Origin of the sequence: Herbiconiux dendrobii, from assembly GCF_052048175.1 — a bacterium.
GTDB lineage: Bacteria > Actinomycetota > Actinomycetes > Actinomycetales > Microbacteriaceae > Herbiconiux.
Window position 1 is genome coordinate 110698 of the sequence record NZ_JBLZQV010000001.1, and the last position, 57332, is coordinate 168029.

53 protein-coding genes (2 of these 53 only partly in view) are annotated in these 57332 nt (G+C 70.1%); 32 read left to right on the plus strand and 21 right to left on the minus strand.

What is annotated here, in order from left to right:
- Window positions 1–274 carry the end of a transglutaminase domain-containing protein gene (locus ACN4JJ_RS00520; RefSeq protein WP_440707948.1) on the plus strand. It extends 1895 nt beyond the left edge of the window, so only the last 274 of its 2169 coding nucleotides appear in the window; its start codon lies beyond the left edge, outside the window; the stop codon is at window positions 272–274.
- On the opposite strand, the gene ACN4JJ_RS00525 is transcribed toward ACN4JJ_RS00520, so the two are convergent.
- Complete coding sequence (locus ACN4JJ_RS00525; protein WP_440707949.1) at window positions 271–2601, minus strand: transglycosylase domain-containing protein; 2331 nt, start codon at window positions 2599–2601, stop codon at window positions 271–273. The genes ACN4JJ_RS00520 and ACN4JJ_RS00525 overlap by 4 nt on opposite strands.
- 141 nt (window positions 2602–2742) lie before the next feature.
- Between ACN4JJ_RS00525 and ACN4JJ_RS00530 the strand changes: the two genes are divergently transcribed.
- Complete coding sequence (locus tag ACN4JJ_RS00530) at window positions 2743–3267, plus strand: mycothiol transferase (protein WP_440707950.1); 525 nt, start codon at window positions 2743–2745, stop codon at window positions 3265–3267.
- Window positions 3268–3297: 30 nt separating this feature from the next.
- On the opposite strand, the gene ACN4JJ_RS00535 is transcribed toward ACN4JJ_RS00530, so the two are convergent.
- Window positions 3298–3810, minus strand: a complete 513-nt coding sequence (locus ACN4JJ_RS00535; protein WP_440707951.1) for an NUDIX hydrolase — start codon at window positions 3808–3810, stop codon at window positions 3298–3300.
- Between the two features lie 17 nt (window positions 3811–3827).
- Window positions 3828–5288 (minus strand): amidophosphoribosyltransferase, encoded by a 1461-nt coding sequence (gene purF, locus ACN4JJ_RS00540; protein WP_440707952.1) that lies wholly within the window; start codon window positions 5286–5288, stop codon window positions 3828–3830.
- A 113-nt stretch (window positions 5289–5401) separates the two neighbouring features.
- Between purF and ACN4JJ_RS00545 the strand changes: the two genes are divergently transcribed.
- The 8 genes from ACN4JJ_RS00545 to ACN4JJ_RS00580 all read left to right on the plus strand — a co-directional run bounded on the left by ACN4JJ_RS00545 (window position 5402) and on the right by ACN4JJ_RS00580 (window position 13282).
- Entirely contained in the window at window positions 5402–5740 is a 339-nt protein-coding gene (locus ACN4JJ_RS00545; RefSeq protein ID WP_440707953.1) for an L-rhamnose mutarotase, read from the plus strand.
- A complete protein-coding gene (locus ACN4JJ_RS00550) occupies window positions 5737–6615 on the plus strand; it encodes an amidohydrolase family protein (RefSeq protein ID WP_440707954.1) in 879 nt (292 codons plus the stop codon). The genes ACN4JJ_RS00545 and ACN4JJ_RS00550 overlap by 4 nt, the downstream gene beginning before the upstream one ends.
- Entirely contained in the window at window positions 6612–7589 is a 978-nt protein-coding gene (locus ACN4JJ_RS00555) for an aldo/keto reductase (protein ID WP_440707955.1), read from the plus strand. Before ACN4JJ_RS00550 ends, ACN4JJ_RS00555 begins: the two co-directional genes overlap by 4 nt.
- A gap of 64 nt (window positions 7590–7653) precedes the next feature.
- Window positions 7654–8790, plus strand: a complete 1137-nt coding sequence (locus ACN4JJ_RS00560; RefSeq protein ID WP_440707956.1) for a mandelate racemase/muconate lactonizing enzyme family protein — start codon at window positions 7654–7656, stop codon at window positions 8788–8790.
- A 69-nt stretch (window positions 8791–8859) separates the two neighbouring features.
- Window positions 8860–9711, plus strand: coding sequence for a fumarylacetoacetate hydrolase family protein (locus ACN4JJ_RS00565; protein WP_440707957.1), 852 nt, complete (start codon window positions 8860–8862; stop codon window positions 9709–9711).
- Window positions 9704–10552, plus strand: coding sequence for an SDR family NAD(P)-dependent oxidoreductase (locus tag ACN4JJ_RS00570; RefSeq protein WP_440707958.1), 849 nt, complete (start codon window positions 9704–9706; stop codon window positions 10550–10552). The genes ACN4JJ_RS00565 and ACN4JJ_RS00570 overlap by 8 nt, the downstream gene beginning before the upstream one ends.
- A gap of 133 nt (window positions 10553–10685) precedes the next feature.
- Entirely contained in the window at window positions 10686–12083 is a 1398-nt protein-coding gene (locus ACN4JJ_RS00575) for an HNH endonuclease signature motif containing protein (RefSeq protein WP_440707959.1), read from the plus strand.
- Between the two features lie 317 nt (window positions 12084–12400).
- The gene (locus ACN4JJ_RS00580; RefSeq protein WP_440707960.1) at window positions 12401–13282 is read left to right on the plus strand and encodes a hypothetical protein; all 882 of its coding nucleotides are present in this window, start codon (window positions 12401–12403) and stop codon (window positions 13280–13282) included.
- A 27-nt stretch (window positions 13283–13309) separates the two neighbouring features.
- Here ACN4JJ_RS00580 and ACN4JJ_RS00585 read toward each other — a convergent pair whose 3' ends face one another.
- The gene (locus tag ACN4JJ_RS00585) at window positions 13310–14059 is read right to left on the minus strand and encodes a FadR/GntR family transcriptional regulator (protein WP_440707961.1); all 750 of its coding nucleotides are present in this window, start codon (window positions 14057–14059) and stop codon (window positions 13310–13312) included.
- 168 nt (window positions 14060–14227) lie between these two features.
- Here ACN4JJ_RS00585 and ACN4JJ_RS00590 point away from each other — a divergent pair, with 168 nt between their 5' ends.
- The 8 genes from ACN4JJ_RS00590 (at window position 14228) to ACN4JJ_RS00625 (ending at window position 24261) form a co-directional block, all read left to right on the plus strand.
- Entirely contained in the window at window positions 14228–15583 is a 1356-nt protein-coding gene (locus tag ACN4JJ_RS00590) for an ABC transporter substrate-binding protein (protein WP_440707962.1), read from the plus strand.
- Window positions 15584–15790: 207 nt separating this feature from the next.
- Entirely contained in the window at window positions 15791–16579 is a 789-nt protein-coding gene (locus tag ACN4JJ_RS00595) for a carbohydrate ABC transporter permease (protein ID WP_440707963.1), read from the plus strand.
- A complete protein-coding gene (locus ACN4JJ_RS00600) occupies window positions 16566–17534 on the plus strand; it encodes a carbohydrate ABC transporter permease (protein ID WP_440707964.1) in 969 nt (322 codons plus the stop codon). The genes ACN4JJ_RS00595 and ACN4JJ_RS00600 overlap by 14 nt, the downstream gene beginning before the upstream one ends.
- A gap of 99 nt (window positions 17535–17633) precedes the next feature.
- Complete coding sequence (locus ACN4JJ_RS00605; protein ID WP_440707965.1) at window positions 17634–18947, plus strand: efflux RND transporter periplasmic adaptor subunit; 1314 nt, start codon at window positions 17634–17636, stop codon at window positions 18945–18947.
- Between the two features lie 29 nt (window positions 18948–18976).
- On the plus strand, window positions 18977–19723 hold the full coding sequence (locus tag ACN4JJ_RS00610) for an ABC transporter ATP-binding protein (RefSeq protein ID WP_440707966.1): 747 nt from the start codon (window positions 18977–18979) through the stop codon (window positions 19721–19723).
- Entirely contained in the window at window positions 19720–20952 is a 1233-nt protein-coding gene (locus ACN4JJ_RS00615; protein WP_440707967.1) for an ABC transporter permease, read from the plus strand. Before ACN4JJ_RS00610 ends, ACN4JJ_RS00615 begins: the two co-directional genes overlap by 4 nt.
- Window positions 20953–21005: 53 nt before the next feature.
- Entirely contained in the window at window positions 21006–21962 is a 957-nt protein-coding gene (locus tag ACN4JJ_RS00620; protein ID WP_440707968.1) for a hypothetical protein, read from the plus strand.
- A gap of 1 nt (window position 21963) precedes the next feature.
- Window positions 21964–24261: an efflux RND transporter periplasmic adaptor subunit gene (locus ACN4JJ_RS00625; RefSeq protein WP_440707969.1), complete on the plus strand. Its 2298-nt coding sequence runs from the start codon at window positions 21964–21966 to the stop codon at window positions 24259–24261.
- Between the two features lie 40 nt (window positions 24262–24301).
- Here the strand turns inward: ACN4JJ_RS00625 and ACN4JJ_RS00630 are convergent, their stop codons facing one another.
- Genes ACN4JJ_RS00630 through ACN4JJ_RS00640 form a run of 3 tightly spaced genes read right to left on the minus strand, consistent with a single transcriptional unit; the run spans window position 24302 to window position 26330 of the window.
- Window positions 24302–25318, minus strand: coding sequence for a magnesium and cobalt transport protein CorA (locus tag ACN4JJ_RS00630; protein ID WP_440707970.1), 1017 nt, complete (start codon window positions 25316–25318; stop codon window positions 24302–24304).
- Window positions 25319–25335: 17 nt separating this feature from the next.
- Complete coding sequence (locus tag ACN4JJ_RS00635) at window positions 25336–25854, minus strand: hypothetical protein (RefSeq protein ID WP_440707971.1); 519 nt, start codon at window positions 25852–25854, stop codon at window positions 25336–25338.
- Between the two features lie 2 nt (window positions 25855–25856).
- On the minus strand, window positions 25857–26330 hold the full coding sequence (locus ACN4JJ_RS00640) for a hypothetical protein (protein ID WP_440707972.1): 474 nt from the start codon (window positions 26328–26330) through the stop codon (window positions 25857–25859).
- Between the two features lie 343 nt (window positions 26331–26673).
- Between ACN4JJ_RS00640 and ACN4JJ_RS00645 the strand changes: the two genes are divergently transcribed.
- The 9 genes from ACN4JJ_RS00645 to ACN4JJ_RS00685 all read left to right on the plus strand — a co-directional run bounded on the left by ACN4JJ_RS00645 (window position 26674) and on the right by ACN4JJ_RS00685 (window position 38521).
- Window positions 26674–26763, plus strand: coding sequence for a potassium-transporting ATPase subunit F (locus ACN4JJ_RS00645; protein ID WP_137836632.1), 90 nt, complete (start codon window positions 26674–26676; stop codon window positions 26761–26763).
- 1 nt (window position 26764) lies between these two features.
- Window positions 26765–28438, plus strand: coding sequence for a potassium-transporting ATPase subunit KdpA (gene kdpA / locus ACN4JJ_RS00650; RefSeq protein ID WP_440707973.1), 1674 nt, complete (start codon window positions 26765–26767; stop codon window positions 28436–28438).
- Window positions 28438–30597 (plus strand): potassium-transporting ATPase subunit KdpB, encoded by a 2160-nt coding sequence (kdpB, locus tag ACN4JJ_RS00655; protein WP_440707974.1) that lies wholly within the window; start codon window positions 28438–28440, stop codon window positions 30595–30597. Before kdpA ends, kdpB begins: the two co-directional genes overlap by 1 nt.
- A gap of 39 nt (window positions 30598–30636) precedes the next feature.
- Window positions 30637–31239, plus strand: coding sequence for a potassium-transporting ATPase subunit KdpC (gene kdpC / locus ACN4JJ_RS00660; RefSeq protein WP_440707975.1), 603 nt, complete (start codon window positions 30637–30639; stop codon window positions 31237–31239).
- A gap of 28 nt (window positions 31240–31267) precedes the next feature.
- Window positions 31268–33760, plus strand: coding sequence for a DUF4118 domain-containing protein (locus ACN4JJ_RS00665; protein ID WP_440707976.1), 2493 nt, complete (start codon window positions 31268–31270; stop codon window positions 33758–33760).
- Complete coding sequence (locus ACN4JJ_RS00670) at window positions 33757–34452, plus strand: response regulator (protein WP_440707977.1); 696 nt, start codon at window positions 33757–33759, stop codon at window positions 34450–34452. The genes ACN4JJ_RS00665 and ACN4JJ_RS00670 overlap by 4 nt, the downstream gene beginning before the upstream one ends.
- Window positions 34453–34619: 167 nt before the next feature.
- Window positions 34620–36968 (plus strand): cell wall-binding repeat-containing protein, encoded by a 2349-nt coding sequence (locus ACN4JJ_RS00675; RefSeq protein WP_440707978.1) that lies wholly within the window; start codon window positions 34620–34622, stop codon window positions 36966–36968.
- Window positions 36969–37033: 65 nt separating this feature from the next.
- A complete protein-coding gene (purM, locus tag ACN4JJ_RS00680; protein ID WP_440707979.1) occupies window positions 37034–38143 on the plus strand; it encodes a phosphoribosylformylglycinamidine cyclo-ligase in 1110 nt (369 codons plus the stop codon).
- Window positions 38144–38182: 39 nt separating this feature from the next.
- A complete protein-coding gene (locus ACN4JJ_RS00685; protein ID WP_440707980.1) occupies window positions 38183–38521 on the plus strand; it encodes a hypothetical protein in 339 nt (112 codons plus the stop codon).
- A gap of 15 nt (window positions 38522–38536) precedes the next feature.
- Here ACN4JJ_RS00685 and ACN4JJ_RS00690 read toward each other — a convergent pair whose 3' ends face one another.
- Window positions 38537–39499: a DNA-3-methyladenine glycosylase family protein gene (locus ACN4JJ_RS00690; protein ID WP_440707981.1), complete on the minus strand. Its 963-nt coding sequence runs from the start codon at window positions 39497–39499 to the stop codon at window positions 38537–38539.
- 97 nt (window positions 39500–39596) lie between these two features.
- Between ACN4JJ_RS00690 and ACN4JJ_RS00695 the strand changes: the two genes are divergently transcribed.
- Window positions 39597–39824 carry a response regulator gene (locus ACN4JJ_RS00695; protein ID WP_440707982.1) on the plus strand — a complete coding sequence of 76 codons (228 nt, stop codon included), beginning with the start codon at window positions 39597–39599 and terminating at the stop codon, window positions 39822–39824.
- On the opposite strand, the gene ACN4JJ_RS00700 is transcribed toward ACN4JJ_RS00695, so the two are convergent.
- Complete coding sequence (locus ACN4JJ_RS00700) at window positions 39713–40663, minus strand: AraC family transcriptional regulator (RefSeq protein WP_440707983.1); 951 nt, start codon at window positions 40661–40663, stop codon at window positions 39713–39715. The genes ACN4JJ_RS00695 and ACN4JJ_RS00700 overlap by 112 nt on opposite strands.
- 88 nt (window positions 40664–40751) lie before the next feature.
- Between ACN4JJ_RS00700 and ACN4JJ_RS00705 the strand changes: the two genes are divergently transcribed.
- A complete protein-coding gene (locus tag ACN4JJ_RS00705) occupies window positions 40752–41321 on the plus strand; it encodes a VOC family protein (RefSeq protein WP_440707984.1) in 570 nt (189 codons plus the stop codon).
- An 84-nt stretch (window positions 41322–41405) separates the two neighbouring features.
- Window positions 41406–42254, plus strand: a complete 849-nt coding sequence (locus ACN4JJ_RS00710; RefSeq protein WP_440707985.1) for an alpha/beta fold hydrolase — start codon at window positions 41406–41408, stop codon at window positions 42252–42254.
- 58 nt (window positions 42255–42312) lie between these two features.
- Here the strand turns inward: ACN4JJ_RS00710 and ACN4JJ_RS00715 are convergent, their stop codons facing one another.
- From ACN4JJ_RS00715 to ACN4JJ_RS00740, 6 genes are all read right to left on the minus strand, one after another.
- A complete protein-coding gene (locus tag ACN4JJ_RS00715; protein ID WP_440707986.1) occupies window positions 42313–42612 on the minus strand; it encodes a hypothetical protein in 300 nt (99 codons plus the stop codon).
- Window positions 42613–42704: 92 nt separating this feature from the next.
- The gene (locus tag ACN4JJ_RS00720; protein ID WP_440707987.1) at window positions 42705–43409 is read right to left on the minus strand and encodes an alpha/beta fold hydrolase; all 705 of its coding nucleotides are present in this window, start codon (window positions 43407–43409) and stop codon (window positions 42705–42707) included.
- Between the two features lie 29 nt (window positions 43410–43438).
- Entirely contained in the window at window positions 43439–44911 is a 1473-nt protein-coding gene (locus tag ACN4JJ_RS00725; RefSeq protein WP_440707988.1) for an MFS transporter, read from the minus strand.
- Between the two features lie 114 nt (window positions 44912–45025).
- A complete protein-coding gene (locus ACN4JJ_RS00730; RefSeq protein ID WP_440707989.1) occupies window positions 45026–45952 on the minus strand; it encodes a phosphoribosylaminoimidazolesuccinocarboxamide synthase in 927 nt (308 codons plus the stop codon).
- A complete protein-coding gene (purD, locus tag ACN4JJ_RS00735) occupies window positions 45949–47265 on the minus strand; it encodes a phosphoribosylamine--glycine ligase (protein WP_440707990.1) in 1317 nt (438 codons plus the stop codon). The genes ACN4JJ_RS00730 and purD overlap by 4 nt, the downstream gene beginning before the upstream one ends.
- Window positions 47266–47590: 325 nt before the next feature.
- Window positions 47591–47953 carry a sterol carrier family protein gene (locus tag ACN4JJ_RS00740; RefSeq protein ID WP_440707991.1) on the minus strand — a complete coding sequence of 121 codons (363 nt, stop codon included), beginning with the start codon at window positions 47951–47953 and terminating at the stop codon, window positions 47591–47593.
- 131 nt (window positions 47954–48084) lie between these two features.
- Here ACN4JJ_RS00740 and ACN4JJ_RS00745 point away from each other — a divergent pair, with 131 nt between their 5' ends.
- Entirely contained in the window at window positions 48085–48507 is a 423-nt protein-coding gene (locus ACN4JJ_RS00745; protein WP_440707992.1) for a hypothetical protein, read from the plus strand.
- 52 nt (window positions 48508–48559) lie between these two features.
- On the opposite strand, the gene ACN4JJ_RS00750 is transcribed toward ACN4JJ_RS00745, so the two are convergent.
- From ACN4JJ_RS00750 to ACN4JJ_RS00770, 5 genes are all read right to left on the minus strand, one after another.
- Window positions 48560–48760 (minus strand): DUF3073 domain-containing protein, encoded by a 201-nt coding sequence (locus tag ACN4JJ_RS00750; RefSeq protein WP_440707993.1) that lies wholly within the window; start codon window positions 48758–48760, stop codon window positions 48560–48562.
- Window positions 48761–48922: 162 nt separating this feature from the next.
- Complete coding sequence (locus ACN4JJ_RS00755; protein ID WP_440707994.1) at window positions 48923–50956, minus strand: APC family permease; 2034 nt, start codon at window positions 50954–50956, stop codon at window positions 48923–48925.
- Between the two features lie 153 nt (window positions 50957–51109).
- Window positions 51110–51232 (minus strand): hypothetical protein, encoded by a 123-nt coding sequence (locus tag ACN4JJ_RS00760; RefSeq protein ID WP_440707995.1) that lies wholly within the window; start codon window positions 51230–51232, stop codon window positions 51110–51112.
- 222 nt (window positions 51233–51454) lie between these two features.
- A complete protein-coding gene (locus ACN4JJ_RS00765; protein WP_440707996.1) occupies window positions 51455–53434 on the minus strand; it encodes a cell wall-binding repeat-containing protein in 1980 nt (659 codons plus the stop codon).
- A gap of 49 nt (window positions 53435–53483) precedes the next feature.
- Window positions 53484–56072 carry an ATP-dependent DNA ligase gene (locus tag ACN4JJ_RS00770; RefSeq protein ID WP_440707997.1) on the minus strand — a complete coding sequence of 863 codons (2589 nt, stop codon included), beginning with the start codon at window positions 56070–56072 and terminating at the stop codon, window positions 53484–53486.
- 48 nt (window positions 56073–56120) lie between these two features.
- Here ACN4JJ_RS00770 and ku point away from each other — a divergent pair, with 48 nt between their 5' ends.
- Complete coding sequence (gene ku / locus ACN4JJ_RS00775; protein ID WP_440707998.1) at window positions 56121–57122, plus strand: non-homologous end joining protein Ku; 1002 nt, start codon at window positions 56121–56123, stop codon at window positions 57120–57122.
- On the opposite strand, the gene ACN4JJ_RS00780 is transcribed toward ku, so the two are convergent.
- Window positions 57119–57332: the 3' portion of a TetR/AcrR family transcriptional regulator gene (locus ACN4JJ_RS00780; protein ID WP_440707999.1), read on the minus strand. Its footprint extends 374 nt past the window's final position; 214 of the gene's 588 nt are visible here — the last part of the coding sequence; its start codon lies beyond the right edge, outside the window; its stop codon occupies window positions 57119–57121. The genes ku and ACN4JJ_RS00780 overlap by 4 nt on opposite strands.

Consider the following 57332-nt stretch of genomic DNA (forward strand, 5'->3'; position numbering starts at 1 on the left):
CGCCAGCTACTCGTACGCGTTCAACGCCCTGGCGAACGCGGCGGGCGTGCAGACCGTCGTTGTCACCGGGGACGTGCTCGCGGGCGGTTCGCACGCCTGGAACAAGGTGTCGGTCGACGGTCAGTGGCTGGCGGTCGACACGACCTGGAACGACGGTGGCGACCCGTCCGCCTACCTCATGATCCCCGACTCGGGCTTCACGGGCGACGCCGAGCGCGTGCAGAACTCGTACTGGATGATCGACTCCACCATCCCGGCCTACGCGACTCCCTAGCCGGTCGTCCCCGGGCCGGCCGCCGGTGTGGTCGTCGGGGTGGGCACGACCGGGTCGGGCACGACCGGGTCGGGCACCGGGACGGGTGCCTGGGTGGGCGCCGGAGCGGGCGTATCCGGCGTCGGCGTCGGCGTGGGGGTCGAATCGGAGTCGGACGAGCCCGACGATCCCGAGGAGTTGTCGCCGTAGCGGGTCGACGAGCCGTTCACCAGCTCCCGGTCGGGGTCGGGGAAGTCGCCGCCGCCCAGCACCTCGTCGTTCTCGGTCATCACCGACTTCCAGATGCGGTGCCGCACGGTGCTGCCCGTCCAGTCGTTGGGTTCCACCTCGGTCAGCGAGACGTTTCCGGTGACGTTGCCCACCCACACCGCGGTGGCGGCAGCCGTCGAGGCGCCCACCATCCAGGTGTCCTTCTCGTTGTCGGTGGTTCCGGTCTTGCCGATGTGCGTGATGTCGTCACCGGGGTCGGATGCCGTGGCGGTTCCGCTCTCGATCGGCCCGAGCATCGCATAGGCGAGCGTCGCCGCGATCGTCGGATCCATCGCCTGAGCGCAGTTGGCGGCCGGCGGCGTGAGCTCGCTGCCATCCGGGGCCACGATGCGGTCGATGGCCACGGGCGCGCAGTACACGCCGTTCGCGGCGATGCCGGCGTAGGCGGCGGCCATCGTCAGCGGTGCGATCTCGTTGGTGCCGAGCACCGACGAGGGCTGCGTGTCGAGGTCGTTGCCGTCGGCCCGGTGCACCCCGAGCGACTCGGCGGTCTTCTTGATGTTGCAGAGGTCGAGCTGCTGCGCCATCGCCACGAAGGCGTTGTTGACCGAGTTCGTCAGGGCGCTCTGCACGCTCATCGTGCCGGGCCGCGAACTGCCGTCGTTCGCCGGCTCCCACGAGCCGCCGAGCGTCATGCAGGAGTTCGGGAACGTGGACGTGTCCCACGTGGTCTCGTTGCCGCTCACCCTGTCCGACAGGGTGTGACCCTGCTTCAGCCACTCGGCGAGTGCGAACACCTTGTAGGTCGACCCCACCTGGAAGCCCGACGAGCCGCCGTAGTCGATGTCGGTGTTGTAGTTCACGGCGGTCACGCCCGGCGCCGAGACCGAGGAGTCGTCGCTGAAGGTCGTGTTCTGCGCCATCGCGAGGATGCGGCCGGTGCCGGGTTGCACGGTCACGATGGTCGAGCCGATCTCGATGTCCTCCATCGAGCCCGGGATGTACTCCTTCATCGTCTCGTCGGCATTGGCCTGCAGGGTCGTGTCGAGGGTGGTGTAGATCTTGTAGCCGCCCTGTTTGAAGTTCGACCAGCGGGCATCCGCGGTGTCACCGAACGTGGGGTCGTTCTTCACGATCCAGGTCACGTAGTCGCAGAAGTAGGCGGCTCCGGATGCGGCGGCCTGGCATCCGGTGGTCGGCTGCGTGATGTTCGGGGTGACCGGTGTGGCGATGGCCTCGTCGTACTGCGCCTGGGTGATCGACTTCTGCTTGAGCATCGAGGCCAGGATGTCTTCGTTGCGGCGGGCTGTGTTGTCGGCGATGTTCTCGGGCTCGTCGATCCGCAGGGCGTTCGGAGCGTTCACGGTGGCCGCCAGGCTCGCGGCCTGGGGCAGGGTGAGCTGGGCGGCGGTCACGCCGAAGTAGTATTCGGCGGCCGCCTCGATGCCGTAGACCGAGCCGCCGAAGTTGGCGATGTTGAGGTAGCCGAGCAGGATGTCCTCTTTCGAGTACTGCTTCTCCAGCGCGATGGCCAGGCGCATCTCGGTGATCTTGCGGTCGAGCGATTCGGTGGTGGCGTCGGCGTAGGCAGCATCGCGCTCGGCCTGTGTGGGCAGCTGGGTGGCCTGCTGCACCAGGATGTTGCGCACGTACTGCATCGTGATGGTCGACGCGCCGCTGGAGACGCCGCCCGAGGCCACGTTGCCGAGGGCCGCCCGCAGGGTGGAGGCGATGTCGACGCCGGAGTGCTCGTAGAAGCGCGGGTCTTCGGTCGAGACGACCGCATCCTTCACCGACTGGGAGATGTCGTCCCAGCCCACCTCCTGGCGGTTCTGGTCGAAGACGGTGGCGAGCAGGGCCGTCGACCCGTCGGCGTTGGTGGCGTAGATCTCCGACTTCTGGGCCAGCGTCGAGGGCCGGATGGAGTCGGGCAGCGTGTCGAGCACGTCAACCGTACGGCTGGCGTAGACGCCGGAGACGGCCATGGCGGGGACGGCCATGACGGTGACGAGGAGGGCGGCGGCCACGCTGAGGGCGAGGATCATGCCGACGGGGCGTTTCGTGCCGTCGATCAGGCGCTGGAACCAGGCGACGAAGCGGTGGGGACTTTCGGGCATATGCGCCAGGGTAGGGCGTCAGTTTCGGAAGTGCCTGATAGGGCCTCGTGCCTTCCCTGAGCGAGCCAGGCCGATGAGCGGCCGCCCGCGCTGTCCGGCACCGCCCTGCCGTCACCGCCCCATCGGTTCTAGGGTGAGGTGATGACCACCAGCATCGACGTTCTCGAAGACGCCTTCACCCGCATTCGCGACACGGTTCGCCGCGCCACCGGCGGGCTCACCGCCGAGCAGCTCTCGGCGAGGCTCGATCCCGAGGCGAACACGATCGCCTGGCTGGTGTGGCACCTCACCCGGGTGCAGGACGACCACGTGGCCGAGGTCGCGGGCCGCGCTCAGGTGTGGACCGAGGGCGGCTGGGAGCAGCGCTTCGGTCTGCCCTTCGCTCCGGATGCCACGGGGTACGGCCAGTCGCCGGCCGAGGTCGCGCAGGTGGCCGGCCCGGGCGTCACCGCCGAGTCACTCGTGGGCTACCACGAGGCCGTCTACGCGGCCACGCTCGCCTACCTGCGCTCGCTCGGCGAGGGCCGGGCGGCGCTCGCCGAGGTCGTCGACGAGAACTGGGATCCGCCCGTGACCCTCGCCGTGCGCCTGGTGAGCGTCATCTCCGACGACCTGCAGCACGCCGGCCAGGCCGCCTTCGTGCGCGGAGTCGTCGAGCGTGCCTGAGGCCGCCGCTCGCCATTCTCGGATCGCGGCTCAGAACTCGAAGCGGGCCTCGGGGGTGCCGGCGAGGCACTGGCGCAGGCGCGCCGTCATCTCGGCCGACATCTCCGGCAGCGCGTCGAGCGCGAACCAGCGGGCCTCGGTGTTCTCGCCGTCGGCGGGATAGGGCTCGCCCGAGACGTAGCGGAACAGGAACGCGATGTCGATGTACTGCGAGCGGTCGCCGTTGGGGTAGACGATCTCGGGGATGGTGTGCACCCAGGTCAGCCGCACGGGTTCGGCCACGACGGCGGCCTCCTCGAGCACCTCGCGCGCGGCCGCGACGGCGGGCTCCTCGCCCGGGTCGATGATGCCGGTCACCGGGGTCCAGGCGCCGTTGTCGGCGCGGCGCACGAGCAGCACCTCCTGCTCGGCGGACGAACCGGCCGCGCCCGCTGCAGCCGCATCCGGGGCGTCGCGCAGCACCACCGCGGTGATGCCGGTCAGCCAGAGCGGGGCATGCCCGATCTTCTCGCGCAGGGCCAGAACGAAGTCGGGAGTCGCCATGCCCCGAGCCTATTGGGTCAGGAGAGCTGGTTCGCCTCGACCCAGGAGAGGTATTCGGGTGTGACCGTTCCGGTGATGTAGTCGCCCGTGAAGCAGCTCATCTCGAGGTCGTGCACGTCGGGCGAGCCCTGGGTGATCGCCGCGCGCATGTCTTCGACCTCCTGGTAGATCAGGTGGTCGGCTCCGATGGCCGCCGCGATCTCGGGGATCTTGCGGTCGTGCGCCACCAGCTCGTGCCGCGACGGCATGTTGATGCCGTACACGTGCGGGTACCGCACCGGGGGAGCGGCCGAGGCGAAAGTCACCTTGTTGGCGCCGGCCTGCCGGGCCATGTCCACGATCTCCTTCGAGGTCGTGCCGCGCACGATCGAGTCGTCGACGATCAGGATGTTCTTGCCCTTGAACTCGCTCGACATCGCGTTCAGCTTCTGCCGCACCGACTTCTTGCGGGCGGCCTGCCCGGGCATGATGAACGTGCGGCCCACGTAGCGGTTCTTGTAGAAACCCTCGCGGTACTCGACGCCGAGCTTCTGCGCCACCTGCATCGCGGCCGGCCGCGAGGAGTCGGGGATGGGCATGACCACGTCGATGTCGCCCATCGGCGTGTAGCGCGCCACCGTGTCGGCGAGGTAGTCGCCGAGCCGCAGGCGCGCCTCGTACACCGAGATGCCGGAGAGCACCGAGTCGGGGCGGGCGAGGTACACGTACTCGAACGAGCACGGCACCAGCCGGGCGTTCGGCGCGCACTGCTTGGTGATCATCTCGCCGTCGAGCGTGATGAACACGGCCTCGCCCGGAGCGACGTCGCGCACGATGTCGTAGCCGAGGCTCTCCATCACGAGCGACTCCGAGGCGACGACGTACTCCATCTGCCCGCTCTCCAGCAGGCGGCCGCCGATGGTGAGGGGACGGATGCCGAACGGGTCGCGGAACGCGAGCAGTCCGTGCCCGGCGATCATCGCGATGGTGGCGTACGAGCCCTCGACGCGCTCGTGCACGCGCGAGACGGCGGTGAAGATCTGCTCGGGGTCGAGCGAGAGGCCGGTGATCTGCGACTGCAGCTCGTTGGCGAAGACGTTCAGCAGCACCTCGGTGTCGGAGCTCGTGTTGAGGTGCCGGCGGTCGATGTTGTAGAGCTCGCCGGTGAGCTCACGCGTGTTCGTGAGGTTGCCGTTGTGCACGAGGATGATGCCGTAGGGCGCGTTCACGTAGAACGGCTGCGCCTCCTGCTCCTGCGAGGCGTTGCCCTGCGTGGCGTAGCGCACGTGCCCGAGGCCCATGGTGCCGAGCAGCGAACGCATGTCGCGGGTTCGGAAGGCCTCGCGCACCTGGCCCTTGGCCTTCACGATATGGAAGATGCTGCCCTCGGCCGTCGCGATGCCGGTCGAGTCCTGACCCCGGTGCTGCAGCAGCAGAAGGGAGTCGTAGACGAGTTGGTTGACGGGCTCAGACGAAACGATGCCCACGATGCCGCACATTGCATCGATTCTATCCTGTGCGAGAGGTCCCTCGGTCGGCGGACACCGACCGGCAAAGATAATATGTATTATCTAAGGACACCTCAGGGAAGCGGATCGCGAAGGAGCGTCGGGTGGGCAGAGGCATCGAGCGGCATGCACTGGTCGTGGGCGTCGAACCGGGCAAGCGCGAGGAGTACCTCGAGCTGCACGCGGCGGTCTGGCCGCAGGTCGAGGCCACGCTCTCCGCGTGCAATGTGACCAACTACACGATCTTCGTGCGCGGCGACCTGCTCGTCGCCTATTACGAGTACGTGGGAGAGGACCACGACGCCGACATGGCGCGCATCGCCCTCGACCCGGTCACCCGCGAGTGGTGGACGCACACCGACCCCTGCCAGGTGGCGCTCTTCGCCGATCTGCCGGCCGGCGAGCGCTGGGCGCCCCTGACCGAGGTCTGGCACCTGCCGTGAGCGAGCGCGTGATCGTCGATGCGCACGCCCACGTCTGGGATCGCACGCGCACCCCGATCGACTGGATCGACGAGTCGCTCCCCGAGATCGACCGCGACTTCTCGGTGCCCGAGCTGGAGACGGTCGCTCAGGATGCCGCGACCGCGCTGGGGGTGCGGATCGACGGTCTCGTGCTCGTGCAGGCCCTGAACGACGCCGACGAGACGGCCGACCTGCTCGCGGCGGCGCACGGCCCGGTGGTGGGCTGGCTCGACCTCGACGCCCCGGATGCGCCCGGCCGGCTGGAGGCCCTGCGCGCGCAGCCCGGCGGCGAGCGGCTCGTGGGCATCCGTCACCTGGCGCACGTCGATCCCGATCCGGAGTGGCTGCTGCGGCCGGCTGTGTCGCATGGCCTCGACGCGCTCGCCGACGCCGGGCTGGGCTTCGACCTGGTGGTGCGCCCGTGGCAGCTCGCGACCGCGGCGCGGGTGGCCGACGCCCACCCCGAGCTGCGCCTCGTGCTCGACCACCTCGGCCAGCCGCCCGCGACCGCCGGCGAAGGCGCAGACGTCGACGCGGAGAACGCCTTCGCCCGCTGGGCCGCCGACCTCGCCGAGCTCGCGCGCCGCCCGAACGTGGTGGCGAAGATCTCCGGGGTCGCCGTGCGCGGCGGCCCCGCATCCGTCGCCCACCTCGACCGCGTGGGAGGCGTGGCGCTCGAGGTCTTCGGGCCCGGCCGCCTGATGTTCGGCTCGGACTGGCCGCTCGTGCGCCTCGCCGACGACTACATCCCGTGGCTCGCCCAGTACCTCGACTGGTCGGCCGCGCTGTCGGCCGACGAGCGGCGCGACATCGACGCCGGCACCGCCCGCGACACCTACGGAGCCATCGCATGAGCCCTTCGACGAAGACACTCCCCACGCGCCCGCTCGGCGGCACCGCCCTGCGCGTCAGCGAGCTCGGCTTCGGCGCGGCGAGTCTCGGCAACCTCTACCGCGAGACCTCTGACGCCGAGGCGCGCGCGGCGGTCGAGCGCGCCTGGGAGCGTGGCATCCGGTACTTCGACACCGCCCCGCACTACGGGCTCGGCCTCTCCGAGCGAAGGCTCGGCGCGGCGCTCGCACAGTACCCCCGCGACGAGTACGTGCTCTCCACCAAGGTGGGCCGCCTGCTCGTGCCGAACGAGCATCCGACGGGGCAGGACGCCGACTTCGTGGTTCCGGATGCGCTGCGCCGCGAGTGGGACTTCTCGCACGACGGCATCCGGCGCTCGCTCGAGCAGAGCCTGGAGCGCCTCGGAACCGACCGCGTCGACGTGCTCTACGCCCACGACCCCGATCAGTTCGGAGAGCGCGCCGCCTGGGAGGCCGCGGAGACGCTCGCCGACCTGCGCGACGAGGGCGTGATCGGCGCTCGCGGTGTGGGCACCAACGACGCCGGCCAGCTGGCGGAGCTCTTCGCCGCCGACGCGATCGACGTGGCCATGCTCGCGGGCCGCTACACGCTGCTCGAGCAGGAGTCGGCGCGGCCGGCCCTGGAGGCGGCGCGCGCGAACGGCAAGTCGATCGTCGCCGTCGCGGTCTTCAATTCCGGCCTGCTCGCGACCGACCGCCCCGCCCCCGACGCCCGCTATAACTACGGCCCGGTGCCGCCCGCGCTGCTCGAGCGCACCATCGCGCTCGCCGAGATCTGCGAGGCGCACGGGGTGACCCTGCCGCAGGCGGCCATCGCGTTCCCGCTGCAGCATCCGTCCGTCGTCAACGTCACATTGGGCATGCGCACGGCCGGTCAGGTCGACCGGAATGCCGATCTCTTCGGCGCCGAGGTGCCTGATTCCCTCTGGCGGGCGCTCGAAAAGTGGAACGTATGATGTATGTTGTTTACCGGGCCGCATCGTCGCGACCGGGGACGCGCCGCGCGCGGAGGGAATCACCATGAAGATCACCGGCTTCACGAGCCTCAGCACCGTGCACGACTGGGGCCGCCCCGTGGGCGACGTGAACGGCGTCATCGCAGGAGGCGTCACCGAGGTGGGCGTGCTGCTGCTGCACACCGACGACGGGCTCACCGGCGTGGGCCTCGGCGCCCACGCCGACATCGCGCGGGTGTTCCCGGCGATCGAGGGCGAGGATCCGCGCGCCGTCACCACCCTCTACGACCGGATGCTCGCACACGTCTTCAAAGCCGGTCACGCCGGCACGTTCGGCACCATCGGCGCCGTCGACATGGCGCTCTGGGATCTCAAGGCGAAGATGGCCCACGAGCCGCTCTGGCGCACCCTCGGCGCCCGCGACCGCTTCGTGCCCGGCTACGCCTCGGGCCTGGACATCGCGCTCGACGACGAGGCGCTGTTCGCCCTCTACCAGCGCTACGCCGACCACGGCTTCACCAGCGCCAAGCTCAAGGGCGGGCTCGACGCCGAGACCGACATCGCGCGGCTGAAGGGCGTGGCCGACGTGCTGCGCCGCAACAGCCCCCGCCCGGCCCTGATGCTCGACGCCAACGAGGCCTGGAACCGCAAACAGGCCGTGCGCTACGTCTCGGAGGTCGAGTCCCGCGTGCCGCTCACCTGGATCGAGGAGCCCGTGCGGCGCTGGGACGCCGAGGGGCACGCCGTCGTGGGACGCGCCGTGAAGGCATCCGTCGCCACCGGCGAGAACCTCGTGGGGCTCGAGCAGTACGGTCCGCTGCTGGCCGCGAACGCCGTCGACGTGGTGCAGGCCGGCATGATCTGGGGCATCACGCACTTCCTGCGGGTCTCCACCATCGCGCACGCCCGTGACCTGCCGGTGAGCCCTGTGGGCTACAACGGCAACCCGATCGCGCACGCGGCGGCCGCGGTGCCGAACCACCTCAGCACCGAGGTGCAGGATCTCGCCTTCCCGCACGGTCTCACCGTCGACCAGACGATCGCCGACGGCGGCATCGTGCTCGGCGATGCGCCCGGCCTCGGCATCACGGTCGACCTCGACGCGATCGCCGCGCTCGACGCGGGTGAAGGGTGGCGCGCGCCGGCCGGCCCGCACGTGCGCCCGGAGCGCGCCGGCCTCCGCCTCGTACCCGGCCAGTGACCTCGCTTCTTCTCTTCTCTTCTCTTCTCCTCTTCCCCTCTCCTCTCCCTCGACCAGAAAGCACCTCGCATGAAGTTCCAGCGCCGTGGCCCCGTGGGCCAGGAGACCCCCGCCGTCTTGATCGACGGCACCGCCTACGACCTCACCCCGGTGACGGCCGACATCGACGGCGCCTTCCTCGCCGGCGACGGCCCCGCGCGGGCGCAGGCGGCGTTCGACTCCGGTGAGCTGACCGCGCTGGCCGATCAGGATGCCCGGCTCGGCGCCCCGGTCGCCCAGCCCACCAAGATCGTCTGCATCGGCCTCAACTACCGCGACCACGCCGACGAGACCGGGGCCGCGTACCCGCCCGAGCCCGTGATCTTCATGAAGGACCCGTCGACGCTGGGCGGAGCATCCGACCCCGTGCCGATTCCGCGGAACTCGGTGAAGACCGACTGGGAGGTCGAACTCGGCATCGTGATCGGCCGCACCGCGCGCTACCTGGACTCGGTCGAGGAGGCCGCCGGTCACGTCGCCGGGTACGTGCTCTCGCACGACGTCTCCGAGCGCGAGTTCCAGATCGAGCGCGGCGGGCAGTGGGACAAGGGCAAGAGCTGCGAGGGCTTCAACCCGCTCGGCCCGTGGCTCGCCACCGCCGACGAGTTCGACGACCCGCAGTCGCTCGGCCTGCGCCTCTGGGTGAACGGCGTAGAGCGGCAGAACGGATCGACCGCGAACCAGATCTTCGGTATCGACCACGTGGTCTGGTACGTCAGCCAGTTCATGGTGCTGCGGCCCGGCGACATCATCAACACCGGCACCCCCGCCGGTGTGGCGATGGGCATCGAGGGCCAGCCCTACCTCCGCGTCGGCGACGTCGTGGAGCTCGAGATCGACGGCCTCGGCCGCGCGCGTCAGGAGTTCGTGAGCCATGTCTGAAACCGCTGAGACCACCCCCGCGGGTGCGGACACCGGGCTCGGGGCCGTCGCCGGCGCCGCTCCCGGTTCCGCAGCCGCCCTCGCCGCCGGCGAATTCGCCGGGCTCACCGCGATCGTCACGGGAGGGGCATCCGGAATCGGCCTCGCCACCTCGCTGCACCTGGCTGCCCGAGGAGCCCGCGTGGCCGTGCTCGACCTGAACGCCGAGGGCCTCCCCGAGGGGCTCACGGGCTTCGCCGCCGATGTGACCTCGCGGGAATCGGTGGATGCCGCCGTCGCGGCCGTGGCCGACTGGGCGGGCGGAATCGACATCGTGGTGAACAATGCCGGCGTGAGCGCCATCGGCACCGTCGAGGCGAACAGCGACGACGACTGGCGCCGCGTGCTCGACATCAACGTGATCGGCGTCGCCCGCGTGAGCGCTGCGGCCCTGCCGTACCTGCGTCGCTCGGCGCACGCGGCGATCGTGAACACCTGCTCGGTGTCGGCCAGCAACGGCATCCCCGAGCGGGCGCTCTACAGCGCCTCGAAGGGCGCCGTGCTGGCGCTCACCTACGGCATGGCCGTCGACCACGTGCGCGAGGGCGTGCGGGTGAACTGCGTGCGCCCCGGCACCGTCGACACCCCGTTCGTGTCGAACTACCTCAAGAAGTACGACGACCCCGTGGCCGAGCGTGCCGCTCTGGATGCCCGCCAGCCGACGGGCCGCATGGTCACGCCCGAGGAGGTCGCGTACGCGATCGCCACCCTCGCGAGCCCGCTGGCCTCGGCCACGACGGGCACCGCCCTCGACGTCGACGGGGGCCTCACGACCCTGCGCATCCGCCCTCTCGCGACCTGAGTCGCGTTCTCCGGCTGGGGCGGTGTCGGCGGCTCGGATCCGGCCCGCACCACGCGGGGACCGTCGACTCCGCAGAGCCTTCTGGCCTGAATTTAACCGAGCTTTCATCAGGTGTTTCTGATAGAATCTCAGTATGCAGACAGCCGCTCGATTCCATGGGGTCGCCACCGATCTCCGTGGTGACCCGGGCGAAATCAACGCCGTGGTGTCGGGGTTGCAAGACGAGGATCTGCTTGAGGTCATGGCCGCGATCGAGGCGGCCGGGCGGGCGCTCTCGGCCTGGCAGGTTCGGGTCGCGGGTGAGGTGGGGGTGCGGTCGCGTAGCGAGCTCGGTGACGAGGGGTTGAGTCGGTCGCAGAACTTCACCAGCCCGGTGAAACTCGTCTCGACCGTCACCGGCACGTCAGCGCGTGAGAGCAAGACCCGTCTCGAGATCGGGCGCAAACTCCGTGGTGCCGTGCTTCTGGGTGGCGGTGAAGGGCCCGCCCCGTTCCCGGTCGTCGGTCAGGCTCTCGATGAGGGTGCCCTCGGGGTTGAGACCGCGTCGATCATCGTCAACCGATGCACCGAACTCACGGAACGCGGATGCGCCCCCGACGTCGTGGCCAGTGCCGAGCAGACCCTCGTCGACGAAATCCTCACGCACCATCTGACCGCCGATCAGGCGTCCAGGCTCGCTACCCACTTGCGCGAGGTCATCGACCCCGACGGTGCCGAACCTCGGGATGAGGTGCACCAGCAGCAGCGCTCCCTCACCATCGCCCAGGCCAGCGACGGGATGATCCGCGGGAGGTTCGCCCTCACCCCCGAACAAGGCGGAATTTGGCTCGCGAGCATCCAGGCCATGCAAAGCCCCCGCATCGCCGGATCACCCTCCAGCGGGCCGCGGTTCCTGACCGAGGACGAATACGTGGCGCAGACTGCGACCTCGGATATTCGCACGCAGGTGCAAAAGAACGCTGACACCGTCACCGAGCTCATCGCCCGCGCTGCCGGCGCCCCCGACATGCCTCGCTTGAACGGCGCCACCACCACCCTGAACGTCCACACCACTCTCGACAACATCGAGACCGGCCGCGGCGTCGGGTGGATCGACGGTATCGACGAGCCCGTTCCCGCTTCCACGATCGCGCAGTTGCGCTGCACCTCCCCGATCGCCGTAACCCTGTTCAACGACCGGGGTGCGGTGCTCTACCACGGCAAGACAGAACGCCTTTTCACTCCGGCCCAGAACCGGGCCCTCGCGGCCCGAGACGGCGGATGTGTCTGGCCCGACTGTGACCGGCCCCCGTCGTTCTGCGAAACACACCACGCAGACGAATGGGTCTCCGCCGACCATCCACCAGGCCGCACCGACATCGACAACGGCGTCCTGCTTTGCCACTTCCACCACTCGCACCTGCACAAGTCGTCCTGGAAACTGACCATGCAAACTGGGGTGCCTCACCTCATCCCGCCGCGCTGGGTCGATATCGAGCAGACACCGATCCCGACCACCCGCCGACGCACCATCAAGCGCCCTGCCGCCTGACCAGCCGCGCCCGGCCCCTTGAATCGGGCACCGTCATCGAGGGCAAGCGCGAAGCGCGCGGCAGCCCATCACCAGGCCAACCATCCACGCACCGAACCCGCTCGGGGCTGCCGCGCGCTCCGCGCTTGCCGACGATGGCCATGGTTGGGTCGACGGGCGCCGCATTTCATCCGGGGCAGATGGAATGTCACCACTGATAGTCGAGGCTGGCCCTGGACGCGACCCAGCCGGATGTCTGAAGACACAACGTAGGCATCATGGGAACGTCGCCCGGTCACGGCAGTGCGTCGTTAACCTTCCCGGCCTACGCTGCCGCCATGAGCAGGTCGGCGCGGGCGAAGCGGGTCTGGATCGCGATCACGGGGCTCGGGGCGGCCGGGATTCTGATCGGCGCGTTCGTGGTGTCGGGCTGGGTGATCGACGAGACGCATTTCGACCGGCCCGATGGGGGGTTCGACCGGCTCGCCGCGCAGATCGACGACCTTCCCGGAGTGAGCGTCGACGCGACCGAGCGCTGGGTGGAGGCTCCCGTGTTCTTGTCTCCGACCTCCCGGATGGAGGTCAGCGTCGACCAGCAGGGCCTGCCCGGGCTGCTCGACGCCGCGTGCGCCGCCGAATACCCCGATGCGGTGACCTGGTCGGTCCGAGTGCGCACCGGAGCCGGCGACGTCGTCGCGCTGCAGGATCCGGCGGTGGCGGCGACGACGACGGATCGAACGGATCGGTCCGGCTGCATCGATGTGGGCTTCGACGCCGTCGCCCTCGTCGGCGAGGTCGATCGCGTTCGCCTCGGCGTCGACGTACAGGTATCGATCTGGGAGGGTGGCCGGTTCGCGCTGGTCGCCCTCGAGGAGGGGCCGGGGTCCATCCGGGCCGTGCTGCCGCTCGTGGCGCACGGCGACGAGCTGCGGGTGGCCGCCGGTCTCGATCCGAGCCTGCCGGTGGAGGTCAATGCCCAGTCGCTCGGTCTGATCGTGCAGCCGGACGAGTTCGACGGGTACTCCGTGGTGCTGTCCGACCTGGTTGAGGAGCACGGTGTGACGAGCTTCTGGGCCGAGGGCGGCAGCACGTCGACCGACGGCGTAGATCGGGTGCAGATCGTCGCGCCCGACGAGGAGCACGCGGCGATCGAGGCGGCCGTCCGCACCTCGGGATTACGCGTCGCCGGTCTCCCGGTGCACTTCATCCCTCAGTCGTAGTTCGGCTTCTGCCCCCTTCCTCCTGCCCTATCTCGGGAGGCGGCGGCGCTCCCAGGCGAGCGCGATGTGGTCGCGCATCGCGGTGGCGGCGGTGTCGGCGTCGCCGGCCACCACCGCGTCGAGCACCTGCTGGTGCTCCACGAGCGTGAGCGCGAGACCCTCGGGGCCCGGCTCGCCGTGGAACCGCGCGTATTCGCTGGCGCGCTGCACCAGGGTGTGCGCGATCGACTCGGCCAGCCGGCTGCCCGAGGTCTTCATGATCACGTCGTGGAAGCGCCTGTCCAGCTCCTGAAAAGCATCCAGGTCGCCGATCGCGTCCCGCTGCACCTGCAGCGCCGTCGTCAGCGCCTCGACATCGGCGTCGGTGCGCACCCGCGCCGCTTCCGCCGTCATCGACGACTCGAGGTCGCCGCGCACCTGTGCCAGCTCGTCCAGGATGCCGAGGGTCTCGTCGTTCTCGATCATGGTCGAGATCACCACGCGGTCGAGCAGGTTCCACTCCGAGGGCGGCGTGACCACCGTGCCGCGTCCCTGCGCGACGGTGACCATGCCCTTCTCCTCGAGCCGCTTCACCGATTCGCGGATGACCGTGCGGCTCACTCCGAACGAGTTCACCAGATCACCCTCGGGCGGCAGCGACTCGCCCGGCTTCACGGCTCCGGTCACCACGGCGGTCACCAGGTCGTGCACCACGGCCACGCCCAGCCGGGCCGCCGGGGCGCGCTTCTCACCACTCACCAGGATTCCGGATGCCACGGGGCTGCTCGCCAGACTCATGTCGGTCAGTGTAGACGGATACGTATGATCACTGCCGCCCGATCCGCGGAAATGCAAGGATGGAGACAGTGGCAGCGCTAACTATGGCTCATACGTAAGATGTATGATCTAATGGAGTCACGCCGCACAGCGGCAAATCGTCAACGATGCCGACAGAAGGAACCGCCCATGGCTGCACAGCACCGCCGCCCACTCGCCCGAATCCTCGCGACCGCCACCGCGGTCGTCGCCATCGGAGCCCTCGCCGGGTGCGCCGGCGGCAGCGGCGAGGTGAACAGCGACTACGGATTCGCCACCGCCGAGCAGACGGCCGACAGCACCATCACCGTCTGGGTCGACGCGGCCCGCGAGCCGATCGCCAAGGCCTTCGAAGAGGCCAACCCCGATGTGCCGATCAGCATCGAGACCTATGACGGCAACGCCGGCGGATCCGGCTCGTTCCAGACCAAGGTCGCGCTGTTCGACCAGTCGGGCGAGGGCTGGCCCGACGTCGTCTTCTCCACCCAGACCAACGACGCATCCTGGGCCGCGAAAGAGACCAACGGCGTGCAGGCCTTCGCCGCACCGCTGAACAAGGGCTACTTCAGCGACGACTTCCTGAACGGCTTCACGGATGGCGCGAACGACCCGATGACGGTCGACGGCACGGTCTACGGCCTGCGCAACGACCTCGCACCGGTGGTGCTCTGGTACAACAAGCCGCTGCTCGACCAGTTCGGCTACGACATCCCCACCACCTGGGAGGAGTACGAGGCCCTGGGCGTCAAGCTCGCCGCCGAGCACCCCGGTTACATCCTCGGCTCGATCGGCGACTCGTTCGTCGGCACCTACGTCTACTACTGGGGAGCTCAGGCACCGATCTTCCAGCTCGACGGCAACGACTTCTCGTCCGACTTCGACGACGAGCACTCGGTCGCCATGACCGACATGCTCGACTCCATGTCGGCGAACGGAACCCTCGTGCAGGACAGCGTCTTCAGCGCCCCCTTCGTGGAGAACTACTCCGACAAGATCGTCGCGATGCCGGGGCCGGCATGGTACGCCGGGGCCCTGTTCCAGAACCCCGACAGCATCAACGCCACGGCCGGCGAGTTCGGCGCGGCCGACCCGCTGTACTGGGAGGGTGAGGACAAGGTGACCGGCAACGTCGGCGGCGGCGTCTGGTACGCCTCCAGCCACTCGAAGAACCTGGCCGCGGTCGAGACCTTCCTCGAGTTCGCCACCTCCTCCGACGAGTCGGCGGCGCTCAACTCGGGTCTCCCGGCCTACGACTCGGCGGCCTCGACCTGGCTGGACGCCCAGGCGAAGAGCAACTTCTTCGCCGGTGACTTCAAGTCGGCCGTCTCCACCGCGGCGGCCAGTGTGTGGGGCGGATGGGGCTTCCCGAGCTTCAGCCCGGAAACCGCCTACGCGGCTGTGGTCGTCCCGGCACTCGCCGAGGGCAAGACCATCGCGGATGTCGTGCCCGACTGGCACGACCAGATCCTGAACGAAGCCCAGGTCCAGGGCTACACCGTCAAGTAGTCGCCTCCACCGGTAACTACCCCGTCGAGTAGACAGGCACTGATCATCACAACCACGGCTCAGACCACGGCTCCCGCCGTCGCCCCTCTGGAGACAGAGGCGCGGCGGCGGGGCCGCCTCCGTCGGCGCAAGCCCGATGCCAGCCAGACCCGCATCGGCTACGTCTTCTCCAGCGGCTACGCCATCCTGCTGATCGCGTTCGGCATCGTGCCGGCGATCTACGCGGTGTTCCTGGCCTTCACGAAGAACGGCGCCTTCGTGGGCGTCGACAACTTCGTGAAGGTGTTCGCCGACTACCGCTTCTGGCCGGCCGTGCAGCACGTGGCGCTGTTCGTGGTGATCTGGCTGATCTCGCTCACCATCCTGGTGGTGCTGCTGGCCCTGCTGGTGCACGCCATCCGGGTGCGCTGGCTGTCATCCGCCTCGCGGTTCCTGTTCTACATCCCGGGAGCGCTGGCGGGCGCCTCGAGCGTCATGCTCTGGCTGTTCCTGCTCGACCCTGCGGTGAGCCCGGTGGCGGCCATCCTGAACGCCTTTGGCTTCGAGACCTTCGTGCAGACGGTGTCGATCGACAACCTGCCGGTCATCTTCACGCTGATCGCCTTCTGGGCGGGGGCCGGTGGCTGGATCATCATCATGTACGGCGCCCTCAACAACATCCCGGTCGAGGTGATGGAGGCGGCCCGGATCGACGGCGCCGGCCCCGTGAAGACGGCCTGGCACATCCAGATCCCGCTGATGCGCAAGTGGATCTCGTACATGGCCGTGATGTCGCTCGCCGCCGGAACCCAGCTGTTCGTCGAGCCGCGCGTGCTCTCGCAGGCGTCGAAGGGCGTCGTGCCGCCGGACTACTCGCTGAACCAGCTGGCCTATCTCTTCGCCTTCCGCCAGAACGACTTCAACGGATCCGCAGCCATCTCGCTGCTGCTTCTCGTAGTCGCCGCCGGCCTCTCGGCACTGTTCGTCTTCCGAGGAGGACTCTTTGAGCGCGACTGATCTGAGAACCCGGCCCTCGTCGCCGGATGCCACCCCCGGTCGGGGCGACCGCGACCGCTCCCCGCGATCCTCGTCGGCGAAGCGCCCCGGCCCCGGACGCTGGATCGGCCGCGTGCTCGGCTGGAGCGTCATCGGCGTCTTCCTGCTGTTCTTCGTGATCCCCATCGTGTGGCTGTTGCTGGCGCCCACCAAGACCGCCCGGCAGCTGTTGCTGGACGGCCCGTTCACCTTCGGCGCCTTCGACACCCTCGCCACCAACTGGGGCGAGCTGATGGCGTTCCAGGACGGCATCGTGTGGGTGTGGCTCGGCAACGCCACCCTCTACACGGGCGTCGCACTGATCATAACGCTCGTGGTGAGCATCCCCGCCGGCTATGCGCTGGCGATGGTGGAGTTCCGGTTCCGCCGGGCGCTGCTGGTCACCACGCTGATCGTGATGCTCATCCCGAACACCGCGCTGGTGCTGCCGATCTTCCTCGAGCTGAGCTCGCTGAAACTGGTGGGAACGCCGCTGTCGGTCATCCTGCCGTTCTCGTTCTTCCCGTTCGGGGTGTACCTCACCTACATCTACTTCTCGACGGCGGTCTCGCGCGACCTGCTGAACGCGGCGCGCATCGACGGCGCCGGGGAGTTCCGGGTGTTCGCGCAGGTGGCGATGCCGCTGGCCACGCCGGTGATCGCGCTGGTGGGCTTCTTCAGCCTCGTGGGCAACTGGAACAACTACTTCCTGCCGTTCGTGATGGTGCCCGGGCGCAAGTCCCCGATCCAGGTGGGGCTCGCCGAGCTGCTGTCGAACGTGCCGTTGTTCAACCCCACCACGGCGGGATCGGTGACCATCTCGCTGCCCGTGCTGGCGCTGGCGACGCTGCTCTCGGTGGCGCCGGTGCTGATCATCTTCCTGTTCTCGCAGCGCTTCCTGGTGAGCGGGCTCACCGCGGGCGGCACGAAGGAGTAGCGCTGACGACGCGCACCCGGCGAGCTCGGGGCGCAGTTCATAGTCGCGTCATAGGTTCGCGCCAAGGTCTTCATAAGCCCCGTCCCTAGCGTCGGGGGCGTGAAGATCGCCAAGAGAATCAAACGGATGCGCCCGCGCACCTGGATCATCGCCGGTGCGGCCGCCGTCGTCATCGCCGGGGGCGGGGTGACCTGGGCGGTGCTCGGCACGTCGTCGGCGTCGGCATCGGCCGAGGCGCAGGGCGCGACCACCTCACAGAGCGTGGCCGCGAGCCTGGAGACGCTCGAGAAGACCATCGACACCAGCGGCACCCTCACGCCGACGGTGCAGGACGACGTCGACTTCGCGGTCGCCGGCACCGTCACCGCGGTGAACGTGCAGGCGGGCCAGACCGTCGCCGCGGGCGATGTGCTGGCCACGGTCGACACCCTCACCGTGCAGGCCGAGGCGCTCTCGGCGCAGGCCACGCTGGCCAAGGCGACGGCGACGCTCGCCTCCGCCGAGGCCGACGACGACGGCACCGATGAGTCGGCCACCGCGATCGCCGCCGACGCGGCCGCCGTCGCCGTGGCGCAGGCCGCCGCCGACAAGGCCGCCGCCGCGATCGCCGACGCCACGCTGACGGCGCCGGTGGCGGGTCTGGTGACGGCCGTGAACCTCGAGGTGGGCGACACGACCAGCGGATCGGCCTCCAGTTCGAGCGGCTCGGGTTCGACCGCATCCGGAACCGGTGCGACCGGCACCGCCACCGGCTCGGCCTCCACGAGCACCGCCTCCACCGCCGCCTTCACGATCGTCAGCACCGACTCCTGGGAGGTCAGCCTCTCGGTCGGCGAGACCGACGTCGCGAACGTGGCCACGGGCGACCAGGTCGAGCTCTCGACCGACGACGGCGACTCCTTCTTCGGCACCGTGAGCGAGGTGGGGCTCCTGCCCTCCACCACGTCCGGCGCCGCCGCGTATCCCGTCACGGTCGCCGTGACCGGCAGCCCCGAGGGCCTCTACGACGGCACCTCGGTCACCGCCTCCATCGTCTACGAGCGCCGCACCGACGTGCTGACCGTGCCGAGCGCGGCCGTGACCACGGATGCCGACGGCGCCTCCACCGTGACCGTGGTCGACACGGACGGCAACGAGACCTCCACCTCGGTGACGGTCGGCGAGACCGTCGGAACGCTCACCGAGATCACCGAGGGCCTGGCCGAGGGCGACCTGGTGAAGGTCACCGTCTTCACCCCGGGCAGCGGCAACTCCGGCACCGGAACCGAGGGCGGCACCGGCCAGTTCCCCGGCGGCGGAACGGGCACGCTGCCCGAGGGTTTCGACCCGAGCCAGCTGCCCAGCGGCGGCACCGGCACCGGCGGCTTCGGCGGCGGGCAGGCGCCCACCGGCCAGACGGGCGGCAGCAGATGAGCACCCTCGCGACGGCCCACGGGCCGCATATGCCCGAACGAGAATACGGCGACCCGGTCATCCAGCTCTCCGCGGCCCGCAAGGTCTACCGCAGCGGCACGATCGAGTTCGAGGCCCTCCGCGGCGTCGACCTCGAGATCCGTCAGGGCGAGTACGTGGCCATCATGGGCCCGTCCGGTTCGGGCAAGTCGACGCTGATGAACATCCTCGGCTGCCTCGACACCCTCACCACCGGGCACTACCGGCTGGCAGGCCACGACGTCGACGACCTCGACGAGGCCGAGCTGGCCGAGATCCGCAACAAGGAGATCGGCTTCGTCTTCCAGCAGTTCAACCTGCTGCCCTCGCTGGAGGCCTGGCGCAACGTCGAGCTGCCGCTGATGTACGCTCGGGTGCCCTCGGCCGAGCGGCGGGAGCGGGCCGAGCGCGCACTCGAGCGAGTGGGCCTCGGATCCCGCCTGGCCAACAAGCCGGGCGAGCTCTCCGGCGGCCAGCAGCAGCGCGTGGCCGTGGCCCGGGCGCTGGTGGGCGAGCCCACCATGATCCTGGCCGACGAGCCCACCGGGAACCTCGACTCCGTCTCCACCGGCGACGTGCTCGGGCTCTTCGACGAGCTGCACGAGCTCGGCCGCACGATCGTACTGATCACCCACGAGCTCGAGGTGGCCCAGCGCGCCCGGCGGATCGTCTGGGTGCGCGACGGGGTGATCGCCGATCCGGCCGAGACGGCCCACGCGATCGGGCACGCCGGCCCGGGCGGAGGCGTCGCCGCATGAACTGGACCGAAACGCTCGGCACCAGCTGGGCGGCCGTGCGCTCGCACGGCCTGCGCTCGCTGCTGACGGTACTGGGCATCCTGATCGGCATCGCCGCGGTCATCCTCACCGTGGGCCTCGGCCTCGGCACCCAGAAAGACGTGAGCTCGCAGATCAGCTCGCTCGGCAGCAACCTGCTGATCGTCTCGCCGGGCTCCAGTACCGACAGCTCGGGGGTGCGCGGTGGCTTCGGCACCAGCGCCACGCTGACGGCGGCGGATGCCGAGGCGCTCGGCTCCGACGTGAACGCTCCGGATGTGGCCGGCGTGGCCGCCGAGAAGAGCACCTCGCTCGCGCTCGAGGCCAACGACACCAACTGGACGACCACCGTCACCGGCACCACGCCCTCCTGGCTCGACGTGCGCTCCCGCAAGCTCGTCTCCGGCGAGTTCATCACCGACGACGACGAGGCCTCCTCGGCCGCCGTCACCGTGCTCGGCTCCGAGACGGCCACCGAGCTCTTCGGCACCACGAACGTGGTGGGCCAGACCGTCACCATCGACGACCGCACCTTCGAGATCGTCGGCGTGCTGGCCTCGGCCGGCTCCGACTCCTCCTCGAACCTCGACGACGTGGCCATCGTGCCGCTGTCGACGGCCGCGAACCAACTGATCGGGGGCACCGACTCGGCCTCGGTGTCGACCATCTACGTGAAGGCGGCATCCGACGGCCAGCTGGCAGCGGCCTACCAGGAGGCGCAGACGGTGCTGCTGAACCTGCACTCGATCGGCTCCGCGGATGACGCCGACTTCACCATCAGCTCGCAGAACGCGCTGGTCGACACCGCCACCTCGATCTACCAGACGCTCACCGTGCTGCTCACCGGCATCGCCGCGCTGTCGCTCTTGGTGGGCGGCATCGGCGTGATGAACATCATGCTGGTGTCGGTCACCGAGCGCACCCGCGAGATCGGCCTGCGCAAGGCCCTCGGGGCGCCGCCGTGGGCCATCCGTCGGCAGTTCCTGGTGGAGGCGGCGATTCTCGGTCTCACCGGAGGTGTGCTCGGCGCGGTGCTCGGCTGCGGCGCGGCCCTGTTGCTGCCGGGCGTGATCGGCTCCTCGATCGTCATCGCCCCCGCGGCGGTCGGTCTCTCCATCGGTGTGGCCATCGCGATCGGCCTGGTGTTCGGGGTCTACCCGGCCACCCGGGCGGCGCGGCTGGCTCCGATCGACGCGCTCCGCAGCGAGTAGGCGTCCGCTTCTCTCTTTTCGACACTCCCCATCCCGAACCAAGGACTGACTCCATGAAGATCTCCCGCTCCCTCCCCATCCGCCTGGGCGTCGTGCTCGCCGCGGCGGGGGTGCTCACGCTGAGCGCCTGCTCCTCCAGCGCCTCGTCGGAGTCGGCCGGCTCCACCGCCTCGGCCACGAATGCCCCGGTGCAGCAGCAGATGGGTGGCGGCGGCACCTCCGGCGAGATCGCGGCGATCTCGGGCAGCACCCTCCAGGTGCAGGACTCCGATTCGCAGACCGCCGTGACCTACAGCGACTCCACCACCATCACGCAGAGCGTGGCGGCGGCGCTCGCCGACGTCACCTCCGGGGTGTGCGTGACCTCGATCAGCGGCGGCTTCGGCGGCGGCTCCGGATCGGGCGCCTCGTCGACCTCGTCGTCCACCTCGACGGATGCCGCCACCGCCGCCGCGTCGAGCGTGGTGATCAGCACCGTGGTCGACGGCGCGTGCAGCACCGGCTTCGGCGGCGGCGCCGGTGGGGGGATGCCTGGCGGCGGTACCGGCGGAACCCCGCCGACCGACGCCCCCGACGGCGCCACCGCCCCGACCGACGCCCCCGACGGCGTGATGCCCACCGGAGCCCCCGGCGACGGTGCGGCAGGGGGCGCGGCGGGTGGTTTCGGCGGCTTCGCGAGCGGCCTCGTCACGGCGGTCAGCGGCAGCACCATCACGGTGCAGACGACGGATGCCGACGGCGCGAGCTCCACCAGCGACATCACGGTCGACGACTCCACCACCTACACGAAGACCGTCCCGGCCGATTCCACGGCCCTCACGGTCGGTGCCTGCGTGACGGCCCGGGGCGAGTCCGACGACAGCGGAGCGGTCGCGGCCACCTCCCTCGCGGTCTCCGAGGCCGGCGACTCCGGATGCTCGACCGGCTTCGGCGGCATGGGCGGCGGCCCCGGCACCGGCCAGCGCCCGGGCGCCGGCGGCAGCACCGGCACCTCCACGAGCGGAAGCTGAGATGGCGAAGCGCACGAACGACGACGCCTCCCTGGCCGAGCCGGCCGCGGCCGTCGTCGCCCCCACCTCCGACTCGGCCTCCGACGGCGCGGTGGCCTCGGCGACACCCACGCCGCTCAGCGCCAAGAAGCGGAAGGCCCGGCGGCGGCGCAGCAAGCGCATCCTCGCCGGTGTCGTGGCCACGGCGGTGCTGTGTGCCGCCGGCACGGGAGCGGCCTTCGCCCTCTCGCAGGGCCCGGGCAGCTCCTACCGCACCACGGTCGCCTCGCTCGGAACCGTCGACGAGACCCTCGCCCTCACCGGCACCCTCGCCTCGGCCACCCGTCGTGACACCGCCTTCGCCGTCAGCGGTACGGTCTCGTCGGTCTCGGTCGCCCTCGGCGACACCGTCACCGCGGGTCAGCAGCTCGCGGCCCTCGACACGTCCGACCTGCAGGATGCGGTCGATGCCGCCCAGGAGGCCGTCACCACCGCCGAGGAGCAGCTCGAGACCGATCTCGAGGCGCAGTCCTCCACGTCGACGTCGAGCACCTCGTCCACCGGAACGGACGTGTCCGGTGTCACCGGCGCGACGGGATCCGCCCCGACCGGCAGCGGTGCCACCGGCACGGGCACGGGTTCCGGAACCGGCTCGGGTGCGGGTTCCGGCTCGGGGGCGGGAACAGGCTCGGGCGCGGGTTCGGACGGCTCCGGGTCGGGCGGCTCCGGGTCGGGCGAGTCCGGGTCGGGCGGGTCGGGTTCCGGCTCGTCCGGTACCCCTCTCGACACCGCGGCGATCGACGCCGCCGTGACCGCCGTGAAGTCGGCCCAGGAAGCCCTCCTCGCCCAGTACTCCACCGCCTCGGCGGCGGTCGCGGCCACCCAGGAGACCATCGCCACCTCCGACGCCACCTGCCAGCCCTTCCTCGAAGCCACCCTCGACGACCCGACCAGCGGATCGGGCGACCCCGCATCCGGCAGCACCGACTCCGCCGCCACCGAGGCCGACCCGTCCGAAGCATCCGGAACCGACGCATCCGGACCCGCCGGCGCCACCGAGACCGCCGCCGACCCGAACGCGCAGCTGGACACCGTGAAGGCGCAGCTGGCGGCCTGCCAGAGCGCGATCACCGAGGTGCAGTCCGAACAGTCCACCGCGAACGACGCGCAGAGCGCCGTGCTCACGCTGATGACGCAGCTCGACGAGGCGGTCACGGCCCTGCAGACCGCCGTCGCCGACGCGGTCGCCGCAACCACCGGCTCCGGCACCTCCAGCCCCACGCCCACCCCCAGCGCCTCCGCTTACACCGAGGGCGCGGCCGAGACCACCTCGATCCGCACCTCGCCCTCCACGACGCTCGTTGGGTCGCAAATTCGGTCGCAAACCGTCGCCTATTCGACCGAAAGTGCGACCAATGCCGTGCTCGTGGCCGCCGTCACTGCCACCGACAGCGGCACGGGCACGGGCGGCACGAGCGCAGGCACGTCCGCGAGCGGTACGGCCAGCGCGGGCGGCGTGGGCACGTCCGCCACCATCACGGCGGAGACGATCGTGGCCGACCAGGCCGAGATCGACCTCGCCACCGCCGAGCTCGCCATCGCGCAGCAGCAGTTGACGCTCGCCACGCTCACCAGCCCCATCGCGGGAACGGTCGCGGCCGTCTCGATCGCCGCGGGCGACACGGTCGGGGCCGCCTCCACCACCGCCGTCATCACCATCCTGGGCGACGACGGGTACGTCGTCTCGTCCACGGTGACCCTGGCGAACGTCGCGAAGCTGAAGGTCGGCCAGAGCACCGCCATCACGCTCGGCTCCACCGACACCCGGCTCACGGGCGTGGTCAGCTCGATCGGCATCCTCGACGTCTCGAGCGACTCCTCGACGCCGTCGTACGACGTGACGATCGCGGTCGACCCCACGGATGCGGCCCTGCTGAACGGCGCCTCGGCGCAGTTGGCCGTCTCGGTCGCCGCGCAGGACTCGGTGCTCACGGTGCCCACCTCGGCCGTGCACCGCGAGGGTTCGGCCTACACGGTCGACGTTCTGCGGAGCGGATCCTCCGAGCCCGTCCCGGTCGAGATCGGCGCCATGGGCTCGGAGCTCACCGAGATCACCTCGGGGCTGTCCGAGGGCGATGTCGTCGTGCTGGCCGACCTCAACTCCGACGTGCTCGACGCCGACACCGACTCCGGCTCCTCCGAGAGCACGGGCCTCACCGGCCTCGGCGGCTCCACCTCCACCACGACCGGTGGCACCGGATTCCCCAGCTTCCCCAGCGGGGGCACCGGAACCACCTTCCAAGGCCCACCCACCCAGTAGGTGCGACCGGCAGTCCTCCGCCCACGCCGCCGAGCGCGCGTCAGAGCCACCGTTTGCGCTTGAAGACGACGTACAGCACGCCGCCCATCGCCAGCATGCCGAGCACGGCGAGGGGATAGCCGAATGGCCAGTGCAGCTCGGGCATGACGTCGAAGTTCATCCCGTAGATCGTGCCGATCAGGGTGGGTGCGAACAGGATGGCCGCCCACGAGGAGATCTTCTTGATCTCCTCGTTCTGGGCCAGTCCGGTCTCGGTGAGCCGGCGGGTCTCCTCGTTCTGCTGCTGCGTGACGAGGGTGGAGTGCACGGTGAGCGCGTTCTCCAGCAGCGACCGGAAGCCGTCGGCCTTGTCGACCGTGCGCAGCACGTGGTCCATGACGTCGCGCAACGAGCGCTGCAACTCCAGGTCGACCCGGTACTTCTCAGATCCTTTCAGCAGCCGGTCCAGCATCTGTGGCAGCGGCCCGATGGCGCGCTGGAAGCTGATCACCTCCCGCAGCAGCTCGTAGATGCGCCGGGACACCTCGGGGGCGTTGCCGAACAGCTGGTCCTGGATCTCGTCGATGTCGTTCTCGAGCCCCGCGATCACCGGCTCGTAGCCGTCGACCACCTCGTCGAGGATCGTGTAGAGCACCGCCTCCGGACCGAGACGCAGCAGCTCCGGTTCCCCTTCCATCCGGTGCCGCACCGCGCGCAGGTCGGGGTTCTCGGCGTGCCGCACGGTCACCACGAAGCCGGGGCCGACGAACACGTGCACCTCGCCGAACTCGACCGTCTCGGTGGCGTCGAGGTAGCGGGCGGGCCGGATGACCACGAAGAGGGTGTCGCCGAACCGCTCGAGCTTCGCCCGCTGGTGGCCTGTGAGGGCGTCCTCGACGGCGAGCGGATGCAGTCCGAACTCGTCCGCCACCGAACGCAGCTCCTCGGGGCGGGGGCGGTACAGACCGATCCAGGCCATCCCGTCGCGCTCGCGGAGCAGTTCGTAGGTCTCGTCGAGAGAGTACGGACTCCCGGTGCGGTGTCCGTCGACGTAGATGGCGTTGTCGATGATGGCCATGGGTGCTCCTTGTGAGGTCAGTACAGCCGCTCCGGGTGCTGTGGGCGGCGGCGGATGTCGTGCAGGGCGACCGGCCGGGAGATCACGAAGGCGACGAGGTCGCCCGCGTGCACGTCGACGGGCAGGATGCACTGCACGTCGCCGTAGCGCCGGCACGGCCGCGCCACGAAGAGCGCGTCCTGCGCGCAGGACTCCCGGCCGATCAGCCGGAACGTGCTCTCCAGTGGTTCGCAGCCGTCGAGCTCGGCGTCGACCCAGAGGTCGTAGCCGTAGCCGTCGCCCTCGGGCCCGACGGTCACCGCCTCCACCGCGGTCACGACGATCGCGCAGTGCCGTTCGCCCGCGGCCGCCGACCAGGAGTGCGCGGCCGATTCCGAGACGCGGGTGCAGGGGGTGCCGACGGCGCGGGCGAGGCCCGTCATCGACTCGCCGGCGATCGTCACGTCGTCACGCGTGACCGCAGCGGCCCGAGGCCACAGCGCGAGATCCGGGTGCTCGATGTGGTGGCGCCGGTACCAGTTCAGGGTGTGGATCATGCTCACGACGCCACCGCCGCGCGCAGCTGCCGGCAGCAGACCGATCCGGCGCAGGGAACCGCCACGAGGTCGCCCACGGCGAGATCCTCGGGCAGCGTCACGGTGACGCCGCCGATCTCGAACGCGCGGGTTCGTCTGGTCGACGCCCGCCCGATCATCCGCACCTCCTCGAGGTGGGCGGGGACCGCACCGAGATCGGCGTCCAGCGTCAGCGCACCGGAGCGATCCCGAGCGGTGACGCGGGCGACGACGACGGAGGCCTGCTCCCGGTCGGACGGCCAGCCGTGGGTGCCCGGGATGACGGCGGCGGCGATGTGCACGCACGGGGTGTCGCAGATCCCGACCAGGCGGAGCATCGAGACGCCGGAGACGACGACGTCGGTGGTGGTCGGGTGGGTCCACTCGGGCCACCGGTCGATGGCGAGGGGGTCGGGGATCGAGGCCCGGAGGGTGGGGAGGATGCTGGTGAGAGTCACGAATGAAGGTCTACGCCGGTCGCGGGGGCGAAAGGCGACTCCTAACGGAATACGAGCGGTCACGCCCCGAATCCTGACGGGAATCCTCCTCCCGGGGGCTCGCCGGCCGGGTGCGCGACAGGATCCCGTATGGGTTTCCGCCGTTCCCGGCCCCCCGGCGTCAGGAACTCGTTAGGACCGCCGATCGGGGCCGATCGGGCGAGCATGATCGTCCTCCGTACCCTCGCGCCCACTCCGGGTGCCTGTCGGATGGAGAAACCACAGTGCTCGACGTCGTCTACATCGTCGCGATCCTCGCCGTCTTCGGCGTGGTCGCTCTGGTCGCCTGGGGGGTCGGGAAGCTGTGATCGTTCTCGAACTCGTCGCCGCGGTACTCGGGGTGGCCGGCGTGGCCTACCTGATCGTCGCCCTCGTGAAGCCGGAGAAGTTCTGACATGGAAGCGTGGCTTCTGGTCGCCCAGCTGGCGACCCTCGCGATCATCCTCGCGGTGATCCACCGCCCCTTGGGCGACTACATGGCGTGGACCTTCACCTCCGCCAAAGACCTCAAGGTCGAACGCGGCCTCTACCGTGTCGTCGGCGTCGATTCCGCCGGCGAGCAGACCTGGGGCGCCTACCTGCGCGGTGTGCTCGCCTTCTCGCTCATCGGCGTGCTGTTCGTCTACGCCCTGCAGCGGCTGCAGGCGGTGCTGCCCTACTCGCTGGGCCTGCCGGCCGTTCCCGAAGGGCTCTCGTTCAACACGGCGGTCTCGTTCGTGACGAACACGAACTGGCAGTCGTACTCGCCCGAAGTGACCATGGGCTACACCGTGCAGATCGCCGGTCTCGCGGTGCAGAACTTCGTCTCGGCCGGTGTGGGCATCGCTGTCGCCGTCGCCCTCATCCGCGGGTTCTCCCGCCGCAGCACGGGCACGCTCGGCAACTTCTGGGTCGACCTGACCCGCGCCACATTCCGCATCCTGCTGCCGCTCGCGGTGATCTCGAGCATCGTGCTGATCGCGGGAGGCGTGATCCAGAACGTCAACGGCTTCACCGAGGTGACGTCGCTGACCGGCGGCACCGCGACCGTTCCCGGCGGGCCGGTGGCTTCCCAGGAGGCCATCAAGATGCTCGGCACGAACGGGGGCGGCTTCTTCAATGTGAACTCGGCGCATCCGTTCGAGAACCCCACCCCGTGGACGAACCTGTTCGAGATCGTGCTGATGCTCGCCATCCCGTTCTCCCTTCCCCGCACCTTCGGCAAGATGGTCGGCGACACCCGCCAGGGCTTCGCGATCCTCGCCGCGATGGGCACGCTGTTCCTCGTCTCGCTCGCCGCGCTGACCACGTTCGAGATCATCGGATCCGGCACCGGCCCGCAGCTCGCCGGCGGGGCCATGGAGGGCAAGGAGCAGAGGTTCGGCATCGCCGCGTCGACGCTGTTCGCCACCACCTCCACGATCACCTCGACGGGTGCCGTGAACTCGATGCACGACAGCTTCACCTCGCTCGGCGGCATGATGACGCTGTTCAACATGATGCTCGGCGAGATCGCCCCCGGCGGAGTCGGATCGGGTCTCTACGGCATGCTGATCATCGCGATCATCACCGTGTTCATCGCGGGCCTCCTGGTCGGCCGCACCCCGGAGTACCTGGGCAAGAAGCTCGGCCCGCGCGAGATCAAGCTGGCGAGCCTCTACATCCTGGCCACGCCCACGATCGTGCTGGTCGGCACCGCGCTCAGCTTCGCGATCCCGGCCATCCGGGAGGACGTCGAGGGCACCTCGATCTGGAACCCGGGCCTGCACGGCTTCACCGAGGTGCTCTACGCGTTCACCTCGGCCGGCAACAACAACGGATCGGCGTTCGCCGGCATCACCGCCAACACCCCGTGGTTCAACACCGCGCTCGGCGTGGCGATGCTGCTCGGCCGCTTCGTGCCGATCGTGTTCGTGCTCGCCCTGGCCGGCTCGCTGGCCGCGCAGAGCAAGGTGCCCACAACCGCCGGCACCCTGCCCACCCACCGCCCGCAGTTCGTGGGCCTCCTCGTCGGCGTCGTGCTCATCGTCGTCGCTCTCACCTACTTCCCCGTGCTCGCACTCGGACCGCTCGCCGAAGGGCTTCAGTAATGTCCACGCTCACCCCGACCAGCTCACCCGAGCCGTCAACCCGACCCGCCACCACGGAGCCTGTGCCCGGCGCGCGCACCTTCAGCCTCGCTCAACTGGCGAAGGGCCTGCCCGGTGCCGTGCGCAAGCTCGACCCGCGCGAGATGTGGCACAACCCCGTCATGTTCCTCGTGGAGGTGGGCGCGGCCCTCACCACGGTGATCGCCATCGCCCAGCCCTTCCTGCCCGCCGAGACCGGGCCGCAGGCCACCTCGCTGGCGTTCACCTGGGCCATCGCCGTGTGGCTCTGGCTCACCGTGCTGTTCGCGAACCTCGCGGAGTCGGTGGCCGAAGGCCGCGGCAAGGCGCAGGCCGCCACCCTCCGTGCCACCCGCACCAGCACGATGGCCGCCCGCGTGGTGAGCTACGACGCGGCGGGCGACCCGGCGGCGTCGAAGGCCGGCACCACCGCCGTGGCATCCGCTGATCTGAAACTCGGCGACGTGGTGGTGGTCGTGGCCGGCGAGCTCGTTCCCGGCGACGGCGACATCATCGACGGCATCGCCTCCATCGACGAGTCGGCCATCACCGGTGAGTCCGCGCCCGTGGTGCGGGAATCCGGCGGCGACCGCAGCGCCGTCACCGGCGGAACGCGGGTGCTCTCCGACCGCGTCGTGGTGAAGATCACCTCGAAGCCGGGGGAGACCTTCGTCGACCGCATGATCCGCCTCGTCGAGGGCGCGTCGCGCCAGAAGACGCCGAACGAGATCGCGCTCAACATCCTGCTCGCGAGCCTGTCGATCATCTTCCTGATCGTCGTGCTCACCCTCGGCCCCATCGCCGGGTATTCGGATGCCGCGCCCTCGATCGCCGTGATGGTCGCCCTGCTGGTGTGCCTCATCCCCACCACCATCGGCGCGCTGCTCTCGGCCATCGGCATCGCCGGCATGGACCGGCTGGTGCAGCGCAACGTGCTGGCGATGTCGGGCCGCGCGGTCGAGGCCGCCGGCGACGTGACCACCCTGCTGATGGACAAGACGGGCACGATCACCTACGGCAACCGCCGCGCCTCCGAGTTCCGCGCCCTGACCGGCGTCGACGGCATCGCCCTCCGCGACGCGGCCGCCCTGTCGTCGCTCTCCGACCCCACGCCCGAAGGCAAGTCGATCGTCGACCTGGCTGAACAGCAGGGGTTCCGCCGGCCGTCGACGGTCGACGGCGAGATCGTTCCCTTCACCGCGCAGACCCGGATGAGCGGGATCGACTTCGCCGACGGCCGCCAGATCCGCAAGGGCGCCGGCTCGGCCGTCACCGCCTGGGCGCGCGAGAGCGGCACGGCGGGCAGCTCGCTGTTCGACGAGCTGCAGGAGCAGACCGACGCGATCGCCGGGCTGGGCGGCACCCCGCTCGTCGTGGCGACACGCGAGAAGGGGCAGCCGGCCCAGCTCCTCGGGGTCGTCTACCTCAAGGACATCGTGAAGGAGGGCATGGCCTCCCGCTTCGCCGAGCTGCGCTCGATGGGCATCCGCACCGTCATGATCACGGGCGACAACCCGCTCACCGCGAAGGCCATCGCCGAGGAGGCCGGTGTCGACGACTACCTCGCCGAGGCCACCCCCGAGGACAAGCTCGCGCTGATCAAGAAGGAGCAGGAGGGCGGGCGGCTGGTCGCCATGACCGGCGACGGCACCAACGACGCCCCGGCCCTGGCCCAGGCGGATGTCGGCGTGGCGATGAACACGGGCACCTCGGCCGCGAAGGAGGCCGGCAACATGGTCGACCTCGACTCCGACCCCACGAAGCTCATCGACATCGTGGCGATCGGCAAGCAGCTGCTCATCACCCGCGGAGCCCTGACGACGTTCTCGATCGCGAACGACGTGGCGAAGTACTTCGCCATCATCCCGGCCATGTTCGCCGCGGTGTTCCCGGGTCTCGGCCTGCTCAACATCATGGGCCTGCACTCGCCGTCGTCGGCCATCCTCTCGGCCGTGATCTTCAACGCGCTGGTGATCGTGGTACTCATCCCGCTCGCCCTGCGGGGTGTGAAGTACCGTCCGATGTCGGCCTCGCGCATCCTCAGCCGCAACATCCTCATCTACGGCCTCGGCGGGGTGATCGCGCCCTTCGTGGGCATCAAGATCATCGACCTCCTCGTCAGCCTCATCCCCGGCTTCTAGACCAGACAGACCAGACCAGGTCAGAACAGGACAACGCACATGGCTACCAATCGCGGGTTCGCCCGCCCCTACTGGGTCGCGATCCGCTACATGATCGTCGTCACGGTCGTGCTCGGCATCGCCTACCCCGTCGCGATCCTCGGCATCGGTCAGCTCGCGCTGCCGGCCCAGGCCAACGGCTCGATCGTGACCGTCGACGGCGAGCCGGTCGGCTCGTCGCTGATCGGCCAGTCGTTCACCGACGACGACGGCACCGCCTTGCCCGGGTGGTTCCAGTCGCGCCCCTCCGCGGCCGGCTACGACGGCGGCGCCTCGGTGGGCTCGAACTACGGGCCCGAGAACGAGGACTTCCTCGCCGAGATCCAGGCCCGCCAGGCAGCGATCGCCGAGAGCGACGGGGTGGCCGAGAACGACATCCCGGTCGACGCGCTCACCACCTCCGGCTCCGGGCTCGACCCGCACATCAGCCCCGAGTACGCCTACGAGCAGGTCGCCCGGGTGGCGGATGCCCGCGGCCTCGACGAGAGCGAGGTGACCGGCCTCGTCGACGCCTTCGTGCAGGGCCGCGACCTCGGCTACCTCGGCGAGCCGACCGTCAACGTGCTGCAGCTGAACGTCGCGCTCGCGCAGCTCGGCAGCTGATGGCGCGGCGATCCGCCCGGGAGGCGCGATGAAGCAGGGGCGGCTCCGGGTACTGCTCGGGGCCGCCCCGGGCGTGGGCAAGACCTACGCCATGCTCGAGGAGGGCCGGCGGCTGCGCTCGCAGGGCAAGGACGTGGTCGTGGCGGTGGTGGAGACCCACGGCCGCACGGCCACCAGGGCGATGACGCTGGGCTTCGAGATCGTGCCCCGCACCCGCGTCTCGCATCGCGGCGTGGAGCTGGAGGAGATGGACCTCGACGCCGTGATCGCCCGGGCGCCCCAGGTGGCCCTGGTCGACGAGCTCGCCCACACCAACGCTCCGGGGCTCGCGCACGAGAAGCGCTGGCGCGACGTCGAGACCCTGCTCGACGCGGGCATCGACGTGATCTCGACGGTGAACATCCAGCACATCGAGTCGCTGAACGACGTCGTGCAGCAGATCACCGGGGTGCCCCAGCGCGAGACGATCCCGGATGCGGTGCTGCGCGAGGCCGACCAGATCGAGGTCGTCGACCTGGCTCCGCAAGCCCTGCGCGACCGCCTCTCCGAGGGCGTCGTCTATCCCGAGGCACGGATTGACGCGGCGCTGTCGAACTACTTCCGGCTCGGCAACCTCACCGCCCTCCGCGAACTCGCCCTGCTCTGGCTGGCCGACGAGGTCGACTCGTCCCTGCAGAAGTACCGCACCGAGCACGGCATCGGGCAGAAGTGGGAGGCCCGGGAGCGGGTGGTGGTCGCCCTCACCGGCGGACCGGAGGGCGAGACCCTGCTGCGGCGCGGCTCGCGCATCGCCGCCCGCTCGGCCGGCGGTCAGTTGCTCGCCGTGCACGTCACCAGTCAGGACGGGCTCCGCCAGGCGGCCCCCGGTGCCCTCGACGCGCAGCGCTCGCTCGTGGAGAGCCTCGGCGGCAGCTTCCATCAGGTGGTCGGCAGCGACATCCCGCAGGCGCTCGTGCAGTTCGCCAAAGCCTCCAACGCCAGCCAGCTGGTGATCGGGGTGAGCCGCCGCAGCCGCCTGGCCGCTGCGACGGGCCCGGGCATCGGAGCCACGGTCATCCGCGAGTCGGGCGACATCGACGTGCACATCGTCAACCACGCCGCGGCCGGCGGCTCGCGGCTCTCCCTTCCGCACCCGCACGGCTCGCTCACCGTGCGGCGCCGCATGTACGCCTTCGTGCTCGCGCTCGCCGGCGGGCCGCTGCTCACCTGGCTGCTGGCGTCGTTCCGCAACGAGGACTCGATCACCTCCGACGTGCTCAGCTATCAGCTGCTCGTGGTGGTCGTCGCCCTGGTCGGCGGCATCTGGCCGGCCCTGTTCGCCGCGGTGCTCAGCGGCATCACCCTCGACTTCTTCTTCGTCGATCCGCTCTACACCGTCACCGTCGACGAGCCGCTGCACCTGCTCGCCCTGTTCCTCTACGTGCTGATCGCGGTGCTGGTGAGCATCGTCGTCGACCAGGCCGCCCGCCGCAGCCGGGCCGCCCGGCGCTCCGCGGCGGAGTCCGAGCTGATCGTCGGCGTGGCCGGCGAGGTGCTGCGCGGGCAGGACGCCTTCCAGGCGTTCGTGACCCGCACCCGGGAGGCCTTCGGGCTCACGGGCGTGCGCATCCTGATCGGCGATCGCGTGCTCGCCTCCGACGGCGAGCCCGCGGGCGACGACTCCCTCGACCGGGTGCCGATCAACGACGAGGCCGTGCTCGAGCTGCACGGCCGCGCCCTGCAGGGCTCCGACAGGCGGCTGCTCGGCGTGATCGTGCTGCAGCTCGCGAACGCGCTGGAGCACGCCGACCTCGAGGAGACCGCCCGCGAGATGGCGCCGCTGGCCGCAGCCGACAAGGTGCGCAGCGCACTGCTCGCCGCCGTCGGGCACGACCTGCGCCGCCCGCTGGCCGCCGCCACCGCCGCGGTGACCGGGCTGCACGCCTCGGGCCCGCAGCTCTCCGCCGACGACCGCGAGGAACTGCTCGACACCGCCGAGACCGCGCTCAAGCAGCTCACCGACCTGCTGACCAACCTGCTCGACGTCAGTCGCGTGCAGGCCGGGGCCCTCGCGGTGGCGCTGGAGAGCGTCGACCTGGTCGACCTCGTGCCGGCGACGCTGGAAGAGCTGGGGGTGGGGCCCGAGGCCGTCGACCTCGAGATCCCGGCCGGGCTGCCGCAGCTCGAGGCCGACCCGGTGCTGCTGGAACGGGTGCTGGTGAACCTGCTCTCCAACGCGCTGAAGTACTCGCCGGCCGACCAGAAGGTGGTGATCGCCGCATCCGCGTTCCACGACAGGGTGCAGATCAGGATCATCGACCGCGGGATGGGCGTGCCGGACGACCGGCGGGAAGACATCTTCGTGCCGTTCCAGCGCCTGGGCGACACCGACAACACCACGGGCCTCGGCCTCGGCCTCGCCCTCTCGAAAGGATTCGTCGAAGGGATGAACGGAACGCTCGAGTTCGAGGAGACCCCTCTCGGCGGGTCGACGATGGTGGTCACCCTGAGCGCGGTCTCCTCGGGGTCGGTCGGCGCGTGAGGATCCTGATCGCCGACGACGACCCGCAGATCCTGCGGGCCCTGCGGGTGACCCTCGGCTCGCAGGGGCACGAGGTCATCACGGCCACCGACGGCCGGGAGACCATCGCCGCGGCGTCGAAGACCCCGCCCGAGCTGCTCATCCTCGACCTCGGCATGCCGCACCTCGACGGGCTCGACGTCATCCGCACGGTGCGGGCCTGGTCGTCGCTGCCGATCCTCGTGGTGTCCGGGCGAACGGATGCCGCCGACAAGGTCGACGCCCTCGATGCCGGCGCCGACGACTACGTCACCAAGCCCTTCGCCATCGACGAGCTGCTCGCCCGGGTGCGCGCGCTCACCCGGCGCACGCCCACGACGCTCAACCGGCCGGTCGTCACGCTCAGCGGGGTGACGATCGACCTGGTGTCGCACGTCGTCAGCCGGGAAGGCCGGCGGGGTGCCATCCGGCTCACGCCGACGGAGTGGAAGATCCTCGAACTGCTCGCGCGCAACCCGCACCGGCTGCTCACCCACGCCGACCTCTTCACCGAGATCTGGGGCACCCCCAACGTGCACGAGACCGGTTACCTGCGGCTGTACATCGGCCAGCTCCGCAAGAAGCTCGAGCCCGATCCGTCGCGACCCGTGCACATCCTCACCGAGACCGGGATGGGCTACCGATTCGAGCCCGACCCGAGCGCGGATCCCTGACGCCGGAGAGGCCGTCCCGCGGTGCGTGTGCGCTGTCCCGCGGTGCGTGTGCGCTGTCCCGCGGTGCGTATGATGGAGCCGATCCGAGCCGGGGGACTCGCGCGTCGATGCCGACATCGCCTCCGGATGGCGACGTCCGCTCTCGGCCCGATCGAGAGGCACGACCGATGTCCCTCCGTGTCCGCCGCGCCGGCCTCCTCGGCACGCTCACCGCCTTCGCCCTCGTGGGCGCCTCCCTCGCGGCCACGCCCATCGCGGCCGGCGCCACCGGCACGGTCCCCACCGCCGCCGCCGAGGCCGGCGATCCCACGCCGGTCATGCCCGACGAGCGGGTCGTGATGGGGCAGTACCCGACGTCGGACTTCACCGCGCAGGCAGCCGAGGTGGCACCCGATCTCGCCCAGGCGATCGCCGCCGACACCGGGGGAACCCCGGAGGACTACCTCGCCAATGCCGCCGCGGCGGCCGATGCGGTCAGCGTCGTCGACGCGCTCACGGGGGAGGGCGTCGACGTGCTCGGATCCCGGCTCGACGGCACCTCGCTGATCGTGAACGTGGCCTCCGAGAGCGATGTCGCGGCCGTCGAAGCGGCGAACGCCACGGCCGAGATCGGTGCGCCCGAGACACCCGACTTCTCCTCCTACGACGTGTCGCTGCAGAAAGACCTCGTGGGCGGCCAGGCCTACGCCTTCACCCAGGGCAGCGGCCGGTACTCCTGCTCGGTGGGCTTCAACGGCACCGACGTCTCGACCGGCAAGCCCGCCTTCCTCACGGCGGGCCACTGCTACCCCACCAGCGGGGTGCTGAGCGAGCTCGTCCAGCCCCGCCCCGACGCGGTCTCCTCGACGGGCATCACCCTGGGCTCCCAACTGGCCGGTGCGCTCAACTTCGGCGACGGTTTCGACGCGAACCTCATCTCCACGGCGTCGGGCTGGACCCCTCGCCCGCAGGTGGGCACCTGGGGCGGCAACGCCGGGGCAGTCGGCTCGGGAGTCTCCACGGTGCGCGACTACTCCCGGGCGATCGAGGGTCAGGTGATCTGCAAGTCGGGCCGCACCTCGGGCTGGACCTGCGGTCACGTGCTCGCCGTCGACTACCTGGCCGACGTGGAGGGCACCCAGATCAACTCGTACGTCTCCGACATGTGCAGCCTGCACGGCGACAGTGGCGGCGCCGTGGTCTCGGGCCCCAACGCCATCGGCCTGGTGTCGTTCGGCAGCTACCAGAACTGCTCCGAGACCGATCAGATCTCCGGCACCTTCCCGATCTCCTCCAGCCGGCAGAACGTCATCTCCCGGCTGTCGATGTGGGAGATCGCCGTGCAGGCGTCCGCCCCCGTCATCACCGCACCGACCCCCGGGGCGCCGCTCTATCAGGGCCAGAGCCTCCGGGGAACGCTTCCCTACGGATCCACCCACTTCACGGTCCAGGGCTGGCTCGATGGGGCGCCCGTCTTCATCCCGGTCAACCCCGACGGCACCTGGTCGCTCGACCTGCAGAACAAGGCAGTCGGCGAGCACACCTACCGACTGCACGCCGCCTTCGGTTCCGGCAGCTCGGTGTCGACGGAGATCACGGGCGGCTTCACCATCGCCGCGAAGCCCACCGTCGATCGTATCCAGGGCGCCGATCGCTTCGATGTCGCCGTGGCGGTCGCCGAGCGCGAATTCCCGGGAGCCACGACGGCCCCGGTCGTCTACGTCGCCACCGGGCTCACCTACCCCGACGCGCTGAGCGCCGGCCCTGCCGCGGCGAAGGAGGGCGGGCCGCTGCTGCTGGTGACCAAGGACGACGTCCCGACCGCCGCGGCCGAGAAGATCGCGCGGCTGAACCCCGGCCGCATCATCGTGGTCGGCGGCCCGAACTCGGTCTCCGAAGCGGTCGTCACCACACTCGAGTCCCTGGTTCCCGGGGTCGACGTGCAGCGCCGCAGCGGCGCGGACCGCTACGAGGCCGGACGTGCCGTGGTCGCGGGCGCGTTCGGCTCGGTGGCGCACGCCTACGCGGCGACGGGATCGACCTTCCCGGATGCGCTCTCCGCAGGCGGGGCGGCGGGGTCGGAGCGCGTACCGGTCGTCCTGGTCAACGGAGGTGCGGCCACCGTCAGCACGCCCACGCTCGATCTGTTCCGCACGATGGGCACCGACTCCATCACGGTCGTCGGCGGTGTGAACTCGGTGCGTCCGGAGGTGGTCACCTCGTTGGGGACGGTGCCGGCCGCGGTGAACCGTATCGACGGGGCAGACCGGTTTCAGGCCTCCATCAATCTGAACGCCTTCGCGTTCCAGTCCGCGTCCACGGCCTATCTCGCCACCGGGTACAACTTCCCTGATGCTTTGGCCGGCGGCGTCCTGGCCGGGATGTCGGACGCCCCTCTCTACGTCGTCCCCACCGAGTGCGTGCCGACCGGCGTGCTCGCCGAATTCACCCGTCTCGGCGTGAAGGACGTGGTGCTGCTCGGCGGTCCGAACTCCCTTTCGCCGGCGGTCGCGAACCTCACCGCCTGTTCGTTCTGACCGGGTCGGCGCCGATCCGGCGGCCCGTGTCGCACGGATCGGCGCCGGTCCGCGAGAATGGACGCATGAGCAACAGTTACGCCGCGGCCGGAGTCGACACGGAGGCGGGCGACCGCGCCGTCGAGCTGATGAAGGCGGCGGTGCAGCGCACCCACGGCCCCGAGGTGCTGGGCGGGGTGGGCGGCTTCGCCGGGCTCTTCGACGCCTCGGCGCTCAAAGCGTTCGAGCATCCGCTGCTCGCCACCTCGACCGACGGCGTGGGCACCAAGATCGCCATCGCGCAGGCCCTCGACAAGCACGACACCATCGGCCAAGACCTCGTGGGCATGGTGGTCGACGACATCGTCGTGGTGGGCGCGAAGCCGCTGTTCATGACCGACTACATCGCCTGCGGCAAGGTGGTTCCCGAGCGCATCGCCACCATCGTGGCCGGCATCGCCCGCGCCTGCTCCGACACCGGCACCGCGCTGGTCGGCGGCGAGACCGCCGAGCACCCGGGGCTGATGGGCGAAGACGACTACGACGTGGCGGGCGCCGCGGTGGGCGCCGTCGAGGCGGATGCCGTGCTCGGCGCCGAGCGGGTGCGCGACGGCGACGTCGTGCTCGCCCTGGAATCCTCGGGACTGCACTCCAACGGCTACTCGCTCGTGCGGCACATCCTCGCCTCGGCGTCGCTGGACTACGCGTCCCACTCCGACGACTTCGGCGGCACGGTCGGCGAGGTGCTGCTGGAACCCACCCGTCTCTACAGCGGACCGCTCGTGCGCGTGCTCGCCATCCCGGCGCTGAACGGCGCCATCCATTCGCTCTCGCACGTCACCGGCGGCGGCATCGCGGCGAACCTCGCGCGCGTGCTGCCCCGCGGATCGTGGGTGGAGGTCGACCGCTCCACGTGGTCGCCCGCTCCCGTGTTCCGTGTGCTCTCCTCGCTCGCCGGCTCCACGCTGGAGAGCAGCGAGGGCACCTGGAACCTCGGCATCGGCTTCTTCGCCGTGGTGGATGCCGCCGCCGCGGCCCGCGTCACCACCGCGATCCAGGCGGAGGGCATCCGCACCTGGCAGGTCGGCACCGTCTCCACCGCCCCCCGCTCACCGGAGTCCCTCGAGGGCTTCGAGCAGGGCGCCAAGGGCGTCGACGGCGGAGCCGTCCGACTCGTCGGCGCCTACGCCTCCTAGGCTGAGTCCACCGGCTCAGGAGAGCGGAAGGAGGTCGGGATGGCGGCACCGGTTCCTTCGGAGGAGGCGCTCGAGCGCCTCGACCTCGTGGTGGCCGAGCTCGGCGACCCGGCCATCGTGCGCGGGCGGATGATGGGGCGGCCCATCCTGACCCTGCAGGGCACGATGTTCGCCTGCCTGAACGGTGAGCTGCTCGGCCTCAAGCTGGGCGCCGAGACGCCCGAGCACGCCGAGGCGCTGCGCATCCCCGAGGCCGAGCTGTTCGACCCGTCGGAGAAGGGGCATCCGTTCAAGGACTGGGTGAGCATCCCGCCGAGCGCACCGGGGGAGTGGATCCGCTTCGCCGCGGCGGCGCTGGAGTACGTGCGCGCACCCTGAGCCGGCGGCCGCGGGTCAGCCGCCGTCGCCGCCGGCAGCGCCGGCCGTCTCGTGCGTGTCGTCCTCCAGCTGCACGCGCAGCAGCAGCGTGACCCAGGTGCGGAAGGGCGACCAGGCGGCCGTGACCTCGGCGAGGGTCGCGGCATCCGGAGCCGACGGCAGCCGGTAGGCGTGGCTGAGCGCCGTGAGGAAGCGGGGCTCGTGCAGGGGTGCGTGATCGGGATCGCCCGCCCCGCGCAGCAGGATCAGCTCGGCCGAGAACGGCCCGATGCCGGGCAGGGACTTCAGCGCCTCGAGCGCCTCCTCACGGGGCATCGCGCGCAGCGAGGCGCTGTCGAACACATTGCGCCGGGCGGCCTCGCCGAGCGCCCTCAGTCGCTCGACCTTGGGGCCGACGAGCCCGCGGAAGCCCTCGAGCCGGGCCAGCACGGCCGGCGCCGGGAAGGCCGACCGGGCCACGCCGTTCACCACCACGCTCTCGCCGAGCTCGTCGCTCATCCGCTGCTTGATCTGCGCCGCCTGCGTCATCCGGATGCGCTGCCCGATGATGGCCCAGGCCGCGGCCTCGTACCACGACCAGAAGCACACCGGACGAAGACCCGGGTAGCGCCGCTGAACGCCCGCGACCACCTCGTCGCGCTCGCCCACGGCCTCGAAGGCGGTGCCGTCGACGTCGAGCGAGAGGATGCGCTCCACCTGCGTGCGGGCGGCCGACAGCTCCTCGCGCCGGAGTGCCCGTGAGGCGTGCAACCGGCCGCGCACCTGCGACCCCACCTGCTCGAGGCTCACCCCCACCACCTGCCACGACCCCTCCAGCGCGAACGCGAAGTCGAGCGTGGCCGAGCCGGCGGCCTCGTACGCCGCCGGGGCGAACCCTTCGAGGAAGCGGATGCTCGACGCCAGCGAGAACGCACCGCGCGGGTCGATCGTGAACGTTCCCCGCGGCGCGGCGGCGGCGGTCTCCCGGGCGACGGTCATCAAGGGCTCCTCGAGGTGGGCACCGGAGCATCCGAGTGCGCTGGGTTCATCCTGCGGGATGCCGCCGACATCCGCCAGCGCCGGGTAGCCTGGTCAGATGACTACACCTGCTCTCGCGCACCTGAGCGGCGGCCCGCTCGACGCCCAGACCATCCCCCTCGACGACGGAGCCCCCGAAGAGCTCGTCCTCCCGTACAGCGAGGGCCAGCTCGTCTACAAGCTCGTCTCCGACGGATCGGACGACTCCGAGGGCCCCGCCACGGCCCAGTACCGCTTCACCGAGGTCTCCGAGATCCTCAACGAGGGCAAGTACGACGAGCGCTGAGCGCGCGTGAGCGACCCTTCTCTGCGGGTCTTGTCGGGTGTCTCGCCCAGAAACCTCGCGTAGCGACGCGAGAAGTGCGGGTAGTCGGCGTAGCCGAGTTCGGCGGCCAGTCCGCTGAGCTCGGTCTCCGGATGCGCGTAGAGCGTGGTGGCGGCGCCTTGTAGTCGGCGGCACTCGATCAGCCACTTCGGGCTCACCCCCACGTACTCGCGCACGAGTCGCTCGAGCGACCGCACCCCCAATCCGGCGCGATCGGCGAGTTCCGTCGCGCGCAGGATGCCGTGGTCGGTCTCCGCGAGCCGTCCCACCTCGTTCATCAGCCGGCCGCGGTCGTCCACCTGCGCCGCGAGGGGCACGAGCCAGCCACGCAGGGCGCCGACCAGCGCCCGACGGGCCAGGTCGCCGCTCGGTGCGGAGGTCATCGCGGCGGTGACCGCCGCCTCCGGCGTTCCTACGAGCGGAACCTCCCGCCCCACGAGTGCCGTCGGGTCGTCCCCGGCGAGCAGCAGCGGCCCGGCCGCCGGCCGGAACAGCACTCCCACCGCCCACGAGCGCCCGCGCAGCGACACCACCGACACCTGCGGATCGGGCCCCGCCAGCGCGGCGCCACCGAGCGTTCCGCTGGTGTCGGATGCGCCCGCCGGCTGCAGGATCGCATTGAACGCCGGGTAGGACAGGGTGCGCTGGGGCCGCGACTCTGGCTCGGGCACGCTCCAGCGCACCACCCACACGTGCCGCACGAGGTCGCCGATGCCCGGGCCGAGTTCGAAACGGTCGAAGGAGACGCCGTCGGCACCCGGGTTCAGATGCCCGAGCGACACGGGCTCCGGCTCGGCCATGAGTGCGTTTCCGTTCGCGTCGAGGGCTCGGCCGGCGCTGTCGCAAAAGTTCAAGACGCGCGGTGCGGCTCTTTTCTAGCATGGGCCCATGACATCCGAAACCGACACACCCTCAGCATCCGTCTCCGAACCCGCCACCGAGCCCGCGACCACCGAGCCCGCCACCGGCGCGCACACCACGAACGGTCTGCCGCACGGCTCCACCTCGCTCACCCCGCACATCGTCGTGACTCCCGCCGACGACGCGATCACCTTCTACCGCGACGTCTTCGTCGCCATCGTGATCGACGTCACGCGCTTTCCCGCCGAGGGCGGCGGCGAGCTCGTGGCCCACGCGGTGCTCGACTTCGGCAGCGGCATGATGACGCTGAGCGACCCGCTCGAGCCCTACGGGCTGGTGGCCCTGCAGCCGGACGCCGGGCATCCGTACTCGCTCGCGATCTACGTGCCGCACGTCGACGCCGTCACCGCCGCCGCCGAGAAGGCCGGCGCGACGGTGCGCGAGCAGCCCGCCACCTTCGTGTCGGGCGACCGCTACGCCTCGGTGCTCGACCCCTTCGGCGTGCGCTGGTCGATCATGACCCGCGTCGAAGACCTCTCGCCCGAGGAAGGCGCCCGGCGGGTCGCCGAGTGGGCGGCCGCGCAGAGCGGGAGCTGACGGCGCGGGAGCCGGCGGCGCGGATCGGCCGCCGTTCCCTCCGCCGCGCGTGACAGATGTCGATGCAGACGGCAGAGTGGAGCCATGTCCCGCCTCACGGATGTGATCGAAGGCCTGCGCGATCCGCACGCGCCCCTGCTGCACGTCGCCTACGACTCGGGTGAGCCCGAACCGGCGGCGTCGGCCGGGGAGGCCGCCGAGCGTCCGATCGTCGTCATGATCCACGGCATCGCCTCCTCGGCGGCCACCTTCACCTTCGTGCGGCCGTTGATCGAGCCCACCCATCGCGTGATCGCGATCGAGCTGCTGGGGTTCGGCGGATCGCCGCAACCGGAGAACGCGAAGTACACCCTCGAAGAACACGTCGCCGCGCTCGCCCACACCGTCCGCTCGCTGCACCTCACGCGCCCCTTCGTGCTCGTGGGGCATTCGCTCGGGTGCCTGATCGCCACCCGCTACGCCGCGACGCACGAGTCGCACGTGCGGAAGCTCGTGCTCGTGAGCCCGCCCGTCTACCTCGCGCCGTCCGAGATCGGCGATGCGCGAGCCCGGCTGAAGATGGCCGGGTACCTGCAGGCGTACGAGTACTTCCGCAAGAACAAGGACTTCACCATCGCCCACGCGGCCATCGTGTCGCGGCTGCTGCCCGTCGCCCACGTGATGGAGATCACGGAGGCGAACTGGACGCCTTTCGTGCTGTCGCTGGAGAACTGCATCGAGCAGCAGACGGTGATCAGCGACCTCTCGCGCATCGACCTCCCCGTGGAGGTCGTCTACGGCCGCTTCGACGAGTTCCTCGTGCCCGAGAACCTCGCCATCGTGGCGAAGATGCGTAACGTCACCACGCACGTGGTCAACGCGAGCGATCACATGATCCGCAAACCCATGGCCCGTGTGGTGGCCGCCGCGATCGACACCCCCGCCTCGCCGTAGCCCCGGCGGCCTGAGCCGCGTGCGCCGTCACCACCGGGGGCGCGCTCGCTCGGTGCGGCTAGTGGTCGGCGAGCACGCGTGCTCGCGCGGTGCGGTACTCCTCGTCGCTGATGGTGTGGCTGTCGTGCAGGCGGTCCAGCTCGCCGAGGCGCTCCTCGGTGGAGCGTTCGCTGCTGAGCATCTCGCTGTCGAGCAGCTTCGTGGCGAGATCGCTCTGCAGCGTGAGCGGATTGTGACCCGAAGCGCGCACGCGCCGCGCGTTGGCGACGATCTGCACGATGACCACCACGAAGACGACGACGACGAGGGCCGCCACGACCACGAAGATGATGGGGAAGAGCGCGAAAAGATCGGGCATGGTGCCTCCTTCTGTCGGTCTTGTCCTCCCCCAACCCTTCCGCTGAACCATCCGTGGGCACCCGATGCCCAGAAACGTCTCAGCCGGCCGTTTCAGGCGCCGATGGAATCCAGGATGGCCGCGGCCAGCTCGTCGGGCTTGGTGAACTGCGGCCAGTGGCCGGTCGGCAGCTCCACGATGCTCGAACTCAGCATCAGCGGCACCTCGGCGAAGTACGGCACCCCGGCCGCGATCGCCTCCCCGATCTCGTCGCGGCTGAAGGTGCAGCTGATGAGGGTGATCGGCACCCCGTAGCGCGCCGGGTCGGACAGGTGCTGCGGATCGCGCGCCACCCGCGCGGGCTCGGGGATCGCTGCGGCCCGGATGCTCTCCTGGAGGTCGTCGTCGAGGTCGCGCAGATCGGTGTCGCTGAATTCGTCCCACGGCGGCAGCGGCACGTCGGAGCCCACGCTGTCGAGCTGCTCGTTGATGGCCACCCCGTCGGGCGTCGGCCCGCTGTCGACGTAGATGGCTCGCGCCACCCGGTCGGGCCGGGCGTCGACCGCCCCGTGGATGATCGCACCTCCGCCCGAGTGGCCGACGAGCACCACCGGCCGTGACGGATCCAGCGCATCCAGCAGCGCGACCACCTCCGCCGTCTGCGAGGCCAGCGTGACCTCGCCGCGATCCTCCTCGACCGAGTGGAGCCCGGCCAGCGTGGGCGTGTGCACGGTGTGCCCGGCCTCGCGGAGGGCGGGCACGACCGCGCTCCACGAATCGCCCTGCAACCAGAATCCTGCGATGAGTACGACGTCCATGGCTCAGACGGTACGCCCCACCCCCGACATCAGCCCAGGTGCACCACAGCCCGCTCGTCCCCGGCTCCCTGCGGCAGCAGTGCCGACTTCGGCCCGCGGATGAAGAACACCGCGATGGCCGCGGCGATCAGCATCGCCACCCCGGCCCCCACGAAGGTGGCCACGTACCCGTCGGTGAAGGCGGCGAGCTGGCCCGATCCGCTCTTCATCGATCCCTCGAAGGCCCCCGCGTAGAGCACGGTGAACACCGCGAGACCGATCGATCCGCCGATCTGCATCGCCGAGTTCACCGTGGCCGCCGCCGCGCCCGCGTCGTGCGGGGCGACACCCGACAGCGCGAGGTTCTGCAGCGGCACGAACAGCATCGAGAGCCCGATGCCGAGCAGCACCAGCGAGGGCAGCACCTGCACCCAGTAGTTCCCGTCGACCGTGATGCGCACGAGCAGGAACAGGCCGGCGGCCGAGACGAGCGGTCCGGCGATCATCAGCACGCGCGGCCCGACGCGCGGCAGCAGCTTGGTGAGGATCGGCACGCAGATCAGGATCACGACGGTCATCGCCACGTTCGCGAGCCCCGAGACGAGCGGCTCCATGCCGAGCACGAGCTGGAAGTAGAAGGTGAGGTAGAGCGTCGATCCGAGCAGCACGCTGCCGACGACGGCCTGGATGAGGAACGCGCCACCGCGCACCCGGTTCAGCACCACGCGCAGCGGCAGCAGGGGCTGGGCGACGCGCGACTCGACCCACACGAACAGGGCGAGCAGGCCCGCGCCGAGCGCGAGGAACCCGATGGTGCTGGGCGAGCCCCAGCCGTCCTCGGCGAGCGTGAAGCCGTAGACGAGCGCACCGAGACCGAGGGATGCCGTGACCGCGCCCCACACGTCGTAGCGGTTGTCGCCCTCGGCGCGGCTCTCGCCCAGCAGCAGCAGGCCGCCGATCAGGCCCACGATCACGAAGAAGACGTTCACCAGCAGGCACCAGCGCCAGTCGGCGAACTCGGTGAGCACGCCGCCCAGCACGAGGCCCACGGCCGCGCCGCTGCCGCCGATGGCGCCGAACACGGCGAACGCGGTGTTGCGGTCGCGCCCCGAGGGGAAGGTCACGGTCAGCAGGCCGAGAGCGGCGGGGGCGAGCAGGGCGGCGAACAGCCCCTGGAAGCCGCGGGCCACGATGAGTTCGGTGCCGCTCTGCGCCAGTCCGCCGAAGGCCGAGGCCACGCCGAAGCCGACCATGCCCACGAGGTAGCTGCGCTTGCGGCCCCAGTAGTCGGCCACGCGGCCGCCGAGCAGCAGCAGGGCGCCGAACACGAGCGCGTAGGCGGTGATCACCCACTGCCGCTGGCCGTCGGTGAGTCCGAGCTCGGCCTGCGCCTGGGGCAACGCGATGTTCACGATGGTGGCGTCGAGCACCACCACGAGCTGAGTGAGGGCGAGAACGGCGAGCGTCCACCACCGGCGGCCGGATGCGGGGGAGACGGATGCTGCGGGGGCGGGTCCGGACATGAAGAAACCTCCAGGCTTCTGTACGAAGGTGCTGGAGGTTTCAAGCCTCGGACCGGACGGACCGGCCTCCCCGACCAGACGGGGTCGATCAGACCTCCAGTCTACCCGATCGCGCTACCGCCCGGGAGCCGGGCTGCCGGTCACCCGCTCGAGCAGCTCGCGGTAGCGCAGAACGGTCTGCTCCACGATCTCGTGCGGGAGCGTGGGCGGCACGCCCACCTGGTCCCAGTTGGCGGCCAGCCAGTTGCGCACGATCTGCTTGTCGAAGCTCGCAGTGCGATCGCCCGAGTCGTAGGCGGCGGCGTCCCAGTACCGGCTCGAATCGCTCGTCAGCACCTCGTCGGCGAGCACGATCTCGCCGCTCTCGGAGTCGCGGCCGAACTCCAACTTGGTGTCGGCGAGGATGACGCCGCGGTTCTCGGCGATCTGCGCGGCGCGCCCGTACACCGCCAGCGACAGGGTGCGCAGGCTCTCGGCATCCTCGGCCCCGATCAGCTCGACGGTCTTCTCGAAGCTGATGTTCTCGTCGTGCTCGCCGAGCGGCGCCTTGTAGGCGGGTGTGTAGATGGGCTCGGGCAGGCGGTCGCCGTCGGCGAGGCCGGCGGGCAGCGGAACGCCGCAGACGCTCTGCGTGGCCTGGTACTCCTTCCAACCGCTGCCGGAGAGGTAGCCGCGCACCACGCACTCGATCGGGAACATCGTAAGGGAGCGCACCACCATCGAGCGGCCCGCGATCCCGGCCGGAACGGCGGGAAGCCCGAGCGCCTCGGCCTCGGCGGGCGACACGAGATGGTTCGGCACCTCGCCGAGCTGCTGGAACCACCAGCGGCTGAGGGTGCTGAGCAGCTCGCCCTTGCCCGGGATCCCGGGTTCCAGCACGTGGTCGAAGGCGCTCACGCGGTCGCTCGCCACCACGAGCAGGGCGGCGGGGCGGGCAGCCTGAGCGGTCTCCTCGGGCACGTACAGGTCGCGCACCTTGCCGCTGTAGACGTGACGCCAGCCGGGCACGGTCAGCCCGGGCTGCGGGGCGACGGCGCTCACGAGGAGGCTCCGTCGGTTCCGGATGCTGCGCCCGCGGCATCCGCAACCCCCGCCACGCGGGCGGCGATGTCGGTGCGGTGCTGCGAATTCTCGAGGTGGATGCCGGCCAGCGCGCCGTACACACGGTCGCGGGCGGTGGCGAAGTCGCCGGCCGTGGCGACGACGCTCAGCACACGGCCGCCGGTGGCGCGGATGACGTCACCGTCGCGATCCGTCGCCGCGTGCATCACGCTCACACCCTCGAGGCCGGCGGTGTTCTCGAGACCGGTGATGACGCGGCCGGTGACGGGGGAGCCGGGGTAGTTCTCGCTGGCCAGCACCACGGTGACGCCCACCTGGTCGCTGAACACGGGTCGCGGATGCTCGCCCAGGGTTCCGTTGGCGGCCGCCAGCAGCAGGCCGCTCAGCGGAGTCTCGAGGCGCGGCAGCACCACCTGGGTCTCCGGGTCGCCGAAGCGGGCGTTGAACTCGATCACGCGGATGCCCTTCTCCGTCAGGATCAGGCCGCAGTAGAGCAGGCCGATGAAGGGCGTTCCCTCGGCGGCGAGCTGGCGCACGGTCGGCAGGGCGATGGTGTCGATCACCTCGTCGACGAAGGCCTTCTCGCTGCCGAAGCGCTCGTCGAGCCAGGGGAGAGGGGAGTAGGCGCCCATGCCGCCGGTGTTCGGGCCCTCGTCGCCGTCGGCGAGGCGCTTGTAGTCCTGGGCGGGGGAGAGCGGAGCGACCGAGTGGCCGTCGCTCAGCAGGAACAGGGAGACCTCCTCGCCGTCGAGGAACTCCTCGATCAGCACCTCGCCGTGCTGCAGCCAGTGCGCGGCGTGCGCGGTGGCCTCGGCGAGATCGGCGGTGACCAGCACGCCCTTGCCGGCGGCCAGCCCATCGGCCTTCACCACGTAGGGGGCGCCGTACTCGGCGAGGGTGGCCTCGGCCTCGGCGAGCGTGGAGGCGTTCGCGGCCCGGCCGGTCGGCACGCCGGCGGCCTCCATGATGCGCTTGGCGAACGACTTGCTGCCCTCGAGGGCGGCGGCCTGCCGGCCGGGCCCGAACACGGGGATGCCGCGGGTGCGCAGGGCGTCGGCCACTCCGGCCACCAGGGGTGCCTCGGGGCCGATCACGACGAACTGGACGTTCTCGCTCAGCGCGTACTCGGCGACCGCGTGCGGGTCGTCGGCATCCAGCGGCACGGTGGGCACGTCGGCCGCGATCCCGGCGTTGCCGGGCGCCGCCACGATCTCGTGCGCATCACCCTCCCGCCGCAACGCCGTGATGATGGCATGCTCGCGCGCGCCCGAACCGAGGACCAGGATTTTCACGTTGCTAGTTTAGGCGGCGCGCCGGGCTTCGCTCGGCGTGCCGCCTCTGCGCCGGTCCCTGCCCGGCGCAGGGCGAGATGTGGGGGCGCGGTCGAACGACCCGGCCTGCGGTCGGGCCGTTCGGCCACACCCCCACCCTGGGTCGTCGAGTACGGCCTGAGACTGTGGGTCTCGGCCACACGCTCGCCTTGGGTCGTCGAGTACGGCCTGAGACTTTGGGTCTCGGCCATACGCTAACGGTGGATCGGTGAGTGCGGCTTGAGACGTGGGCCTCGGTCGCTTATGAGATTTCGGGCGTGGTCGTGGCGGGTGGCGCCGTGCTGCCTCAGAGAGCCAGCGGGACCTGAGAGGAGAGGTCGGCCCGCTGGCCGGAGGCACGGATGCGGGCGGTGGCGATGCCCTCGTCCCATGACAGGGCTCCGGTGGCGAGGGCGATCCAGGTGGCCGCGTCCATCTCCACCACGTTCGGCGGCGTCCCGCGCGTGTGGCCTGGCCCCTCGATGCACTGCACGGCCCCGAACGGCGGAACCCGCACCTCCACGGAGTTCCCCTCCGCAGCATCCGCCAGCATCTGCAGCAGCCACCGCACCGCGGTCGCCCGAGTCTCCCGCCCGGCCCCCTCGAAGTCACCCGCCGCGTCGGCCACGGCCGCCCGCCCCACTGCATCCCCGATCCGCGCCTTACCCATCCCCCCACGCTACCCCGCAGCCCGCCCCGACGAGGTGGCCGCCCCGACGAGGTCGTCGATCACCTGCACAGATGCGCGTCCGGTGCGCAGATGCGCATCCGGTGTTCAGGGGGATGCGCGACAATGGGGGGGTGAGTGATCAACCCGAGCCGGCCCGCACGAGCAGCGAGAGCCGCGCGACCGTGTCCGTGCGGCGCGCGCCGCGCTACTTCCGCTTCATGGCCGTCGGCGCCGCCGTGGGCGTGCTGGTGTCGATCGCGCTGACGTTCTCGTTCCCCGAGCAGGAAGACTTCAGTCGCCTGCAGGTGCTCGGCTTCACCGGGCTGTTCATCGTGGCGATCGCCGTGGCGCTCGGCGCACTCGTGGCCATCGCGATCGACCGCGCCAGCCGCCGCCGCGCGCGCACCGTCGACGCGGATCGGGTCGAGGAGCACGAGATCCCGGCCCAGGCGGGCGCGAAGCCGAGCACCGACGCCCGGGCCGAACCGGCACCGGAGATCGAGTTCACCGCCGAACCCGTGTCACCGCCCGCCGCGCACGACGAAAAGGCCTGATTCCAGAAGGCCTGCACCGTCGTGAGGCGGTCAGGCCCTCGCACGCAGCCGCTTAGGCGCGCTTCTGCTCGTCGGTCGGCTCGAGGGCCTCGTCGGTGTCGTCGTCGTCATCGATCCACTTCGAGTAGTCGGGCTCGTCCGAGTTGCTGCTCGTGAGCTCACGCTCAAGCGCCGAATAGTTCGTGTCGGGACTGAAGTATTTCAGTTCGCGAGCGACCTTCGTGTGCTTGGCTTTTTGACGGCCACGCCCCATGCGAGACCCCCTCACGATTCGGGCCGGGGGATCACGCCGCCCGGATGAGACGAATAACTACGAAAACTTGGGTCAGTTTAGCACGCAGGCATCACACGACCCGCTGCCCGAGGGGTGCGCATCCGTTCATCGTCGCGTTCCGTCACAGACGCATCGCCGCGGTCAGTTGCGGCTGCGCTTGTGCGTGCTCACCGGCTCGGCGTGCGGGCGACGCGGAACCGGCCGCGTCGGTTCGCCGCGGCGCTCCTGACCGGGCAGCGGGCGCGAGCGCCGGCCGTACAGCAGCTCGGAGGAATCCAGCAGCCACGGCACCAGCGCGATCGTGACGCCGTGCACCAGCATCAGCTTCTTGCGGATGCGCCGGGCCTTGTGGTTGTGCAGGATCGTCTCCCACCAGTGCCCCACGATGTAGATCGGCGTGTAGACGGTGACGACCTCGGAGCCGTGCTCGGCCTGGTGCTTCATGATGTACTTCGCCAGCGGCACCGCCACGTCGCGGTACGGCGACTCGATGATGTTCAGCGGCACCTCGATGTTCATCTCCTGCCAGTCGGCCTCGAGCCTGGAGGTCTGCTCGTCGTCGATGGAGAGGTGCACCGCCTCGATCGAGTCGTGGCGGGCGGCGATGGCGTAGTCGAGGGCTTTGAGCACCGGCTTCTGCATCCGCCCCACGAGCACGATGGCGTGGTCGCCGGATGCCCCGAAGGTGGTGTGCGGGTCGACCTCGACCTCTTTGTTCACGTCGCGGTAATACCGGTTCACGCCCATCATCAGGATGAACAGGATCGGCATGATCGCGAACACCAGCCACGCGCCGTGCGTGAACTTGGTGATCGTCACCACGATGAGCACCACGGCCGTGAACACGGCACCCAGCAGGTTGATGGCCAGGCCCCGGATGACGGCGCCGCGGTCCGAGCAGCCCTCGCGCAGCATCCGGAGCCAGTGCTTCACCATGCCGCTCTGGCCGAGGGTGAACGAGACGAACACGCCGATGATGTACAGCTGGATGAGCTGCGTGAGATTGGCCTGGTAGACCACGAGGATGGCGGTGGCGAACAGCGCCAGCACGATCATGCCGTTGGAGAACACCAGACGGTCGCCGCGGGTGAGCAGCGCCTTGGGGGCGTAGGAGTCCTTCGCGAGCACTGATCCGAGCAGCGGGAATCCGTTGAACGCGGTGTTCGCGGCCAGCAGCAGCACGGCCGCCGTGGCCGCCTGGATGACGAAGAACAGGATCGAGTTGTTGCCGAAGGTGGCCGCCGCCACCTGGGCCATCAGGCTGCGCTGCGGCGTGGTGGCGCAGTCGGTGAAGCCCACGAGGTGACAGGCGTCTTCGGCGTAGTGCACGTTCGAGATCAGCGCGAGGGCGGTGAGTCCGGCGAAGAGGCAGATGGCGATCGAGCCCATCAGCACGAGGGTGCGCTGGGCGTTCTGCACCTTGGGGGTGCGGAACGCGGGCACGCCGTTCGAGATCGCCTCGACGCCGGTGAGGGCGGAGCATCCGCTCGAGAAGGCGCGCAACAGCAGCAGGATCATCGCCGCCTGGGTGAGCTGCTCGGCCTTCACGTCGAACCCGGCCGACTCGGCCACGGGCGCGTCGCCGAGCACGGTGCGCACGAGGCCGGTGACGATCATCACGGCCACGCTGGCGACGAAGAGGTACGTCGGGATGGCGAAGGCCTTGCTCGACTCCGCCACGCCGCGCAGGTTCACGGCCATCAGGATGATCACGAAGCCGACCGCGATCTCCACCCGGTACGGGTTCAGACCCGGCAGCGCCGAGATGATGTTGTCGACCCCGGAGGCCACCGACACCGCGACCGTGAGCACGTAGTCGACCAGCAGAGCGGATGCGACCACCAGGCCGGCCTTCTCGCCCAGGTTCTTGTGGGCGACCTCGTAGTCGCCACCGCCCGACGGGTAGGCCTTGACGAGTTGCCGGTAGCTGGCCACGACGACCACCAGCAGCAGCACGACCGCCGCCGCGACCCAGGGCGCGAAGCTCAGGAAGGCGAGCCCGCCGATCAGCAGGATCATCAGCAGCTCCTGCGGCGCGTAGGCCACGGAGGAGAGCGGGTCGCTGGCGAAAATAGGGAGCGCCAAACGCTTCGGGAGCAGCTGCCCTTCGAGCTTGTCGCTCGGCAGCGGATCACCGATCAACCAACGTTTCGCCGAGCGGGGTTCATTGACCACGAGTGAGAACACTACTCTGCGGCAACCCACTGTCAAGTTGACCGGGGTCCGTTTTATTCCCGCTTGACAAGACGGGGTCGTCGACCGCACGAAAAGCGCCGCACGAGTGCCTGTCGGCACGCCGTGCGGCGATCGTTGCGCGGTCTTCGCCGGTTACTCTCCGGGGATCTCGCTGTCGGTGTACTCGCCCGCTTCGGGCTCGGGGCCCTTTACGTCTGCGTCGTCCTTGTCGGTGTACTCACCGTCGCGCTCGTCGCGCTCCTTCTTCACGGTCATGAGATCCTCCTCGATTGTCCGGCCGGTCGTCGCTGGGAGCCGCGGCTCTTGTCGCGAAGCTACCACCGCCCGCGCCCGCAGGCCAGGCAGTCGCACCCCATCCGCACGGATGTGCAGCCTGCGCCCCGCCTCATCTGCCCGCCCGAGCCTTCCGCGCGCCCGCACCCTGGCAATCTCGCCCACGGCGCCAATGTCGGTTGCGCAGGCGCACTCGGCGCGGCCTCACCGGAGGAAGCCGCGCAGTTGTTCGTAGACACCGTCGCTGACGGAGTTCGGTCCGCCGAGCACGACGATCTGCACCGGATTAAGTCGGTCGAGCTCGTTCGCCACGGATGCGGGGATGGCGTCGGCCGCGACCAGCAGCACCGGCGCTCCGTTGGCTGCCGCGGCGGGCGAACCGGACAGCGCGTCAGCGAAAACCTGACCGGACGCCACGTATGCGACGTTCACACCGCCTGTGAAGTTGCTCGCCGACGCGTTGGCCGACACCTCGAATCGGTCGGCGCCCCCGACGCGGGTGGTGGGCATCGATGCCTTCAGCTGGCTCTCGACCGCGGCCGAAACGGTGTTCGTGCCGCCGAGGATGACGATGTGATTGGGTCTGAGTCGGGCCAGTTCGTCGACGGTGGCCGGCGGGATCGCGTCTTTCGTCGTGAGCAGCACAGGGCCGCCGTTGTTGGCTGCGACCGCGGATCCGGACAGCGCGTCGGGGAACACGGTGCCGGAGGCGAGGTAGGCCACCGGAATGCCGGGTGAGAAGTTATCCCGAGATACAGCGGCCGCGACGGCATATCGGTCGGCGCCGCCGAGCCTGTCGACTGTCGGTGCGTAACCGGCTAGGGCGCGCTGGACGGAACTGCTGACGGATGTGGTGCCGCCGAGGATGATGATGCGTTTCGGCTTGAGTCGCGCAAGTTCGGCTCCGACGACGGTGGGGATGCTGTCTGAGGCAGTCAGTAGAACGGGCGCGCCGCGCGATCCCGCTGCCGCTGATCCGGATAGCGCATCGGCGAAAGCGGTACCGGACGCGATATACGCGACCGGTACGTCTGGGGCGAATTCGGCAGCAGAGTTTCGGGCCGAGACTTCGAAGCGATCCGCTCCGCCCCGGCGGACCAGTGGCGCGGTGCTGTCGAGATCGATCACCGCGATCGTGTTCGAATTCGAGCCGGTGACGAAGGCCTGACGGTGGTCGGCGTCCATCGCGATGCCTTGCAGTCCGCTGCCGTAGTCGACATCCGATTTACGGATGACGCGAGTCACCGAGAGCGTGAGGGTGTCGATCGCGGTGATCAGCCGTTCGGTGCCGATGTAAGCCTGGTGACCGATCACGTCGACCGCGACGCCGTCAGGATTGTCCCCGATGCCGTTCGTGCTGTCGTGCGGAATGACCGCGATCACGGAGTTGCGGCTGGTGTCGATGACGGACACTGTGCTGTCACCCTCGTTTGTGACGAAGGCGCGGTGCGCGACGCTGTCGATCGCGATCCGGCGTGGCGCCTTACCGATGCCGGTCGAGCTGTCATGTGGGATGACGGTCATGACCGTATCGCTGAGGGCGTCGATCACCGAGACGGTGTCGTCGTCGAGGTTGGTGACGAACACCCGGTGCAAGTCGGTGTCAACTGCGACGTTGAGTGGGAACTTTCCGATGCCGTGGGCGGAATCGTGAGGAAGCACGGCTTTGACGGTGTTGGTGTCGGTGTCGATCACCGAGACCGTACCGGCTTTGACGTTCGCCACATACGCGCGGTGGCGATCGGGATCGACACCGATCCCATCGGGTCCCGATCCGATGCTCGTCGCATTGTCGTGTGGGATGACCTTCGTTACCTCGTTGGTCGTGGTGTCGATGACGGAGACGGTATCGGAGTTGTAGTTGGAGACGAAGACCTGATGATGAACCGGGTCGAGAGCCACGCCGGATGGCCCGGCTCCGATACTCGTCGGCCCGTTCGGAATCACCTCGGTGACTCGGTTCGCCTCGGTGTCGATGACCGAGACGGTGCCGTCGAACGTACTCGCGACAAAGGCCTGACGTGTCGACGCATCGACCGCGACGTCGACCGGAGCTGGATCTGGTCGGGTCGATGACGTGATCCGGATCGTTGCAGTGACGAAGGTGGAGGCCGACGCGCTCTGCACCGCGAAGGGCGAAATCGCGACAGCAGCAACGAGCGCCGCCGCCAATCCCGCACCCATTCGATTAGTTGAGGACATCTCAACATAATACGGGATGCCGCCGACGCCGTCACCCCTCGCGGGTGACCTCGGCGGGGGACTTGTCGGGGCGCCAGCCCCGCCAGGAGGGCTGACGGAGGCGGCCGGGGCCGGTCCACTCGGCGAACTCGACCTCGGCGACGAGCTTCGGGGTGACCCAGCGGGCGTCGCGGGCATCGGCGGCGGGCACGTCCTCGAGCGGGTTCGTCTTGCGCTCGAGGGCGGCGAGGCGGGTCGTGATGGCGTCGAGCTCGCGGTCGCTGAAGCCGGTGCCGACGCGGCCGACGTAGACGAGCCGGCCGTCGGCATCCGGAACCCCCATCAGCAGCGAGCCGATCTGCCGCGCGCGGGCGCCCTTGCCGGGGCGCCAGCCGCCGATCACCACCTCCTGCGTGAGGTGGTGCTTGATCTTCAGCCAGGATCCGGTGCGACGGCCCGGCGCGTAGCCGCTCGATCGGCGTTTGGCCATCACGCCCTCCAGACCCAGCTCGCGGCTCGCCCGCACCGCGTGCGCGAGATCGCCCTCGAAGGCGGGCGGAACGTGCAGCGGGCCGCGGGAGGCCGGCAGCAGCTCGTCGAGAAGTGTGCGCCGGTCGTCGTACGACGACTTCTCCAGCGACGCCCCGTCGAGCTCGAGCACGTCGAACACCATCAGGTCGACCTTCACCTGGCGCTGCGCCGCCTCGACGTCGCGCGGGCGGGTGAGGCCCATCCGCTGCTGCAGTCGGCCGAAGCTCGGCCGGCCGCGCGCATCCAGCGCCACGATCTCGCTGTCGAGCACCATCTCCCGGCCCTCGGATGCCTCCTCCAACGCCGACACCAGCTCCGGGTAGCCCGCGGTCACGTCGTTGCCGTTGCGGGTGAAGAGGGTCACGGTGCCGGAGGTGGCGCGCACGAGCGCGCGGATGCCGTCCCACTTCATCTCGAAGGCCCAGTCCTCCTGATCCGGCAGGGTGTCGGCCTCGGAGAGCGTGGCGAGCATCGCCTTGGGCACGCGGGTGGAAGGGCTCGCGGGCTCGGCGGACTGCGTCGACCCCGAGCCCGGCGCCTTCGAGGCGCGCGCCTTCGCCTTCTTCAGCGGCGGCCCGCCCGGCGAACCCGGTTCGGCCGACCAGTCGACCGGCACCTGATCCTTCATCAGGTGGATCAGCCACTGGTTCGCGCCCGTGCCGTTCTCGCCACCGGTGTGGATGAGCGCGAAGCGCCGATCCTCGCCCAGGCCGCCCGACTGCTGCCCGTGCAGCGTCGCGATGATCTCCTCGCCGTCGCGCCACTTCTCGAGCTGGTAGCTGCCGAAGTCCCAGATCGTCACCGCGCCGGCTCCGTATTCGCCTTTGGGAATATGTCCTTCGAAGGTGCCGTACTCCATGGGGTGGTCTTCGGTCTGCACGGCGAGGTGGTTCTTGCCGGTGTCGACCGGGAAGCCCTTCGGGAGCGCCCAGGAGACGAGCACGCCGTCGTGCTCGAGCCGGAAGTCCCAGTGCAGGCTCGAGGCGTGGTGCTCCTGGATGACGAAGGAGCGTCCGTCGGTCGACGGGGGAGTGGCATCCGGGACCGGCTCGGGGGTCTTCGCCCGATCCCGCTTGGAGCGGTAGACGGTGAGGCGGTCGCGCTCGCGGTCGCCGGATGCGACGGGCTCGCGATTGCGGTCGGGCTGGTCGTGCGGCCCGCGGTTCGAGTGCCACTCGCCACCCGGCACCTCCACCGAGCCGGGCGCCTCGGCACTCACGGCCAGCGGATCGTCGCGCGTGCGCATCCGCTCGAGCACCTCGTCGAGCTCGAGCTGCCGCAGGTTCTTGGCCGAGAGCTCGCGCCAGGTGCGCGGCACCGCGACCGTCGGATGCGTGCGCCCGCGCAGCGAGTACGGGCAGATGGTGGTCTTGTTGGCGCTGTTCTGGCTCCAGTCGACCAGCACTTTGCCCGTGCGCAAGGTCTTCTTCATGTCGGAGACGACGAGATCCGGATGATCGGCCTCGAGGATGCGGGCCAGCTCGTGCGCCACGGCGGACACCTCGTCGGAGGTCTGCCTGCCGTCCAGCGCGGCGTACAGGTGGATGCCCTTGCTCCCGCTCGTGACGGGCACCGGCTCCAGACCCATCCCGGTGAGGATCTCGCGCGCCGCGCTCGCCACCTCGACGCACTCGGGCAGCCCGGCGCCCTCGCCCGGGTCGAGGTCGATCACGAAGCGGTCGGGGTTCTTGGGGCGGCCGTGCGCATCCACCCGCCACTGCGGCACGTGGATCTCGAGCGCGGCGATCTGCGCCAGCCAGGCGAGCGTGGCCTGGTTGTTGACCAGCGGATACACGTTCACGTGGTCGGAGTGCTGGATCTCCACCCGCCGCACCCACTCCGGCGTGCCCTCGCCGAGGTTCTTCTGAAAGAACACCTCGCCCGGATGCCCGTCGTCACCCACCCCGTGCACCCAGCGTTTGCGGGTGGCCGGCCGGTTGCGCGCGTGCGGGATGAGGAAGGGCGCGATCTCGGCGTAGTAGCGCAGGATGTCGGCCTTCGTGGTGCCGGTGGCGGGGTAGATCACCTTCTCGAGGTTCGAGATGCGCAGGCGATGCCCGCCGACCGTCACGGTCTGCTCGCCGCTCGAGGAGGCGCTCTTCGGAGCCATGTCCCTCATCCTCTACCCGAATCGGCTCCGCGCGCGGTTGAATGGGGCATGCGATCCATCTGGAAAGGCGCGATCACCTTCGGGCTCGTCAACGTGCCCGTGAAGGTCTACGGCGCCACGGAGGACCACGACATCTCCCTGCACCAGGTGCACGAGAAAGACGGCGGGCGCATCCGCTACCAGCGCCGGTGCGAGATCGACGGCGACATCGTCGACTACCAGGACATCGCGCGCGCCTACGACGACGGCGAGCGGACGGTCATCCTGAGCAAGGAGGATCTGGCATCGCTGCCCGAGGAGCGCAGTCGCGAGATCGAGGTGGTGGAGTTCGTGCCGAGCGAGCAGATCGACCCGATCATGCTCGACAAGAGCTACTACCTCGAACCCGACTCGAAGTCGCCGAAGGCCTACGCGCTGCTGCGCAAGACGCTCGAGACCACCGACCGCACCGCGATCGTGCACTACGCGCTCCGGCAGAAGACGAGGCTCGGCGCGCTGCGCGTGCGCGGTGACGTGCTGGTGCTGCAGGCGCTGCTCTGGGACGACGAGGTGCGCGAGGCATCCTTCCCCGCCCTCGACGAGCCGGTGCGGGTCTCCTCGCAGGAGCTCGAGATGGCGCTCTCGCTGGTCGACCAGTTCGCCACCGACTTCGCCCCCGAGAAGTTCAGCGACGACTACCAGGAGCAGTTGCGCACCCTGATCGAGGCGAAGCTCGAGCAGGGCGACACCGTCGACACCGACGAGACCTTCGGCCGCGAGCCCGGCGAGGGCGAGGGCGGCGGCGAGGTGCTCGACCTGATGGAGGCGCTGCGGCGCTCCGTCGACAAGAGCAAGGGCGGCGGGTCGGGATCGGGCTCCTCGGCATCGAAGTCGAAGGCGTCGAAGAAGGATGACGACGAGGACGACGCGGGCGGGGTGACCTCCAAGGTCAAGGAACCGTCCGCGCCGGCGAAGAAGCCCGCCGCCAGGAAGCCGGCGGCGAAGAAGGCTCCGGCCGCCAAGTCGACGGCCTCGAAGGCCCCGGCGAAGAAGGCCACGAAGGCTTCTTAGCGCCCTCGGCCGCCGCCGGCCCCTTCCTCCATGACCGCTCGGACCTCACCCCAGACGGCCAGGAGGGTCTTTTCGAGGTCGGTGTCCGGTGCATCGTCCAGCCATCGCGCGACCGCCAGATCGAAGCAGGTGACGGCAATGGCCGCCAGCGCGCGGGCCTGTGGCTGAGCCACACCTCTGTCGACCAGGGATTCCTCGATGGCGAGACCG

Coding starts and splice junctions, on each gene's coding strand:
- ACN4JJ_RS00525 (WP_440707949.1), bottom strand. CDS start 2,601: ATGCCCGAAAGTCCCCACCGCTTCGTCGCCTGGTTCCAGCGCCTGATC.
- ACN4JJ_RS00530 (WP_440707950.1), top strand. CDS start 2,743: ATGACCACCAGCATCGACGTTCTCGAAGACGCCTTCACCCGCATTCGC.
- ACN4JJ_RS00535 (WP_440707951.1), bottom strand. CDS start 3,810: ATGGCGACTCCCGACTTCGTTCTGGCCCTGCGCGAGAAGATCGGGCAT.
- purF (WP_440707952.1), bottom strand. CDS start 5,288: ATGTGCGGCATCGTGGGCATCGTTTCGTCTGAGCCCGTCAACCAACTC.
- ACN4JJ_RS00555 (WP_440707955.1), top strand. CDS start 6,612: ATGAGCCCTTCGACGAAGACACTCCCCACGCGCCCGCTCGGCGGCACC.
- ACN4JJ_RS00560 (WP_440707956.1), top strand. CDS start 7,654: ATGAAGATCACCGGCTTCACGAGCCTCAGCACCGTGCACGACTGGGGC.
- ACN4JJ_RS00565 (WP_440707957.1), top strand. CDS start 8,860: ATGAAGTTCCAGCGCCGTGGCCCCGTGGGCCAGGAGACCCCCGCCGTC.
- ACN4JJ_RS00570 (WP_440707958.1), top strand. CDS start 9,704: ATGTCTGAAACCGCTGAGACCACCCCCGCGGGTGCGGACACCGGGCTC.
- ACN4JJ_RS00575 (WP_440707959.1), top strand. CDS start 10,686: ATGCAGACAGCCGCTCGATTCCATGGGGTCGCCACCGATCTCCGTGGT.
- ACN4JJ_RS00580 (WP_440707960.1), top strand. CDS start 12,401: ATGAGCAGGTCGGCGCGGGCGAAGCGGGTCTGGATCGCGATCACGGGG.
- ACN4JJ_RS00585 (WP_440707961.1), bottom strand. CDS start 14,059: ATGAGTCTGGCGAGCAGCCCCGTGGCATCCGGAATCCTGGTGAGTGGT.
- ACN4JJ_RS00590 (WP_440707962.1), top strand. CDS start 14,228: ATGGCTGCACAGCACCGCCGCCCACTCGCCCGAATCCTCGCGACCGCC.
- ACN4JJ_RS00610 (WP_440707966.1), top strand. CDS start 18,977: ATGCCCGAACGAGAATACGGCGACCCGGTCATCCAGCTCTCCGCGGCC.
- ACN4JJ_RS00615 (WP_440707967.1), top strand. CDS start 19,720: ATGAACTGGACCGAAACGCTCGGCACCAGCTGGGCGGCCGTGCGCTCG.
- ACN4JJ_RS00620 (WP_440707968.1), top strand. CDS start 21,006: ATGAAGATCTCCCGCTCCCTCCCCATCCGCCTGGGCGTCGTGCTCGCC.
- ACN4JJ_RS00625 (WP_440707969.1), top strand. CDS start 21,964: ATGGCGAAGCGCACGAACGACGACGCCTCCCTGGCCGAGCCGGCCGCG.
- ACN4JJ_RS00630 (WP_440707970.1), bottom strand. CDS start 25,318: ATGGCCATCATCGACAACGCCATCTACGTCGACGGACACCGCACCGGG.
- ACN4JJ_RS00635 (WP_440707971.1), bottom strand. CDS start 25,854: ATGATCCACACCCTGAACTGGTACCGGCGCCACCACATCGAGCACCCG.
- kdpA (WP_440707973.1), top strand. CDS start 26,765: ATGGAAGCGTGGCTTCTGGTCGCCCAGCTGGCGACCCTCGCGATCATC.
- kdpB (WP_440707974.1), top strand. CDS start 28,438: ATGTCCACGCTCACCCCGACCAGCTCACCCGAGCCGTCAACCCGACCC.
- kdpC (WP_440707975.1), top strand. CDS start 30,637: ATGGCTACCAATCGCGGGTTCGCCCGCCCCTACTGGGTCGCGATCCGC.
- ACN4JJ_RS00665 (WP_440707976.1), top strand. CDS start 31,268: ATGAAGCAGGGGCGGCTCCGGGTACTGCTCGGGGCCGCCCCGGGCGTG.
- ACN4JJ_RS00675 (WP_440707978.1), top strand. CDS start 34,620: ATGTCCCTCCGTGTCCGCCGCGCCGGCCTCCTCGGCACGCTCACCGCC.
- purM (WP_440707979.1), top strand. CDS start 37,034: ATGAGCAACAGTTACGCCGCGGCCGGAGTCGACACGGAGGCGGGCGAC.
- ACN4JJ_RS00685 (WP_440707980.1), top strand. CDS start 38,183: ATGGCGGCACCGGTTCCTTCGGAGGAGGCGCTCGAGCGCCTCGACCTC.
- ACN4JJ_RS00690 (WP_440707981.1), bottom strand. CDS start 39,499: ATGACCGTCGCCCGGGAGACCGCCGCCGCCGCGCCGCGGGGAACGTTC.
- ACN4JJ_RS00695 (WP_440707982.1), top strand. CDS start 39,597: ATGACTACACCTGCTCTCGCGCACCTGAGCGGCGGCCCGCTCGACGCC.
- ACN4JJ_RS00700 (WP_440707983.1), bottom strand. CDS start 40,663: ATGGCCGAGCCGGAGCCCGTGTCGCTCGGGCATCTGAACCCGGGTGCC.
- ACN4JJ_RS00705 (WP_440707984.1), top strand. CDS start 40,752: ATGACATCCGAAACCGACACACCCTCAGCATCCGTCTCCGAACCCGCC.
- ACN4JJ_RS00710 (WP_440707985.1), top strand. CDS start 41,406: ATGTCCCGCCTCACGGATGTGATCGAAGGCCTGCGCGATCCGCACGCG.
- ACN4JJ_RS00715 (WP_440707986.1), bottom strand. CDS start 42,612: ATGCCCGATCTTTTCGCGCTCTTCCCCATCATCTTCGTGGTCGTGGCG.
- ACN4JJ_RS00720 (WP_440707987.1), bottom strand. CDS start 43,409: ATGGACGTCGTACTCATCGCAGGATTCTGGTTGCAGGGCGATTCGTGG.
- ACN4JJ_RS00725 (WP_440707988.1), bottom strand. CDS start 44,911: ATGTCCGGACCCGCCCCCGCAGCATCCGTCTCCCCCGCATCCGGCCGC.
- ACN4JJ_RS00740 (WP_440707991.1), bottom strand. CDS start 47,953: ATGGGTAAGGCGCGGATCGGGGATGCAGTGGGGCGGGCGGCCGTGGCC.
- ACN4JJ_RS00750 (WP_440707993.1), bottom strand. CDS start 48,760: ATGGGGCGTGGCCGTCAAAAAGCCAAGCACACGAAGGTCGCTCGCGAA.
- ACN4JJ_RS00760 (WP_440707995.1), bottom strand. CDS start 51,232: ATGACCGTGAAGAAGGAGCGCGACGAGCGCGACGGTGAGTACACCGAC.
- ACN4JJ_RS00765 (WP_440707996.1), bottom strand. CDS start 53,434: ATGGGTGCGGGATTGGCGGCGGCGCTCGTTGCTGCTGTCGCGATTTCG.
- ACN4JJ_RS00770 (WP_440707997.1), bottom strand. CDS start 56,072: ATGGCTCCGAAGAGCGCCTCCTCGAGCGGCGAGCAGACCGTGACGGTC.
- ku (WP_440707998.1), top strand. CDS start 56,121: ATGCGATCCATCTGGAAAGGCGCGATCACCTTCGGGCTCGTCAACGTG.